Raw genomic sequence first — 56,357 nt, 5'->3', positions numbered from 1 at the left:
GGCTTTGCCGCTGCTGCCTTCAATTTTCAGGTTACTGAGGATCGTTTCCGTCGTGCTGCCTTTGGCCTCAAACCCGACGGCATCAATCACCGCATCCACCCCGCGCTGCCCGGCCGTTTGCTCAATAATTTTTTCCGCCGCGTCGTTATCGTCATCAAAGTTAATCGGGATCGCGCCGTAGCGCTCCTGGGCAAACCGCAGTCGATAGGGATGATGGTCAACCACAAAAATCTGCTCTGCGCCGAGAAGCCGCGCGCAGGCAATGGTCAGCAACCCCACCGGCCCGGCCCCGAATACGGCGACGCTGGAGCCTTTCTGGATCTGCGCATTTTTCGCCGCCTGCCAGGCGGTAGGCAGAATATCTGACAGGAAAAGCGCTTTGTCGTCTGACAGCAGTTGAGGCACTTTAAACGGCCCCACGTTGCCTTTCGGCACGCGCACATACTCCGCCTGTCCGCCCGGCACGCCGCCGTAAAGATGGCTGTAGCCAAACAGCGCGGCAGGGGCGGGAATTTGCTTTTTGTTCAGCGCCGCGCCCTGCCCGCGGTTCGTGTTTTCGCAGGCCGCGTACTGTTGCATCTGGCAAAAGAAACAGTCACCGCAGGCAATCACAAACGGGATCACCACCCGGTCACCTTTCTGCACGTTCTTCACTTCGCTCCCGCACTCCACCACCTCGCCCATAAATTCATGACCAAAGATATCGCCGTGCTGGACCTTGGGAATTTTTCCGCGATAAAGATGCAAATCGGAACCACAGATCGCCGTGGCTGTTACGCGCAGGATGATATCGTCAGGCTGTTCGATGCCCGGATCGGGGACATTATCGACCCGAACATGATGTGGACCGTGATAGGTGAGAGCTTTCATGCAACCTCCGAAAGGGTGTGGGTAAGCTTATAAAAGGGTAGCTACCTCTCGGGATCTGCCCCGGAATCCGGCTGTTTTGAGATTTATCCTGGCGAGATAAAAAAGTGCTGTCGGGATTACAGAAACCTTTTATATTTTGTGGTTGAATGATTTCAGCGTTTATAAACAAGGAGAAACGGTTATGTATCAAACAATCATTATGCCGGTTGATGTTTTCGAAATGGAACTGAGTGATAAGGCTGTACGTCACGCGGAATTTCTCGCGCAGCAGGACGGAGCTATTCATCTTCTGCATGTTTTACCGGGCTCTGCCAGCCTGAGCCTGCATCGTTTCGCTGCTGATGTGCGTCGTTTTGAAGAGCATTTACAGCATGAAGCCGAGACGCGCCTGCAAACCATGGTCGGGCACTTCAGCATCGATCCTTCCCGCATAAAAACCCACGTCCGGTTCGGTAGCGTGCGTGACGCCGTTAATGAACTGGCCGCGGAGCTGAACGCAGACGTGGTGGTGATTGGTTCGCGCAACCCGTCTATCACCACTCACCTGCTGGGGTCGAACGCCTCCAGCGTGATCCGCCACACCCACATTCCGGTGATGGTCGTCAGATAAAAAAAGAGGCCACCTTTTGGTGGCCTCTTGTATTGCAGGTGTCGTCTTGCTTTCTTTTATTATGCAGTTTTGGTGCGGATCAGGTAATCAAACGAGCTCAGCGACGCTTTCGCACCTTCACCGGTAGCGATGATGATCTGCTTGTACGGCACGGTGGTGCAGTCGCCCGCCGCAAATACGCCCTTCACGCTGGTTTCGCATTTCGCATCGATGATGATCTCGCCCATGCGGTTGCGCTCAATTGCGCCTTCCAGCCAGGTGGTGTTTGGCAGCAGGCCAATCTGAACAAAGATCCCTGCCAGCGCTACGCTGTGGATATCGCCACTCACGCGGTCACGGTATTCCAGACCGGTCACTTTGCTGCCGTCGCCTTTCACTTCTGTCGTCTGGGCATTGAGCACAATGTCGACGTTATTCAGGCTACGTACTTTATCCTGTAACACCTGGTCCGCTTTCATCTCAGGGGCGAACTCCAGCAGGGTAACGTGTTCAACAATCCCCGCCAGGTCGATAGCCGCTTCCACGCCGGAGTTACCGCCGCCGATCACCGCTACGCGTTTACCTTTGAACAGCGGGCCGTCACAGTGCGGGCAATAGGTCACGCCTTTGGTGCGATACTGATCTTCGCCCGGCACGTTCATGTTGCGCCATTTCGCGCCAGTGGCAATGATCACGCTGCGCGCCTTCAGCACCGCGCCGGACGCCGTTTCAATCTGGTGCAAACCACCCTCGACCGCGGCCGGAACCAGTTTGCTGGCGCTCTGGCTGTCAATGACATCCACGTCGTAGTCGCTGACGTGCGCTTTCAACGCCCCGGCCAGCTTCTGGCCTTCGGTTTTCGGCACGGAAATGTAGTTTTCAATGTCTACGGTATCCAGAACCTGACCACCGAAACGCTCGCCCATCAGACCGGTACGGATCCCTTTACGTGCGGAGTAAACCGCTGCCGCCGCGCCCGCCGGGCCGGAGCCAACAATCAGCACGTCGTACGCATCACGTTGGTTCAACTCTTCCGCCGCACGTTTTTCTGCGCCGGTATCCACTTTGGCGACGATTTCGGTCAGCGTCATACGCCCCTGGCCGAACTCCTGACCATTCAGGTAAACCGCCGGAACGCCCATCACGTTGCGCTCGGTGATTTCGTTCTGGAACGTACCGCCGTCAATCGCCGTGTGCTTAATGCGTGGGTTGAGCACTGACATCAGGTTCAGCGCCTGCACCACGTCCGGGCAGTTGTGGCAGGAGAGCGAGTAATAGGTTTCAAACTCAAAATCACCGTCGATATCGCGTATCTGCTCCAGCAGCGCCTGCGCTTCTTTTGACGGATGACCACCGGTCCACAGCAGCGCCAGCACCAGGGAAGTAAATTCGTGCCCCAGCGGAGAGCCCGCGAAACGCGGCCCCTGGTCAGACCCTGGGTTGGCGATCAGGAAAGAAGGCTTACGGGCTGCTAGCGTGTTGTCTTCTTTGAAGGTCACTTTCGGCGACAGCTCAGCAATCTCTGTCAGCAGCGCTTTGATTTCTGCCGATTTCGCGCTGTCATCCAGCGTGGCAATCAGCTCAACAGGTTTGGTCAGTTTCTCAAGGTAGGCCTTGAGCTGGGTTTTCATGTTAGTGTCGAGCATTATTCTTCCCTCTCTTAAAACGTCATCATGCAAGCCGCCTTATACGGGCTGCCTGAATGCAACTTGCATCATGGTGCTGGAATGAAATGGGCGCGGGGAGCGCCCATTGATTGCCGGGTGGCACTTCGTTTACCCGGCCTACGATACTGTAGGCCTGTGCAAGCGTAGCGCCGCCAGGCTTTACAGACTTAGATCTTGCCGACCAGGTCCAGAGATGGAGCCAGCGTCGCTTCGCCTTCTTTCCATTTCGCCGGGCACACTTCGCCTGGGTGAGAAGCAACGTACTGAGCCGCCTTCACTTTGCGCAGCAGGTCAGATGCATCACGGCCGATACCTTCAGCGGTAACTTCGATAGCCTGGATAATGCCCTGCGGGTCAACAACGAAGGTCGCACGGTCAGCCAGGCCTTCATCTTCACGCATGTTGTCGAAGTTACGGGTCAGGGCGCCAGTCGGGTCGCCGATCATCGCGTATTTGATTTTCGCGATAGTTTCAGAGCTGCTGTGCCACGCTTTGTGGGTGAAGTGGGTATCGGTAGAAACAGAGTAAACGTCTACGCCCAGCTTTTGCAGTTCTTCGTAGTGGTCTGCAACGTCGCCCAGTTCGGTCGGGCAAACGAAGGTGAAGTCAGCCGGATAGAAGAAGAACACGCTCCAGCGGCCTTCGGTATCTTTCTCAGTAACTTCGATGAACTCACCGTTTTTGAACGCCTGGTTTTTGAAAGGTTTAATTTTGGTGTTAATCAGGGACATCTGTACTTCCTCCGTGTTTTCGTTGAGGTGTAAGGTAACCAACTTTGTTCATCGGGGCTAATGCGTATGCTTTATCAAATCAATCAGCCAAACCTTACAACAGCAACAAGACAGCAAGGTGAACCTTTTACAGGAAAGCCTGAAAGTAAAAAGGCCGCCTCAACGGGCGGCCCTGATACCTGAATTCCCCGCAGGTACATTCAGTGCCAGCCGAAGCTGGCGTTGCGTTGCGCTCTACATACCTTGTATCAAGGCCGTAACAGCGGTTTGATTACAGCACCCCTGCGCGCAATGAGCAATGCATAAGAGGGATAGTCCTGCCTATGGCTGTGATAGGCAGATTCGAACAGGTCATTGAAACATTATAAATTTAATTTCATTATGGGTTTCACGCTATATATAAACGCCATTTGTCATTCAAATAATTCAATCACACTTTAAAGATAAAATTATCTTAATAACTCTTGAAGATATGTTTCAATAATCCAAAGCCGTGATATATTAAGATCACTTAAATTTTAAATTAAGCGAGTTATTCACACGGATTGTAAAGGGTAACTACACTCTGTCGTACTCCATGGTGTGATAACGACAGCAAACTCAACTCACTCAGGACGAAACATGGCAAACCTCTACGACCTAAAAAAATTCGATCTCAATCTGTTAGTTATCTTCGAATGCATTTACCAACATCTCAGTATCAGTAGGGCTGCCGAGACGCTTTATATCACACCATCCGCCGTCAGCCAGTCGCTGCAACGCCTGCGCGGTCAGCTTGATGACCCCCTGTTTATCCGTTCAGGGAAGGGAATCACGCCCACCACGGTAGGTACCAACTTGCATCATCATCTGGAAAAAAATCTCAATCAGCTTGAGCAGACGATCAACATGATGCATCACTCGGACATCAAGAAAAAGTTCGTTATCTATTGCACTCAAATGGTGTCTCCTGGTTCGATGCTGGAACCGTTGAAGCTTTTAATATCTGAGGAGAATTATGAGATAGAACAAAGAGATATGCTTATTTCCTCCGAATCAGCGGAAGATTTGTTGGCCTATCGTAAAGCCGATCTCATCTTCTCTATCGCACCTATCCACAATCGCTCTGTGGTCTGCACCCACTTCACTACGGTGCCGATAGCCTTAATCTGTAGAGCAGACCACCCAAGGCTCGCTGACACAGCTACGGTGGACGCGCTATACCAGGAGAAATTCACTTTTTACCAGAGTGCTCATCCGGGTGTAAAAGAGTTCCAGAGTCGGGCCAATGACGCTTTTCCGGAAAGAAATATTGCTTTTCGCACCGACTCCCTTAGCTCTCTCATCTCTATGGTCAGTTCATCTGATTTGTTAGGCTATATCCCCGTGTCGATCTATGAAACATTTAAAGAATCTTTGAAATTAAAAAGGCTTGAGCCACCGTTTGCGCTGCCTGAATTAAAGATCTATATGCTCTACGGCCGTTCATCACTGAATAGCTCTGTTTTTTCAACATTCATTGAAAAAATGCATAAGCTCTGCGTTTCTCCGCCGTCTGCGTAAAATACATTTGCATGGTGAATATAATTAAAGCGAACCGAAAAAAATGACTCCGTGAAATTAAGGATAAATAATTCCATAATATCGTTTTGATTTTCCCAAGACATTTAACACGCAGGACGCGATTAATCATGTCGAACTATAAAATCCCTTTACAGGAAAATGTTTTAGACGCTTCTGCGGAACGCATACACTGGACGCTTAACAATTTCCCCAGGGTATGCGTTTCCTTTTCCGGTGGAAAAGATTCTACCGTGATGCTGCATCTTGTTGCCCAGAAAGCACGGCAATTAAAGCGAAAAATAGACGTCATCTTTCTGGACTGGGAAGCGCAATTCTCGTCGACCATTCAGCATGTTGACGCTATGAAAACGCTCTATCGGGATGTTATCCACCAGTTCTGGTGGGTAGCGCTTCCGCTCACGACCCAGAACGCCCTGTCACAGTTTCAACCTGAATGGCAGTGCTGGGAACCCGGAACAAACTGGGTTCGCCAGCCACCAGAAGATGCCATTACCGATTATCACTATTTCGATTTTTATCAGCAGGGAATGACGTTTGAAGCCTTCGTGCGCGAGTTTGCCGAATGGTATGCGCAAAGACGTCCTGCCGCAGTCATGGTGGGGATCCGCGCCGATGAATCTTACAACCGCTTTCTGGCTATCGCGTCGGCGCGTAAGCAGCGCTTTTCTGACGATAAACCCTGGACGACCGTCGCCCCGGGTGGGCACGCCTGGTATATCTACCCACTGTACGACTGGAAAACCGCCGACATCTGGACGTGGTTCGCGAAATCAAAATGTTGCTATAACCCGTTATACGACCTGATGTACAAGGCGGGGGTGCCGCCGCGTTATATGCGCATCTGCGAACCGTTTGGTCCGGAACAGCGTCAGGGCTTATGGCTCTATCATGTCATTGAACCCGAACGCTGGGCGGCTATGTGTGAACGCGCCTGCGGCGTGCGAAGTGGAGGTATTTATGCCGGGCACGATAACCATTTTTATGGCCACCGGAAGATCCTGAAACCTGACCATCTCGGCTGGCGCGAATACGCCATGCTGCTACTCGACAGCATGCCGCAAAATACGGCGGAACATTACCGAAATAAAATCGCAATTTATCTCCACTGGTATCAAAAGCGAGGCCTGGAGGATATTCCCGATACGCAGGAGGGTGACATTGGCGCAAAAGATATCCCTTCCTGGCGACGCATTTGCAAGGTTTTACTCAACAATGACTACTGGTGCCGGGCTCTCTCATTTAGTCCAAACAAACCTAAACACTATCAACGCTACAGCGAAAGAGTGAAAGCCAAACGCAAGGAATGGGGGATTTTATGCAGCAGCAAATAATCAGAGAAATGCAGACGTACCTGCAGGCCCTTTCTGAAGAAGAGAAAATCGGCGCTATTAATGCCTTTCGCCAGGCATTACACGAAATCAGCCCTTTTAATAATCAACCCGTCGACTGCGTATTGTGGATAAAACAGACTGACATCACCGCCAATGACTACAACCCAAATAATGTCGCTCCGGCGGAGAAGCGGTTGCTCAGCAAATCACTGGAGCTGGATGGATTCACACAACCTATCGTTGTGACGGAAAATGCGCCTGAGAGCTATGAAATTGTCGATGGATTCCATCGCCATGAGCTTGGCAGTCATCGGGCTATTCTGAAGCGTCAACTTAAAGGTTACCTCCCTGTTACCTGCCTGCGTAAAGCACGCCAGGAAAAGTTCGATCGCATGGCTACAACCATTCGTCACAACCGCGCGCGTGGACGCCACCAGATCAATGCCATGTCAGAAATCGTGCGAGAACTGGTGCTTATGGGCTGGAGTGAGCAGAAAATTGGCCTGGAGTTGGGTATGGACAGCGATGAAGTGCTGCGACTGAAGCAAATCAACGGTCTGCTGGAACTCTTCGCGGACCGTCGTTTTTCAGAAGCCTGGACGGTTGAATAGTCAGAGCGAATTTAAGCGCGCAGCCGCTGCCAGCAGCGTCGCCTCCTGCTTCGCAAAGCAAAGACGAATCAGTTTATGCGGGAAGGGATCGGCGCAGAACACCGACAGCGGAATGGCCGCCACGCCCACCTCTTTCGTCAGCCACTGGCAAAAACTGACATCATCCAGATCGGAAATCGCGCTGTAGTCCGCCAGCAGGAAGTAGGTGCCTTCGCATGGCAGGATCTCCAGCCGACTCTCGCTCAAGGCAGTCACAAACCGATCCCGCCGCGCACGGTAAAAAGCTGGCAGGTCCCGGTAATGTTCAGGTTCAGCGCGCAGCATATCCGCCAGCGCCAGCTGGGCGGGTGTGTTTACGGCAAACGTCAAATACTGGTGCACTTTACGCAGCTCAGCACTGATGGCGGCGGGCGCCACGCAGTACCCTACCTTCCAGCCGGTCATATGGTAGGTTTTCCCAAATGATGATACCGCGATTGCGCGCTCGCGAAGCTGCGGATGCGCCAGCACGCTGGCATGACCCTCTTCGGCAAAGCAGATGTGCTCATACACCTCGTCGCTCAGAACATAGATTTCACGTTCGGCGATGGCCTGCCACAGGGCGGCAAAATCGCTTTTCTGCCACACCGTCGCCGATGGGTTGTGTGGCGTATTCAGGATCACCAGCCGGGTTTTATCGCTCAGCAGCGCGGCAAACGCCTGCCAGTCCGGACGAAAATGCGGCGGCTGGAGCGCCACGCGTTTCACCACGCCACCGGCCAGTTCAATCGCCGGGGCGTAGCTATCGTAGCTCGGGTCAAAACAAATCACCTCATCGCCCGTACGCACCAGGGCGGTTATCGCCGCATACAGCGCTTCGGTGGCCCCTGCGGTTACCGTGATATCGCTGTTCGCGTCAGGCTTATGGCCGTATAACTCCGCCGTTTTATCCGCAATGGCTTCACGCAACGCCTGCACGCCGGTCATCGGCGCATACTGGTTGGCTCCCTGCGCAACGTGGTACGCCAGACGCTCCTGCAAATATTTCGGCCCGTCAAAATCCGGGAAACCTTGTGAGAGGTTAATGGCGTTGTGCTGCTGCGCCAGGGCGCTCATCTGCGTAAAAATCGTCGTGCCGAGATTCGGAAGTTTACTCTGCGGGATCAACGGGTTATTGCTCATTGTAGTGTGCCTGCCTGTAATACTTATGTTGCTGACACTATAACACGATGTTAGTCTCTGGCAATCAAGACGCTTAGACGTCTAAATGATATAAATATTCCTGACCGAGAGGGTAAAAGGAAATGACAGACAACCTGCAACTCACACACCTGGTCGAGGCCTGCCGCTGGATTGGCGCTAAAGGCTGGGCGCCCGCTACCGGCGGCAATATGTCCGTGCGTCAGGATGAACATCTGTGCTGGCTGAGCGAATCCGGAAAAGACAAAGGCAGCCTGACCACCGCCGATTTTCTACAGGTTGAAATCGCCACCAACCGTGCGCCTTCTGGCCGTAAACCGTCGGCAGAGACCGGGCTGCATACCCTCATCTACCGCCTGTTCCCCGAGGCTAACGCCGTCCTGCACGTTCACACCGTCAATGCCACGGTGCTGTCGCGGCTGGTCAACGAGACCGAGCTGAAGATCTCCGGCTTCGAGATGCAAAAATCCCTTACCGGACAGACCACGCATCGGGATACGGTGGCCATCCCGGTGTTTGATAATGACCAGGACATCGACGCCCTCGCCTCTCGAATCGCCCATTACGCGCAGAAACGCCCGCTTAATTATGGTTTTCTTCTGCGCGGTCATGGCTTAACCTGCTGGGGACGCGACGTGGCCGAAGCCCGCCGTCATCTGGAAGGTTTAGAATTCTTATTTGAATGCGAAATGCGTTTACGACAATGGGAGAGAGTATGATTCGCGCGATTGTGACGGATATTGAAGGGACCACCAGCGATATCCGTTTTGTCCATGATGTTTTGTTCCCTTACGCGCGTGAGCGGCTGGCGGCCTTTGTGACCGCGCAGCAGTACGCCGAGCCGGTCAAATCGATTCTGGACAACCTGCGCGATGAAATCAGCACTCCGCATGCCAGCGTCAGCGATCTCATCAACGTGCTGTTTACCTTTATGGATGAAGACCGCAAATCGACGGCGCTCAAAGCCCTGCAAGGCATCATCTGGCAGGACGGTTACATCAACGGTGACTTTACCGGCCATCTCTACCCTGATGTACTGCCCGCGCTGGAAAAATGGAAGGCACAAGGGATTGATCTCTATGTTTATTCCTCTGGCTCCGTCGCCGCGCAGAAACTGTTATTTGGCTACAGCGACGAAGGTGATATTACTCATCTGTTCAGCGGCTATTTTGATACTCGCATCGGCGCCAAGCGTGAGGTGCAGTCTTATCAAAATATTGCGGCGCAAACGGGCATCGCCCCGTCGCAGATCCTGTTCCTGTCGGATATTCATCAGGAGCTGGACGCGGCTGAACAGGCGGGTTTTCGCACCCTGCAACTGATACGCGGTGAAGATGACGGCGCAAGCCATCACCATCAGATCCACCAGTTTGACGAGATTAACCCGGAGCAGATCCCTTCATGAGCGCATTGACCATTTATTCCGATAAAGACGCCAGTAAGCACCTGTGGCACAGCACCGACGCCGCCGAGATTGCCCAACAGCTCAACGCCAAAGGCGTGCGGTTTGAACGCTGGGCGGCAGACCGTGATTTAGGGCAGGATCCCGCGCCTGAAGCCGTGATTGAGGCGTATCAGCATGCAATCGACAAGCTGGTGGCAGAGAAAGGTTATCAGAGCTGGGACGTGATTAGCCTTCGCGCCGACAATCCGCAGAAAGAGGCGCTGCGCGCGAAGTTTCTCAACGAGCACACCCACGGCGAAGACGAAGTGCGCTTTTTCGTGGAAGGGGCGGGACTATTCTGCCTGCACATCGGCGATGAGGTGTATCAGGTGCTGTGCGAGAAAAACGACCTGATTTCCGTACCCGCAGGCACGCCGCACTGGTTTGACATGGGTTCAGAGCCGAACTTTACCGCCATTCGTATTTTCGACAATCCGGAAGGCTGGGTTGCCCAGTTTACGGGCGATGCAATCGCGGATGCGTATCCACGCCTGGCCTGATCTTTTCTCCCTACCCCGCAAAGTAATGCGAGCACCGTGCTATCCCCTCGCCCCTCTGGGGAGAGGGTTAGGGTGAGGGGAACATACGGCTCAGGTGGTCAGTTCCATACTCAGGCATTAATTAAATACTGGCGATAATCCTCTGCACATCTGCGCCAACCAGCCTCGCCAGATGCACAAACTCCACCACGTCCAACCTACGCTCACCGTTTTCCACTTTAGCAATAAACGATTGTGGCTTTCCCAGTGCCTCCGCAAGCTGCGCCTGAGTCATCCCCTTCTCTTTACGCGCTTTCTTCAACGCATTGATAACACGCTGGTATTCATCCGAGTAAACTGAGGCCATTGTTCCGATTCCATACAAATATCCTGAAATCGAATATCCTCCCGTTGCCTTCTTATCCCAAAATAGGATAATTGAGCACGTAACGAACACATGTAAGGAGGACACAATGCAACATCAGAACTGGCACCCGGCCGATATTATCGCTGCACTAAAGAAACATGGAACAAGCCTGGCTGCGTTGTCCAGAAAGGCTGGCCTTTCCTCATCCACACTGGCAAATGCGCTTACCCGACCATGGCCTAAAGGTGAATTGCTTATCGCTCAGGCGCCAGATATTCCACCCGATGTGATATGGCCGGAAAGATACTTTGATGAAAAGGGAGAGCGAGTATTTCGTCAGATGAGGAATACCAAAAAGAGAAACCTGTCTTCAACATAATCAATGAATTTTCCGCCCTCACCCCAGCCCTCTCCCTCAAGGGAGAGGGGGTCTAAGGGCACTACCGTTTCAGCCCTTTCACATACCCCACCAGCTGATCCAACACCACGCCCCACCCTTCGTGGAAGCCCATCTGTTCATGCTGCTCGCGGATCTCCTTCGTTGGGTGACGCGCTATCGCCGTGTAGCGAGTCTTGCCCTCCCCCACATCTTCCAGCAGCAGGATCGCCGTCATAAACGGCGTTTCAGCCGGCTTCCAGCCCTCAGTATAGCCATCGGTAAAGACCAGCTTGTTCCCCGGATCGATTTCAAGAAATACGCCCCGGTTATCCATCCGCTGCCCGTCCACCTCAAACACGGTATTGAACCGCCCACCCACGCGCAGATCGAGGTCGCATTCAGTCACCTTATGGGGAGCAGGAATGAAGAAGTTTTTGATGTGCTCCGGTGTGGTCCAGCAGAGCCACAGCAGGTCGCGCGGTGCGTCCACCACGCGTTCCAGTTTTAAGTCTGTTTCAGGATCGAGCGTCACGATAACGTCCTCTAAAGGGAACCCCTTACAAGGATAGTCCCACTCAGGCGAATTTCCCTTTCGCTACCTCTTCAGGGGTGACCACGCCCGTATCCAGCACCCAGCCGCTAATCAGCGAGGCGGGGGTAACGTCAAACGCCGGGTTATAGACCTGCGCCTCTTGCGGCGCCCACTGCACCGCGCCAAAGCTTCCCGCTACGCCCGTCACTTCGCTGGCCGCGCGCTGCTCAATCGGGATCGCGTCACCGTTCGGGCAGTCCCGGTCGAGGGTCGTTTGCGGGGCGGCGACGTAGAACGGAATACCGTGGAACTTCGCCAGCACCGCCAGGGAATAGGTGCCGATTTTGTTCGCCACGTCGCCGTTGGCGGCAATGCGGTCTGCCCCCACCCACACGGCATCCACCTGCCCTTTTGCCATCAGGCTGGCGGCCATGGAGTCAGTAATCAGCTGATACGGCACGCCCAGCTCGCCGAGTTCCCACGCGGTCAGCCTGCCGCCCTGCAACAGCGGACGGGTTTCATCCACCCAGACGTTGCTGACATTGCCTGCCTGATGCGCGCGGGCAATCACCCCCAGCGCCGTACCGACGCCCGCCGTTGCCAGCCCGCCGGTATTGCAGTGGGTCAGCAGGCGGCTGCCGGGCTTCACCAGCGCGCTACCCGCTTTCGCAATCGCGTCGCAAAGCCGTTTGTCTTCATTAATCAGGCGCAGCGCTTCAGCCACCAGCGCCGGAACGAACGCTTCCTGCCACAGCGCAATCTTCATGCGGTCGAGATTGTTCATCAGGTTCACCGCCGTCGGGCGGGAGGCACGCAGGGTCTCCAGCGCCGCCGCCAGCTCGTCGCGGCTTTTACCGCTTTCCGCTAACAGCGCCAGCAGCAGGCTTGCAGAGAGACCAATCAGCGGCGCGCCACGCACCCGCAGAGCGTGGATATGCCCAACCAGCGCCTCCACCGTCGAGGCATCCAGCCAGCGTTTCTCCTGCGGAAGCGCCTGCTGGTCGAGAATATAGAGCTGATTATTCGCCACCCGCAGGCTGGTCGTCTGTAATGTCTGCATGTCGTTAATTCCCTGTTGCGTTGTTGTAGCACATTGTGTCAGGATGAAATCCAGATGTATAGACGTCTACATGTCTTAATTAGCAAAACTGAGGAGCAGGCCATGTCGCAATACCGTACCTTTACCGCTCAGGACGCCGTGGAGTATGCCAGGCAGTTTGGCGGACTTGACGATCCGTCATCGCTGGTGGAGGCGCAGGAAATCGGCGACGGTAACCTCAACCTGGTCTTTAAAGTTTTCGACCGCGCGGGCGTGAGCCGCATCGTCGTTAAGCAGGCGCTGCCCTATGTGCGCTGCGTCGGCGAGTCCTGGCCGCTGACGCTGGATCGCGCTCGCCTGGAGGCGCAAACCCTGGTCGAGCATTACAAGCACAGCCCTGAGCACACGGTGAAAATCCACCACTTTGACCCGAAACTGGCGGTGATGGTGATGGAAGATCTCTCCAGCCATCGCATCTGGCGCGGCGAGCTGATTAACAACATTTACTACCCGCAGGCGGCGCGGCATCTGGGTGAATATCTGGCTCACACCCTGTTCCACACCAGCGATTTTTATCTGCATCCGCACGAGAAAAAAGCGCAGGTGGCAAAATTCATCAACCCGGAGATGTGCGAGATCACTGAAGATCTGTTCTTTAACGATCCGTACCAGATCCACGCACGCAACAGCTACCCGGCCGATCTGGAGAACGATGTTGCCGCCCTGCGCGACGACGCCCAGCTTAAAATCGCCGTGGCCTCCCTGAAGCACCGCTTCTTTTCGCATGCCGAAGCCCTGCTGCACGGGGACATTCACAGCGGCTCAATTTTTGTGGCCGACGGCAGCCTGAAGGCCATCGACGCCGAGTTCGGCTACTTTGGCCCGATTGGCTTTGACGTTGGCACCGCCATCGGCAACCTGCTGCTGAACTTCTGCGGCCTGCCGGGGCATCTGGGCATTCGCGATGCCGCCGCCGCGCGCGAGCAGCGCCTGACCGATATTCAGGAACTGTGGAACACCTTCGCGGAGCGCTTCCAGGCGCTGGCGAACGAGAAAACGCGCGACGCCGCGCTGAGCGCGCCGGGCTATGCCTCTGCGTTCCTGAAAAAGGTCTGGCACGATGCCATCGGATTCTGCGGCACCGAGCTGATTCGCCGCAGCGTCGGGCTTTCCCATGTGGCGGATATCGACACCATTCAGGATGAAGCGATGCGTCACGAATGCCTGCGCCACGCGATATCCCTCGGCAAGGCGCTGATTGTGATTGCTGACCGCATCGACAGCGCGGAAGAGCTGGTAGCGCGAGTGCGGCAGTACAGTTGAGAACGTTTGCCCGGTGGCGCTGCGCTTACCGGGCCTACGGGTGCAAAATGTAGGCCGGGTAAGGCGAAGCCGCCACCCGGCAAAAACTCATCCTAAATACTCAATCACCGACATCCCACCGTTATAATCCGTGCTGTAAATAATCCCCTGCGCATCCACAAACACGTCGCACGACTGGATCACCTGCGGGCGATTGGGCCGCGTATCCATCATCTTTTCCGGCGCCGCGGGCACCAGCGCCCCCGTTTCTACCGGGCGATACGGATTGGAAATGTCATACGCGCGCACGCCCGCGTTCTGGTACGTCGCGAAGATCAGCGTTGAGCTGACAAAGCTCCCCGGCCGGTTCTCGTGCAGGTTGTGCGGGCCGAAATGCGCCCCTTTCGCCACGTAGTCGGTTTCATCCGGCTGCGGGAAGGTAGAAATGCTCACCGGGTTCGACGGCTCGCGGATATCAAACAGCCAGATCAGCTTCTCGCCGTCCTGCTGGTTATCCAGCACCGCCTCGTCCAGCACTACCAGCAGATCGCGATCCGGCAGCGGAAGCGCGGTGTGCGTCCCGCCGCCAAACGGCGGGCTCCAGTTACGGTGGCTAATGAGCTTAGGTCGGGTGCGGTCCTTCACGTCCAGCAGCGTCAGGCCACCGTCGCGCCAGCTGCCGTACGCGGTATCGCCTGCAATAATCGCATGGTGCAGAGCGTAGCGTTTGCCTTCCGGCCAGTTCGGCTGTTCGCCTTCGGCCTGATTCATCCCCGGCAGCCACCAGCGTCCCGCCACTTCAGGCTTGCGCGGGTCCGCCAGATCGATGGTCAGAAAGATGTAGTCGGTAAAGCCGTCTATCAGCGCTGAGACATACGCCCAGCGGCCACCGACGTACCAGATGCGGTGAATGCCGATGCCGCTCAGCGATAAAAAGCCTATCTCGCGTGGCCTGTCCGGTGTGGAGATATCAAAGACGCGAAGCCCGGCGCTCCAGCCTTTATCCTGCACATCGCTGACGGTCTCCCCCACCTGGCGGGTGTAGTAGACCTTCTCGTCGGCAAAACGCGCATCGGCAAACAGATCCCGGGCGTTGATCACCAGCAGCAGGTCGTCATGCGCCTGGAGATGCACATTCCAGGTACCCGGCGGCGCAGGCACGTATCCTGCGGCTTTTGGTTTTTTCGGGTCGCGCACATCCACTATCGAAAAGCCCTGCGACACCATATGGCCGATATAGGCGAAACCGCGGTGTACCATCAGCTGCACGCCGTCCGGGCGACCGCCCTGATCGCTATGGCCAATCAGCCGCATATTGCGGCTGTATTCGGGTTGAGGTAATGCAGACATGTATAAGTCCTTTCGCCGGATGGCGGCTGCGCCTTATCCGGCCTACAACACCGTAGGTCCGGTAAGCGAAGCGCCACCGGCCATTATTTTGACCTGGCTTCCAGCGTCGCAAACCACGGCGCAACAAAATCTTCCGTCTGGCCCCAGCCCGGAATGATTTTCCCCAGAGACGCCACGTTCACCGCGCCCGGCTGGGCGGTCAGCAGCGCCTGCGGAATGGCCGCCGCCTTGAAATCGTAAGTGGCAGGCGTCGCTTCTCCGGCAATCTTATTGGCAATCAGGCGTACGTTGGTCGCGCCAATCAGCTTCGGATCCACCGCCACGCTCACTGCCCATGGGCTACCCGGCTCGCGCATCAGCTGTAAATCCTGGTTGGAGATGTCGATGCTGTAGAGTTTGATCTCGGTTCGGCCGTTCTCTTTCAGCGCCTTATAGGCGCCCTGGCTGAAGGCATCCCAGGTACCCCAGATGGCATCGATTTTACCTTTCGGGTATTTCGCGAGGATCGCGCCCACCTTGTTGGCAGTGTCGCCCTGCACGTCAGAGGAGACCGCGCCGATGGACTCCAGCTCTTTAATCTCCGGGTACTGCTTTTGCAGTTCTTTGTAGGCCGCCTGACGGCGCTCCATCGGCGGGAAGCCCGCGACCCATAGCTTGACGATATTGGCCTTGCCGTTGAAATCTTTCGCCAGCTGGCCGAAAGAGAGGTTGGTCAGGGAGGCATCGTCCTGCTGGGTAACGGTTACGCCCGGGATCTCGCCGTTCACAGCGGTATCAAACACCGAAACTTTGATCCCGGCATCCACCGCCTTCTTCACCAGCGCGGTGGAGTACGGATCGCGCCCCTGAGAGAGAATAATCCCGTCGTATTTCTGGCTGATGGCCTGGTTAACGAAATCCTGGAATTTGGCGTCGTCCCCGTTACTTAAAAAGGTGCTGACCTTAAAGCCGAGCTTTTTCCCTTCCTGAATCGCCCCGGCAACAAACTGCGTGGTGTTGTCGTCCGAGCCCAGGTTGCGGATCACCGCGATGCGGATCGGGCCGTCATGGCTGGCAATGGCGGTCGGAACCGGCGCGGGGGTAGCCGCCAGGCCCGGCAGAGAAGTGAGTAACCCAAGAGCTACCAAAGAGAGCGCAATCTTTTTCATTTATTATCCCGTTGTGTTGTCAGCGTTTTTGTATGTAGGTAATCGCCAGCGCTACCGCGAGCACCAGCCCTTTTATAATGTCCATGGCGTAATACGGCACGGAGAGCATCACCAGCCCGTTCGACAGCACGCCGAGGATCACCGCCCCCACCAGCGTACCCAGCGCATTCGGCTTGCCGGATCCGGCCAGCGAGAAGCCGATCCACGCCGCCGCCACCGCGTCCATCAGGTAGCCGCCGCCCGCATTCACCTGCGATGAACCAATACGCGAGGCCAGCAGAATGCCGCCCAGCCCCGCCAGCAGAGAGGCAATCACGTAGGCTGCCACTTTGTAGCGAGTGGTGCGAATGCCGGAGAGGCGCGCGGCTTCGGGGTTGCCGCCAATGGCGTACATCCGGCGTCCATGGGTGGTCAGCGACAGGCCCAGTTGCGCCAGCACGGTCACCACCAGCATGACGATCACAATGGTCGGCACCTGCCCGAGCAGGCCAAACGCCGCCGGAATGGTCCCTTCCGCCATGTCGCCGCTCGGCAGCACCATGTTCTCGGTAATCGACCCGCCGTAGCTGTAGGTCATCGCCACACCCTGGATGACAAACAGGCTGGCAAGGGTCGCGAGCATGTCCGGAATGCGCAGGATGACGATCAGAAAGGCGTTAAACAGGCCGACCAGCGTACAGAGCGCGAGGGTCAGCAGAATCGACTCGGTGGTGCCAAAGCCGTGCCAGACGAAAAGCGAAATCACCAGCGCGTTCGCCAGCGACGCGGTAGATCCCACGGAGAGATCGAACCCGCCGACGGTCAGCGAAATAGAGACGCCAACGGCAATCACCGTCACGATGGCAATCGAGCGCAGAATGTTGATGATGTTGTTCGGGTCGAGGAAGCTGTCCGACGCCAGGCCAAACACCGCCACCAGCGCGACGACGGTCAGCAGCATGCCCCACTTATAAAGAAAATCGAAAATCTGCTGACGGCCAGACGCCGCCGTGGTCACTGAAAGGGCCTTGCTCACGACGCCGTTCCTCCGGTTGAATAATAAAGTAGTGTTTCTTCCCGGGCCTCTGCCCCGGCGATTTCCGCCACGATGCGACCGTCCCACAGCACGCAGATGCGGTCGCACAGACCGACCAGCTCGGCAAATTCACCTGAGGCGTAAATCACCCCTTTGCCCTCGCGCGCCAGGCCGTCGATCAGCTGAAACAGATCGGTTTTGGCCTTCACGTCCACGCCTTTGGTCGGCTCGTCGAATATCAGCACGCTGGCGTCATTGCGCAGCCATTTCCCGATGGCGACCTTCTGCTGGTTACCGCCGGAAAGCCGACGCAGCACCTGCCCCGGCCCGCGCGTGCGCACGCCGACGCGGGCAATCACCTCTTCCGCCCAGCGCCACGCCTGACGATGACCAAACAGGCTCCAGCGCGAGAAACTGTTATCGGCGCACACGGCAAGGTTCATGCTCACCGGCTCGTCGATAAAAATGCCCTCTTTGCGCCGCTCCTCCGGCACCAGCGCCAGACCGCGTAGCACCGAGTCTGCCGGATCGCGCGGTTTCCAGGCCTGATGGTTCAGCTCGCCGCGCGCCACGCGGCTTTTGCTGGCGCCAAACAGCGCCTTGCAGAGTTCCGTTTTCCCCGCCCCCGCCAGCCCGGCAATGCCGAGGATTTCACCTTTGCGCAGATGCAGGGAGATATCTTTCAGCAGCGCGTCGTCGTGCAGGCCTTCCACCCGCAGCAGCATCTCTTCACCGTGCGGCGGTCGCGGGGGCGGATAGATATCGCTCAGCTCGTGGCCGAGCATCTTCTCGACGATCTCCTCTCCGCTCAGATCCGCCATCGGGCCGGACTCAATCAGCCTGCCGTCGCGCAGCACCGTCAGGGTGTCGCAGATGGCCTTCAGCTCGTGAATGCGGTGAGAAATAAACACCACGCCAATGCCCTGCTGTTGCAGACGTCTTACTACCGCAAACAGACGCTCGCTTTCGTGCGCGTCCAGCGGCGCGGTGGGCTCATCAAGAATGAGAAAACGGCAGTGGTGCGAGAGCGCCCGCGCCAGCAAAATCTGCTGCTTTTCAGCCAGCGTGCAGTTGTCGATGGAACGGCGAACGTCCAGCGAAACATCCAGCTGCGCCAGCGCCTGCCGCGCCTGCTGACGAATCGCGCGCCAGCTGTAGCGGTGTCCCGGCTGCGCCAGCTGGTCGAGCATAATGTTCTCCGCAATGCTCAGCCCGGGGATCAGCGCCACGTCCACCTCCTGCTGCACAAGGTGGATACCGAGCCGTTTGGCGTCCAGCGGCTCGCGGATGCTTACCGGCTGGTTGTTAATGCAGATTTCGCCTTCATAACGATCGTGCGTCCCACACAGCACCGCCATCAGCGTCGATTTTCCCGCGCCGTTGGCGCCGGTCAGCGCATGCACCGACCCGCCATTCAGGGTGAAATCCACGCGCGACAGGGCCTGAAAGCCGGAAAAGGCCAGGCTGATACCGCGCATCTCAAGGCGACTGGAAACCATCCGCGTAAATCCTTCATTACTCTTCTGATTTAGCGAATTTTTCACAGCTCCGGTTGACTGACAACGACGGAAAAGGCATAAGATAAAGCGAAATATTATTAGCCATCCGGATGTCCAGACATAACATCGGGTTAGCGCTTGCTAAAAAAGGACAACTTCATGAGCAACACCGATATCCGCGTCGTGCCCGGCCCGGCGAACTACTTCTCTCATCCGGGAAGCCTTGCGCACCTGGATGATTTCTTTACTCCGGAACAGCTTTCCCGCGCGGTGTGGATCTACGGCGAGCGGGCTATCGAGGGCGCACGCCCTTATCTGCCGGAGAGTTTTAACGCGACGGGGGCAAAACATCTGCTGTTTAAGGGCCATTGCAGCGAGCGTGACGTCACTCATCTGGTGAACGCGTCGGGTGGTGAAGCCAGCGTGGTGATTGGCGTGGGCGGCGGTGCGGTAATGGATACCGTCAAGGCCGTGGCACGTCGTCTGGGCGTGCCGTTCGTGGGCATTCCCACCATCGCCGCCACCTGCGCGGCGTGGACCCCGCTCTCCGTGTGGTACAACGATGCCGGGCAGGCGCTACAGTTTGAGATTTTTGACGACGCCAACTATCTGGTGCTGGTGGAGCCGCAAATCATCCTTAACGCCCCGGCGGAATACCTGTTGGCAGGCATCGGCGATACGCTGGCGAAGTGGTACGAAGCGGCGGTACTCGCCCCTGAACCGGAAAACCTGCCGCTGACCGTGCGTCTTGGCCTGAACGGTGCGCTGGCGATCCGCGACGTGTTGCTGGAGCGCAGCGAAGAGGCGCTGGCCGACCAGCAGCGCGGCGACCAGACGCAGGCGTTTCGGGACGTGGTGGACGCCGTTATCGCCGGTGGCGGTATGGTCGGCGGTCTGGGCGAACGCTATACCCGCGTGGCGGCGGCACATGCGGTGCACAACGGCTTAACCGTGCTGCCGCAGACGGAAAAATACCTCCACGGCACCAAGGTGGCCTACGGCATTCTGGTGCAGAGCGCCCTGCTCGGTCAGGAGGACGTGCTGACGCAGCTGGTGGCGGCATACCAGCGTTTTAACCTGCCGACCACGCTTCGCGCGCTGGAGGTCGATATCCATAACCGCGACGAGCTGGACAAGGTCATTGCTCACACCCTGCGCCCGGTGGAGTCTATTCACTTTTTACCGATTACGTTAAGCCCTGACGTTCTGCGCGCCGCGTTTGAGAAGGTGGAATCCTTCAGCCGTTAATCGCGCCGACGGGCTATACCTAATGATGATTCTCTCCACTCTTGCAACGAGGTCATCATGCAGATCGATTTAACAGGTAAAAAGGCGCTGGTCACCGGCGCCAGTCGTGGGCTGGGTCGGGCGATTGCGCTGTCGCTGGCACGCGCCGGTGCCGATGTGGTTATCACCTACGAAAAATCCGTCGATAAAGCCCAGCAGGTCGTCGATGAAATCAACGCGCTGGGGCGACACGGCGAGGCGATTCAGGCCGACAGCGCCAGCGCGCAGGCGATTCAGGATGCGGTCACGCAGGCGGCGCGCTCCCTCGGCGGGCTGGATATTCTGGTCAATAACGCCGGGATTGCACGCGGCGGCCCGCTGGAGTCCATGACACTGGCGGACATCGACGCTCTGATCAACGTCAATATCCGCGGCGTGGTGATCGCCATTCAGGAAGCGCTGGTGCATATGTCTGACGGCGGACGCATCATCAACATCGGCAGCTGTCTGGCGAACCGCGTGGCGCAGCCGGGGATCGCCGTCTACTCGATGACCAAATCGGCCCTAAACTCCCTTACCCGGGGTCTGGCCCGCGATTTAGGCCCGCGCGGCATTACCGTCAACCTGGTTCATCCCGGCCCGACCAACAGCGATATGAACCCGGAAGACGGCGAGCAGGCGGAAGCCCAGCGCCGGATGATCGCGCTTGGTCATTACGGCCAGCCGGAGGATATCGCAGCGGCGGTCACCTTCCTCGCCAGCCCGGCTGCGGGGCAAATTTCCGGCGCCGGTCTGGATGTCGACGGCGGTCTGAACGCCTGATCGCAAATTTACTGTATGCCTCTGTCGCCCGGCAGAGGCCTGTTCGAGTCGCCTCGACGATTCGCGTTTTGCCGCTTTCTCGCGGTTTTTCTCCGCTCTACAGTACCCCATAAGAAATTCGGAATTTATCTAATAGTCTTATTATTTCCTTATGTTTTGTGTGGGCGTACAGTGGAGGTACGGATGAAGATTGTCTGGTCTAAAACAGCAGAGAAGCAGTTTTCTAAAATCGATCCTCGATATCAGAACCGCATTAAATTCAGGCTGGAGAAGATGGACGATAAAACATCACCTGTCGCGGATATCAAGAAATTATCTTCTCCCGAAAACCACTACAGGTTGCGATTAGGTGATTACAGGGTCATTTACACCTTCGGGGATCCGCCGGGTGATATCTGCTACGTAGTGGCAGTAAAACGCCGGACAACCACTACCTACCTTCATGAGGAGCATACGGAATATGACTATTCAGTTCATCAAGGATGAAGAAGGAAAAAAACAGTATGTTGTCATACCCTACGGTGAATATTTTCGCATGCGTTTAGCCATGCTTGAGTACGATGACGATGATGAAAACGACTGGGAAGACATCCCTTACGAATCAGACATCTACGATAACGTAGGTTTACCGGGTGAAGTGTGCGACATCATGCATAACGAAAACGTCAGCCTGCAGGCCGCCTGGCGCATTTTACGCGGTATGTCCCAGCAGGAGGTGGCGGAGAAGCTTGGCATCAGTCAGTCCGCCGTGTCACAGCTGGAGGCGCTGGACTCCCGACCGCAAAAGCGCACCCGCGAAAAGCTGGCGGCAATTTACGGCTGTAAACAGGAGCAGATCAGCCTCTATTTACCAAAAGAGGGTTAACAGCACTTCGCCCCGCCCTTACCGCCGTAGCGGGCGTCCTGACGGTCGCGGAAAAATTCTTCGTAGGTCATTGGCGTCTGATCCGGGTGGTTGACGCGCATATGCTCGACGTAGTTGTCGTAATCCGGCACGCCAATCATCATTTTAGCGGCCTGGCCCAGGTATTTACCTGCTTTGGAAAGGGTGTCGAACATAGTCAGTTTCTCGTTTGTTTCCCTCACCCCGGCCCTCTCCCGGAGGGAGAGGGAGGATAAGAAATGTAGGCCGGGTAAGGCGAAGCCGCCACCCGGCACACGGGTTAATGCGCCCCTTTCGCCTGGGTGACAATCTCGTCCAGGTTCTCAGGCATTGGCTCATACGGCGTCTCTTTCGCCGTTGGCGTGTCGACTTTCAACGCCGCCAGCGCGGTTTTCAGAGAATACAACGCCAGCACCACAACCACCACCATAAAGAAGATGGTCAGCCCGGCGTCCAGACGGTTGTTAAACACCAGCTGGGACAGCTGAGATTCGGTGTACTGCGCCGGGATCTTGCCGCTGTCGATCATCGCCTGGAACTTGTTGGCAATGGCCAGGAAGCCCACCTTGTTGTCCGGGCTGAAGGCTTTCTGCCAGCCTGCTGTCAGGGTACAGATCAGCAGCCACGCCGTTGGCACCAGCGCCACCCATGCGTAACGCTGGCGCTTCATCTTGAACAGGACTACGGCACAAAGCATCAGCGCCATGCCCGCCAGCATCTGGTTGGCGATTCCGAACAGCGGCCACAGGGTGTTAATGCCGCCCAGCGGATCGACCACGCCCTGATGCAGGAAGTAGCCCCACGCCAGCACGCACAGTGCCGTCGCCAGCAGGTTAGCCGGGAGTGAATCGGTACGTTTCAGATTCGGGGAGATCACCCCCAGCAGATCCTGCAACATAAAGCGCGCCGCGCGCGTACCGGCATCCACCGCCGTCAGGATAAACAGCGCCTCGAACAGAATGGCGAAGTGATACCAGAACGAGACATCCATCAGCCCGCCCAGCGCACCGTGCAGGATGTAGGCCATACCCACCGCCAGCGTCGGCGCCCCGCCCGCACGGGAGATAATCGACTGCTCGCCGACCTCGTTAGCGATATGCGTCAACGTATCAGGGGTGATCGCAAAGCCCCAGCCGCTCACCACCTGCGCAGCAGAGGCGACCACGTCAACAGTGCCGGCCGGGGCCAGTACCGCCATCGGGCTGTTCATCGCGAAGTACACGCCCGGGTCGATAATACAGGCCGAGACCAGCGCCATAATCGCCACGAAGGATTCCATCAGCATGCCGCCATAGCCAATCAGGCAGGCCTGATTTTCATTCGCCAGCATCTTCGGCGTGGTCCCGGAGGCGATAAGCGCGTGGAAGCCAGACACTGCCCCACAGGCGATGGTGATAAACAGGAACGGGAACAGGTTACCGGTCCAGACCGGGCCGGTGCCGTCAATGAATTTGGTCAGGGCAGGCATGGTCAGGGTCGGGCGCATAATCAGAATGCCGATCGCCAGCCCGACGATGGTACCAATTTTCAGGAACGTAGAGAGGTAGTCACGCGGGGCCAGCAGGAGCCATACCGGCAGCACCGCCGCCACGAAGCCGTAGCCCACCAGCATCCAGGTCAGCTGCACGCCGGTGAAGTCGAAGAACGGTGCCCAGGTCGGGCTTTCCGCCACCCAGCCGCCGGAGATAATAGCAAACACCAGGAACACCAGGCCAATGACTGAAACTTCACCAATGCGTCCCGGACGCAGATAGCGAATGTAGATCCCCATGAACAGCGCCAGCGGAATGGTGAAGGCGACGGTATAGGTTCCCCACGGGCTGTGGGTCAAGGCTTTCACCACGATCATCGCCAGCACCGCGAGGATGATGACCATGATCATAAAGGTCGCCACCAGCGCAATCACCCCGGCAGTTGCCCCCATCTCCTCTTTCACCAGCTCACCCAGCGAACGACCGTCGCGACGGGTGGAGACGAACAGCACCATGAAGTCCTGCACCGCGCCCGCCAGCACCACCCCCGCGAGGATCCAGATCATCCCCGGCAGGTAGCCCATCTGCGCGGCCAGTACCGGCCCCACCAGCGGGCCTGCCCCGGCAATCGCCGCGAAATGGTGACCGAACAGCACTTTTTTATCGGTCGGCACGTAGTCCAGACCATCGTTATGACGCACGGCCGGCGTCATGCGCGTGCCGTCTACGCCCAGTACCGTCTTCGCGATATAACGGCCATAAAAACGGTATGCGATCAGATAAATGCAGACGGAGGCGACCACGATCCAGAGCGCATTGATCTGCTCCCCCCGGTTGAGGGCGATGTAGCCCAGGGCAAAGGCTCCCACAACGGAGAGCCCTGCCCATATAAGGTATTTCCCTGAGTTGTTCATAATGGTTATCCGTTGTTGTGAAACAGTGAGATGTTACATTTTGTTTCTAGAACAACGGATAAAATTTAACAACTTTGAAACGCAATAATGCGTGGTCAAACCAGACATTTACACCACATTGTTAAGCCGATCACTTTCGTAGCGTCACCGTTCACACTTTTACCTTTTTCGGCCAGACACCGCCTTACGGAATGATTTGTATCATTTTTTTTGGCCATAACCTCGCCAGAATGATCCTGCGCAATCGCGTGCATACAAGGAAAAGGATATGAACAGTTCAGTACCTCAGGATAGTCAGGTCGGGCCGGGCGCGTACTTCGCGCTGGCGTTTGCAGCCGTTTTCTTCTCGGGTCTGTTAGGCGGACAAGAGTGGTACGGCGTCTTTGATTTCACCACCCTCAACGGCGCATTTGGCAAAGTGGTCAGCAAAGCCAGTCTGGATGACGGTACGTTAACCACAGCCAGCAGCGCCTTTCGCGGCACCGGCGGCAGCGGCGCGATGGACGGGTTTCTCTTCGCGCTCGGTTTAATTCCCGCGGTGATGTTCGCCCTGGGGATGATCAACGTGCTGGAGCACTATGGCGCCCTGCGTGCCGCGCGCAAACTCTTAACTCCTCTGCTGCGCCCGCTATTGGGGATCCCTGGCACCACCGGGCTGGCGCTGATTGGCAGCCTGCAAAGTACCGACGTGGGCGCGTCGCTTACCCGTAATCTCTCTGATGAAGGGCAAATCAGCGAAAAAGAGAAAGACGTTTTCGCCATGTTCCAGTTCTCCGCCGGGGCGATGATCACCAACTTTTTCTCTTCCGGGGCGATCCTCTTCACGCTGCTCGCCGTTGACGGCACGGCGGCGGTGCCCACCTCCATCGGGGCCTGTATCGCGGTGATGTTTATCATGAAAATTGTCGGCGCCAATCTGCTGCGCCTGATCCTGACGTTTACCCATAAAGGAGACGCCGCATGAGTGCCCCACAGTCCAATCCCGTCATTACCGATGTGTTTATCGAAGGCGCGCGCAAAGGCTGGAGCATTGCCACCAGCAGCACGCTGCCCAACGTGGTGATGGCCTTTATCATCATCAAGGCGCTGGAAATTACCGGTGCGCTGAAAGGGCTGGGCACGATCTTCTCTCCGCTGATGGGCCTGTTTGGCCTGCCGGGCGAAGCGGCCGCCGTGCTGATTGGCGGCTGGATGTCGATGGGCGGCGGGATCGGCGTTGCCATCGGCCTGTTTGATAAAGGCATCCTCACCGGCGAGCACCTGGCGATCCTGGCGCCCGCCATCTACCTGATGGGCTCGCAGGTGCAGTACCTGGGCCGCATTCTGGGGGTGATTGGCACCCGCGCCAAACGTATTCCGCTGATGATCGCCCTCTCGGTGGTCAACGCTTTCTTAGCCATGCTGCTGATGCGCATTATTCTCTGAACAGGACGTGAACATGAATCTTGACCATTATATCGAAGAGCTGAAAACCCTGGTGAACGTAGACTGCGGCACCCAGACGATTGACGGCGTCGCCGCTGTTGCAGGCATCATGCAGCAACTGTGGCAGCGCGAAGGCTGGCATACGGAGCAGGTGAACCTGGGTGACAAGGTGGGCCCCGGCGTCTTCGTCAGTAACAAGCCGCAGGCGGAACGGTTCGACGTGCTGCTGGTCGGGCATCTGGATACCGTATTTCCCGCCGGCACCGTGGCCGCGCGTCCGCTGAGCGAGGATGAAACCCGCCTGTACGGCCCCGGCGTCTCGGATATGAAGAGCGGACTTCTGAATATTTTGTGGGCAATGCGCGCGCTTGACGCCGCAGACAACGATCGTCTCGCGATTGCCGTTGCGATGAACCCGGACGAAGAGACCGGATCTGTCCATTCCCATGAGTGGATTGGCGAGCTGGCTAAGCGTTCCCGCTGCGTGCTGGTGTGCGAAGCCGCCCGCGCCGACGGTTCGCTGGTGAAAGCGCGTAAAGGGATGGCGGGCTATCACCTCACCTTTAGCGGCGTGGCGGCACACGCGGGCAATGACCCGGAAAAAGGCCGCTCGGCGATCACCGCGCTGGCAAAGAGCGTTATCGCCATCAATGCGCTGACGGACTGGGATCGCGGCACTACACTTAACGTCGGCGTGATTCAGGGCGGCAGCGCGGCGAACGTGGTCGCGGACAGCGCTGTGGCAGAACTGGACGTTCGCTTCTGGGAAAACGACGAGTATGACCGGGTGAACCAGGCGCTGGAGTTGTTATGTGAACAAGGTTTTTTAGACGGCGTGACCACCACGCTGACGCGGGTTAATCACAAACCGGCGATGGCCGCGAGCGACGCGACGCAGGCGCTGATGCAGCAGGTTGAAGCGGCGGGTAAAGCGGAAGGCATCGACATTACCTGGCAGGCAGTCGGCGGCGGCAGCGACGCCAACCACACCGCCGCGCTCGGCATCCCCACGCTTGACGGCTTCGGGCCGGTTGGCGCCGGGTTCCACAGCCCGGCGGAATGGCTGGATAAAGCGTCCATTGCGCCGCGAATTCGGCTGTTGAAGCGGGTGGTATCGATGTTGTAACAACCGCCCGGTGGCGCTTCGCTTACCGGGCCTGCATGTTTCGTAGGCCGGGTAAGGCGAAGCCGCCACCCGGCACTCCCGCCGCACAATCTAACCCAGCACCATCGTACTCAACCGACACGTACAGCACCGCCGCCCCTGCTCGTCGAACACCACAATCTCCCAGCTCTGACTGGAGCGGCCCAGATGCAGCGGCTGACATACGCCGCGCACCTTACCGTGAGAGACCGCGCGGTGGTGCGTAGCGTTCAGTTCCGTGCCCACCACATTCTGCCCGTCGCGGGTCATCAGAAAACCGGCCATCGACCCCAGCGTTTCCGCCAGCGCCGCCGACGCACCGCCGTGCAGCAGGCCAAACGGCTGGTGGGTGCGCGCATCCACCGGCATCTCCGCTTCCAGCGTATCGTCCCCGAGGCGGGTATAGACGATGCCAAGGTGTTCCACCATCGTGTTCTGGCTAGTGGCATTCAGTTCGTCGAGGGATAAATGACGTTTCCAGATCATTACGCCCCCAGCGTGGAGCCGCCGTCCACCACGATATCCTGCAAGGTGATATGGCTGGCGGCATCGGATGCCAGGAACAGCACGGTCGCGGCAATCTCCTGCGGACGGGCAATTTTACCGAGCGGAATGCCGAGTTTGAACTGCTCGCCGAAGCCGCGAATGCGCCGCTGTTCCGCATCATCGCTGGTCCACAACGTGCGCTGCATGTCGGTATCCGTAGAACCCGGCGACACCAGGTTACAGCGTACGCCGCTGCCCGCCAGCTCCAGCCCGACGGTCAGCGCCAGGCTTTTCAGCGCCGCTTTCGACGCGCCGTAGGCGCTCATGCCGATGCGCGGCGTGTGCGCCGCGTCAGAGGCCACCGTCACAATCGCCCCACCCTGCTGACGACGGAACTGGCCCATCGTCTGCTGGAACAGGTTGAACGCGCCGCCGACGTTGACCGCAAAGGTCTGCTGCCAGTCTTCCTGCGAAAGCTGATCCGTCGCGCCCATACGCAGAATGCCTGCCGCGTTAACCAGCACGTCGAGCCGCTCAAGGCTGCTTAGCAAACGCCCGCAGACATCACTCGCCTGCGCCGCATCCGCCACGTCCAGTGTTTCGGTGGCAAACGGATATTCGCCGTGAGGGAAAGCCAGATCGAACCCGGTCACCTGCGCCCCGGCCTCCACAAATGCCAGCGCGGTCGCATAGCCAATGCCCTTACCCGCGCCCGTCACCCAGACGGTTTTACCGGTAAAATCAAAAGCCATCACTTCACCTCGCGGGAGAGCAGCGCCCACCAGGCATCGAGGGTCGGATTTTTTGCCAGCATCACGAAATCAATGTCGCCGTGCACTTTGCGCCAGCGGGCGGCCAGCGCCATCATCCGTACTGAATCCAGACCGTAGTCGATCAGGTTTTCGTCATCCATCGGCTCGTCGGACTCGTCCAGCAGCGGCAGGATCAGCTCACGCAGCGCGGCTTTCGTTGCCGGAACAGACGGCAGCAGCTCGTCGGTCATCACCACGCGGCCCGAACGTCCGGCCACGTATTTCAGCGACATCAGGTGCTCGTCGCGGGTGAAATCCGCCAGCGCGTCGGCGATAAAGAACGGTTTGATGTCGCGCATAAAGGCGTCGGTGGCGGTGGTCATGCAGCCGATGTGGGCGTACACACCGGTGATCAAAAGCTGGTTGCGGCCGGTCTCTTTCAGCATCTGCTCCAGCGGGGAGCGGTGAAACGCGCTGTAGCGCCACTTCACCAGCACGGTGTCCGCTTCGTCCGGGGTCAGCTCAGCGACGATGCGCTGCTGCTCCGGTGAGCGAGTCAGACCCGGCCCCCACATATCGTTCAGCAGGGCGCGGTCTTCATCGCTCTGATCTTTCGGCTGCGCGGTGTAGTACACCGGAATATTGTGCTCTTTGCAGTACGCGCGCAGTTTAGCGATGTTCGCCACCACCTGCTGCATCATGTCGCTATTTTCGCCCCAGAAATTCAGGAAGTACTCCTGCATATCGTGGATCAGCAGCGCGGCGCGCTCCGGTTCAAACGCCCAGCTTACTTTACTGGTCGGCAGTTCGGCGGCGGTTGGCAGCGCATATGCGGTTAATTTTGGAATAGCCATTCTCTGTTCCTCAGCCCCGGGCGCGTTCAGCAAGCCACAGGCGCAACTGTTTCTTATCAACTTTGCCGACCGGCGTGAGCGGAAGCGCATCCACGCTCTCCACGCGGTCCGGCAGCTTAAATTCGGCAACGCCCTGCTCGCGCAGGAAGCGGCGCACCTCCACCGCGCGAAGCGGCTGTTTCACCACCAGGTACGCGCAGCTTTTTTCGCCCAGCAGGCTGTCCTCCATGCTCACCAGCGCGGCGTGGATCACCGCGTCGTGGCGCAGCAGCAGGTTTTCGATCTCTTCGGCGGCGATCTTCTCGCCACCGCGGTTGATCTGATCTTTCTCGCGCCCCTGCACGGTGATGTAACCCTGCTCATCGATGGCGATCAGATCGCCCGAGCAGTAGAAGCCGTTGGCATCGAAGGCACTGGCGTTGTGGTCCGGGCTGTTGAAATAGCCGCGGAAGGTGTAAGGGCCGCGCGTCATCAGACGCCCGACCTCCCCGCGCGGCAGCGGGTTGCCGTCCTCGTCCGCCACCCACACTTCATCGTCCGGGCACATCGGGCGGCCCTGGGTATTGATGATGCGCTCCGGCGCATCGTCGAGGGCGGTATAGTTCACCAGCCCTTCCGCCATGCCAAACACCTGCTGAAGCTGGCAGCCAATTTCCGCCGGAATGCGCGCCGCAAGCGTGGCGGAGAGGCGCGCGCCGCCCACCTGGAGCAGCCTGAGGGATTTCAGCTGGGCGTTCCCCGCGCCGTCGGCAATCGCCTGCAACCACAGGCTGACCGCGGGCGGCACCAGCGAGGTGACGTTGATCTGATGCTGCTCAATCAGCGGGAAGCAGAGCGTGGAGCTCGGATCGTTCGCCAGCACCACGCAGCCACCCGCCGTGAAAACGCCTAACGATCCTGGCGAGCTCATGGCGTAGTTATGCGCCGCGGGAAGGGCGTTCAGATAGCGGGTGTGCGCAGTGATACCGCAGATTTCGTTGCTGCGGCGAATGCTGTAGTCGTAATCGTTATGCGTGCGCGGGATCAGCTTCGGCGTGCCGGTGCTGCCGCCGGAGAGCTGGAAGAACGCCACTTCGTCGGCGGGCGTCGGGTTCGGGATGAAATTGCCCGCCGGGCGCGCAATCGCCGCCTCCAGCGCATGTTCGCCCTTATCGCCACGCAGCAGCACAACGCGTACCGAGCGATGCGCATCCACAAAGGTGTTGAGAAAATCATCGACTGAGAACAGCGCGTGGTCGCGATCGGCAATCAACACGGCGGGTTTGATCTGCTCCGCGTAGGCGTTGAGTTCACTGCGCTGATGGCTAAAGAGCGCGTTGACCGGCGCGACGCCGATTTGCAGTAGCGCGAAGAAGGTGATGTAGAACTCGGCCACGTTGCCAAGCTGCACCAGCGCGGTCTCACCGCGATGCAGCCCCTGCGCCTGAAGGGAGGACGCCAGATTCGTCACCGCCTGATTAAACGCGCGGTAGGTGATGCGGCGATCGCCGTCAATTATCGCGACCGTATCGCTGTCCGCATGGTCCGTCAGAATGTGGGTCAGCGGCAGATCCTGCCAGTAGCCTTTTTCACGGTAGCGGCGGGCAAACTCCTCAGGCCAGCGGGTAAAAGGGATGGTCATGAGTATTCCTTAGTGCAAACCAAACACGTTGAGCATGGTGGAGAGCTTCACGCCCGTCTCGCGCCACTCGCCGACCGGGGAGGAGGCAGGCACAATGCCCGCGCCGGCAAACAGGCGAACGGTATTTTGATGCAGCCGCGCGCAGCGGATAGTTACCACCCACTCGCCGTTACCTTCGCTGTCGCACCAGCCGACGATGCCGCCGAACAGCTCGCGGTCGAACGGCTCCAGCTCGGCAATCAGCTCTTTTGCCGCCTGATGCGGGAAGCCGCTCAGCGCGGGCGTCGGGTGCAGCAGGCAGGCCAGCGTCAGGGCGTTCTCGTTTTCACGTGCCTCACCTTCTACCGGCGTGGCCAGATGCCACAGCGTCGGGGTGGTGATGAGCTGCGGGGAAGCTGGCATGCTCAGATGATGGCTACGCGGTTCCAGAATGGTTTTCATCGCCTGCGTGACCAGATCGTGCTCGTGGCGGTCTTTTTCGGAGGCCAGCAGCTTAGTGCCCGCTTCGCGATCCAGCACATCGTCCGGCTGACGGCGCGCAGAGCCTGCCAGCGGCAGCGAGCTAAAGTGCGCGCCCTCTTTGCGCAGCAGCAGTTCCGGGCTGGCGCCCAGCAGCACGCCGCCGTCTTCCAGCGGTACGTGGAAGTTAAAGCTTGCCGGGTTCTGGGCGATAAGACGCTCCATCAGCGCGCTGCTATCGATCTGTTTGTCGGTCGCGATATCAATCAGGCGCGACAGCACCACCTTATTCACCTGCGGCGTAGCGGTGAGCGACGCGGCGCGAGCAACCATCTCCTCGAAAACCGGCTGCGACGGGATCTCGGTGCGCTGTTGCACGTTCAGCGTCTGCGCGCCGGAGGCATAACGTGCGGACTGCTGACGCGCCGGGCGGGAGAAGGTTTGCCAGCGTTGCGGAATAAACAGCGATGACGGTTTGCGGGTATCGAAGGGGATCGCCCCTACCATCACCGGATGGGCAATGCCGCTGTTTTTCGCATTCCGGAAAGCCTGAGCTAATTTCTGCTGAAAGGGACCCGCCGGATCGTCACCGCCGACGGCGGGTTCAGAAAAACGGGCAAAACAGCCGGACGTAGTAAAACTGCGGTAAGGCGACATAAAGAAAAAGCTGTCTGATTGCAGCGTAGTCGCGGTGTGCTGAACTTCCTCAGCCAGGGACGTGTCCATATCATCCTCCTTAAAATGATAAAAGAAGCAATAATGATTATCATTTATATTTTCGTCGGCTAACCTAATCCCACATCGCCCCGCTGTCAACCGTCGGGCAAATAACTTGTGCGACAAACGCTTGCATCCCTTCCCTACAGCCCTGAAAATGAGAAGCATTATCTTCAATAAAATCAGGATGCCGCTCTGTGAAAATCGCTGCCGTTTGCCGCAATGCCCTTCTTTTAACAGGACTTTTTGTTTTAGGACTAACCTCAGCCGCCGCCGCCGACTGGCCGCGTCAGGTCACCGACAGCCGCGGCGTTCACACGCTTGAGAGCAAACCGACGCGCATTGTCTCCACCAGCGTGACCTTAACCGGCTCCCTGCTGGCCATTGACGCGCCGGTCATTGCCAGCGGCGCGACCACGCCAAACAACCGCGTGGCGGATGCGCAGGGCTTCCTGCGTCAGTGGGGCGATATCGCCAAACAGCGTAAGGTTGCCCGGCTGTACATCGGCGAGCCGAGCGCCGAAGCCGTCGCGGCCCAGATGCCGGACCTGATTTTGATCAGCGCCACCGGCGGGGATTCCGCGCTGGCGCTCTACGATCAGCTTTCCGCCATCGCGCCGACGCTTATCATTAACTACGACGACAAAAGCTGGCAGGAACTGCTGACCCAACTGGGGACGATCACCGGGCAGGAGACACAGGCCGCAGAGCGCATCGCTGCCTTCGACAAACAGCTCGCCAAGGTGAAACAGCAGATGAAGCTGCCGCCACAGCCGGTGAACGCCATCGTCTACACCGCCGCGGCGCACACGGCGAACCTGTGGACGACAGACTCCGCGCAGGGCAAGCTTTTGCACCAGTTGGGCTTTACGCTGGCCGACGTGCCTGCCGGGTTGCACACCTCAAAAAGTCAGGGCAAACGCCACGACATTATCCAGTTAGGGGGTGAAAACCTGGCGACGGGGCTGAACGGCGAAGGGCTGTTCGTGTTTGCCGGCGATCAGAAAGACGTGGACGCGATTTACGCCAACCCGCTGCTGGCGCATCTGCCGTCGGTGAAGAACAAGCGCGTCTGGGCATTAGGAACCGAGACGTTCCGCCTGGATTATTACAGCGCGATGTTGGTGTTGCAGCGTTTGAATTCAATTTTTAAATAAGTGGCACGTTCCCCGTAGGCCCGGTAAGCGCAGCGCCACCGGGCGTTTTGTCGGGTGGCGGCTACGCCTTACCCGACCTACAGGGTTTGCCTGAACCGACGCAACTCCACCAGAACCGCCAGTAAAATCACGCCAACAACGGCTAACACAAACCCGCTGCTGCTCGCCGACGCCACCGGGGTCATTATCGCCCCCAGCCCGCCGAGGATCGCCGCGCCAATCGCATCGCCCGTGACGTTCTGCGCCGTCCACAGGCCGTTAATGCGCCCGAGCATCCCTTCCGGCGTCTGGGTCTGGATCAGGGTGTACTGTAAAAGAGAGCTGACCGCGCTCAGCCAGCCGAAAATCACCAGACACATCACCCCCAGCGCCCACACCGGCATCAGGCTAAAGCAACCAATGGCGATAAACGAGGCCAGCGTCGCCACCAGCATGATCAACCCCGGTCTCGCGCTCTGCGCCAGGTTGCCGCTGGTCAGCGCCCCGAAGGCCGCACCGAGCGGAATGGCGGCGTACAGCACGCCAATCTCTGAGGCGCTCATCTGCCACTCACCCGCCAGCGCCGGATACAGCACGCGCACGGCGCTCGCCATCGTCAGCAGGCCGCCGAGCAGCGCAATGCCGCCAATCAATGGGTTGCTGAACAGGAAACGAATCGCGGCCATCAGGGACTTCAGCGGATGCTCGCGCGGCTGCGGCGGGGGTGGCAGGAGCGGCAGACGCAGTAGCGTCAGGGTGGTAATAAACGTTCCCGCCGCGGCAAGGCCGTAGTTCCACGCCACGTTGCCGGTCGCCAGCAACAGACCGCCCACCATCGGCGAAATCACCGAGCCGAGACGTACGGTGAGCATGGTGATCGCCCCCGCCTGCATCAGGTTCTCGCGCCCGACCAGCGCGGGCGTGGCCGCCAGCAGCGCCGTCACGCCTAACGAAGCAAAAAAGCCGTCCCACAATCCCAGCACGTAAATGGCCACCAGCGACGGCTCCGGCAGCATGGCGTTCAGACACAGCCCGATAAAGCCCACCCCGCAGGTGCCGCGCGCCAGCAGGATCAGCTTTTTACGCTCGTAACGGTCCGCTAGCACGCCGCCCACCATCAGGCCGATAAACATCGCTCCGCCGGTTAAGGTGACGGATAACCCCACCAGCCAGCTGGAGTGAGTCATGGTCTGGATTTGCACCGGTACGGCCACACCAAGCAGACCGAGGGACAAAATGGAGATAAAGCGAGCGATAAAAACGGCGCGATACGCCGGGTGTGTTTTGAGCAGGCTGAGGTTAAGCAGCCAGGATTTTTGATTCATGACAAAGCCTTGAGTCTATTTCTACCCATTCCATGGGCGCACATGCTAACATAGCCAAATAAGATAGATAACGATAATCACTATCATTATCAAATCATGGATGTTGCTATGTCGTTTTCCTCTTCTGCGGTGCGCGCCCTTGCCGTGCCCGTTTTATTGCTACTGCTAATCCTTGCGATTGCACTCAGCCTGCTGGTCGGCGCAAAACCGCTGCCCGCGTCCGTTATTGTCGATGCGCTATCCGGTACCTGTCAGAGTGCCGACTGCACCATCGTGCTCGACGCTCGCCTGCCCCGCACCCTTGCCGGATTGCTGGCTGGCGGTGCGCTCGGCCTTGCCGGTGCCCTGATGCAAACCCTCACCCGCAACCCGCTGGCGGACCCCGGCATTCTCGGCGTTAACTCCGGCGCCAGCTTTGCCATCGTGCTCGGCGCAGCGCTGTTTGGATTTACGTCCCCCTCTGAACAGCTGATGATGGCTTTTTGCGGCGCGCTGGCGGCCTCGCTAGTGGTGGCGTTTACCGGCAGCCAGGGCGGCGGCCAGCTCAGCCCGGTACGCTTAACGCTGGCGGGCGTAGCGCTCGCGGCGGTACTGGAAGGCTTGTCCAACGGCATCGCCCTGCTCAACCCGGACGTGTATGACCAGCTGCGCTTCTGGCAGGCGGGTTCGCTGGATATTCGTACCCTTGAAACCTTAAAGGTGGTGGTGATCCCGACGATCGTCGCTGCCGCCGTGGCGCTCTGTTTAAGCCGGGCGCTGAACAGCCTGAGCCTCGGCAGCGATACCGCGACCGCCCTCGGCAACCGCGTGGCGCGCACGCAGCTGACGGGGCTACTCGCCATTACCGTGCTCTGCGGCAGCGCGACCGCCGTGGTCGGGCCGATTGCCTTTATCGGCCTGATGATGCCGCACATGGCGCGCTGGCTGGTGGGGGCGGATCACCGCTGGTCGCTGCCGGTCACGCTGCTGGCGACCCCTGCCCTGCTGCTCTTTGCTGACGTACTGGGCCGCCTGCTGGTGCCGGGTGAACTGCGCGTCTCGGTGGTCAGCGCCTTTATCGGCGCGCCGGTGCTGATCTTCCTGGTTCGACGCAGACGCGGGGGTGGCGCATGATGGCCCCGTCCCGTCGTTTACTTACCAGCGTCGCCCTGCTGGTCGTCGCCAGTCTGCTGCTGGCGGTCTGGAGCCTGCAAAGCGGTGCCGTAACGCTTGATTTCGCGCAGGTCTTTCACGCTCTCACCGGCAGCGCGCCGCGTAACATCACCATGGTGGTCACCGAATGGCGACTGCCGCGCGTGGCGATGGCGATCCTGGTGGGCGCGGCGCTTGGCGTCAGCGGCGCGATATTCCAGTCGCTGATGCGTAACCCCCTCGGGAGCCCGGACGTGATGGGCCTGAATACCGGCGCGTGGAGCGGCGTGCTGGTGGCGATGGTGCTGTTCGGGCAGCATCTTACGGCCATTACCTTTACGGCGATGGCGGGCGGCATTCTCACCTCCCTGCTTATCTGGGCCCTGGCCTGGCGCAACGGCATCGACACCTTCCGTCTGATCATCATCGGGATCGGCATCCGTGCGATGCTGATGGCGTTCAACACCTGGCTTCTGCTACAGGCATCGCTGGAAACCGCGCTCTCCGCCGGGCTGTGGTACGCCGGCTCCCTCAACGGTCTGACGTGGGGAAAAACCTGGCCCGCCGCGCCGCTGATTTTGCTGATGTTTATTGGCGCGTTGCTGCTGGTCAGGCGCATGCGGCTGCTGGAGATGGGCGACGACAGCGCCTGCGCGCTGGGCGTGAGCGTAGAGCGCTCGCGCCTGATGCTGATGCTGGTGGCGGTCTTGCTGACCGCAGCGTCTACCGCCATCGCCGGGCCGATCTCCTTTATTGCCCTCGTAGCCCCGCATATCGCGCGGCGTCTTAGCGGTACCGCGCGCTGGGGATTAACCCAGGCGGCGCTGTGCGGCGCATTGTTACTGCTGGCCGCCGATCTCTGCGCTCAGCAGCTGTTTATGCCTTATCAACTGCCGGTGGGCGTGGTGACCGTCAGCCTCGGCGGGATTTACCTCATCGTCTTGCTCGTTCAGGAGTCACGCAAGAAATGACAGATTCAACATTCCGCTTGCGCGGCGAAAACTTGACCCTCGGCTACGGCAAAAAAATCATTGCCCGGGATTTATCCGTGTCCATTCCGGACGGCCACTTCACCGCCATTATCGGTCCGAACGGTTGCGGCAAATCGACCCTGCTGCGCACGCTGAGCCGCCTGATGTCGCCGGTTGAGGGTAGCGTGTTCCTCGACGGGGAGCAGATCCAGCGCTTCGCCAGCAAAGAGGTGGCGCGCCGAATTGGCCTGCTGGCGCAAAACGCCACCACGCCGGGGGATATTACCGTGCAGGAGCTGGTCTCCCGCGGGCGCTACCCGCACCAGCCGCTGTTTACCCGCTGGCGCAAGGAGGACGACGAGGCGGTGAAGCGCGCGATGCAGGCTACGGGCATCACCGATCTGGCCCAACAAAGCGTCGATACTCTCTCCGGCGGACAGCGCCAGCGCGCCTGGATTGCAATGGTACTGGCGCAGGAAACCTCGATTATGCTGCTGGACGAGCCGACAACCTGGCTCGATATCAGCCATCAGATTGATCTGCTGGAGCTGCTGAGCGAACTGAACCGCACGCAGGGGTACACCCTGGCGGCAGTGCTGCACGACTTAAATCAGGCGTGCCGCTACGCGACGCATCTGATTGCGCTGCGCGACGGCGAGATTGTGGCGCAGGGCGCGCCGAAGGAGATTGTGACGCCGGATCTGATCGCGCGGATCTACGGCATGCGCTGCATGATTATTGACGATCCGGTGGCGGGTACGCCGCTGGTGGTGCCGTTGGGCAAGCGTGCGGTCTGATGCCCTCACCCCGGCCCTCTCCCCGTGGGAGAGGGTTAGGGTGAGGGGCATTTGCACTATCCTAAAATTTCCTTCAGTACCGGCCCAATCTTTTCAAACGCCTGCGGTGAAATAATATCCACGTGGGCGCAGTCCTGGCTGTACACCTCCAGCGCACTCACCCACGGCGCCCATGCGGCCTGCGGATCCATGGTTCGCGTGCGTTCGGCGACAAACAGCGTCGCTTTACCGTCGAACCGTGAACTATGCGCGGTGGTGAGCAGCCGCACCGCATCGGCGTAGTTGCCTTCAATAGCGTTAAACAGCTCGCTGGAACCTTGCCCCTGCTGGGCGGCGATAAACGCCTGACGCTCGCGCTCAATTTCCGCCAGCACCTCCGGATCGAGGCCATTGGCCTCTTTCTCCGCCCAGTTCTGGGTTTCCGGCGGCCAGGTATCCAGCAGGCCGAGGAACGCTACGTTTTCACCCTGCTCGCGCAGACGCGCCGCAATGCCCTGCGCCAGCGTGCCGCCGAGGGAATAGCCGAACAGATAATACGGCCCCTGAGGCTGTTGCTTACGCAACGTGTTCAGATGATGTTCGATCACCGCATCGAGATCCGCACACTGCTCCATCGGCCCCTCAGGCCGGGGAGACTGAATGCCGACGATTGACCAGCGCGGGCTGAGGTAGCGCGCCAGGACGCTAAACTGCCAGGCAAAGCCGGATGCCGGATGGAAGCAAAACAGCGTCGGGCCGTTGCTTTCACGCAGCGGGAGAACAGTTTCATACCCCAGACGCTGCGCCTGCTCGTCGCTCATCTGCGAGTCCAGCAGGCCGCTAAGCTTACTCACCGTCGAGGCGACCATAATCTGGCCCGGCGTGACCTTACGGCTGAACGCACGGCTGAGCTGAGCCGCGAGGCGCATCGCCAGCAGCGAGTGGCCGCCGAGGGCAAAGAAATCGGATTCGATATCGTTCACTGCGCAGCCCAGCAGGGCAGAAAACGCCTGCGCCACGGCGACTTCGGTTTGTGTCTCAGGCGCGCGACCAGAGGTTTTGCTGGTCAGCTCCGGCAGCGGCAACGCCTTGCGATCCAGCTTGCCGTTGGCGCTTAACGGCAGCGCGCTGATTTGCAGCAGCACCACCGGCACCATATGTGGCGGCAGCTGGGCTTTGAGTGATGCTAGCAGCGCGTCGCGATCCAGCGGTAAGCCGGATTCGGAGACAACGTACCCCACCAGCTGGCGGGCATCGCCACCCGTCGCCGCTGCCTGGTTGAACACGCAGGCGTGCGCCACGGCCTGGGCCACATCCGGCAGCGCGAGCATCGCCCGATCGATTTCGCCCAGTTCGATACGCTGTCCGCGGATTTTTAACTGGTCATCGCTGCGGCCCAGATATTCTACCGCGCCGTTGTCCAGCCAGCGGGCAACGTCCCCGGTGCGGTACATCCGCTCGCCGGGGGCAAACGGATCGGCGATAAAGCGGCTGGCGGTAAGGTCGGGGCGTCCCAGATACCCCTGCGCCAGCTGGATGCCGGTGAGATACAGATCCCCCGCCACGCCGAACGGCACCGGGCGCATCATCGCGTCCAGAATGCGCAGCCCCGTATTCCACACCGGGAAGCCGATCGGCACGCTGTTCCCTTCCACCGCCGCCAGCTCGGGGCCGTACGCCGGATACCAGCTGACGTCCACCGCCGCTTCGGTCGGGCCATAGAGGTTGTGCAGCGGCGCATGGGTGAGCTGTTCCCACTCGCGGCACAGCGCAGTCGGCAACGCCTCGCCGCTACAGAACACCTGCTTCAGCGTCCTGCAACAGTCGACGTTTTCCGGCGTCAGCGAGGCGACGAACGCCGCCAGCATCGACGGCACGAAGTGGGTGGTGGTTACGCCATATTGTGCGAAGAAGCTCTGCATCGCCTGCGGATCGCGGTGCGCGTCCGGCTCGGCCATCACCAGCTTCGCCCCGGCGATAAACGGCCACCAGAACTCCCACACCGACACGTCAAAGCTGCACGGCGTTTTCTGCGCCACCACGTCATGCGCCGCCAGTGGATAATGATCCTGCATCCACTTCAGGCGGTTAATGATGGCGGTATGGCCGACCATCACGCCTTTTGGTCGTCCCGTCGAACCGGAGGTAAAGATGATGTACGCGGTCTGCTCCGGCTTCGCCAGGCGCAGAGGTTCAGCATCGGTGGCCGGTAATAGTGTGTTGTAACTAAAGGTGGCGATCGGCAGATCGTTAAAGCGCGGAAGCTGCTCGTCGGTGGTAATGAGCAGCGACGGCTTCGCGTCCTCCAGCATCATCCGCAGACGGTCGTCCGGGTAACCGGTATCCAGCGGCAGCCAGGCGGCGCCAGCTTCAACAATCCCGTGCAGCGCCAGGGTCAGGAACACCGAGCGCGGGAGCGCCACCGCCACGCTGTCGCCCGGCTTCACGCCGCGCGCGCGCAGCAGATTTGCCAGCGCGACCACCTGCTCGCGCATCTGGCGGTAGTTCAGCTCAGTATGGGCATCCGCCAGCGCCGGGGCGTCCGGCGTTTTGCTCGCCTGCTCCGCGACAAGGTCCGCCAGCGTGGTGGACGGCAGCGCCAGCCCGGTATCGTTGATTCGCGCCAGCCGCGCGTATTCCTGCTCTGATACGGTTTCCACGTCGCCACAACGCAGGTCCGGGTTGGCGGCAAACTGCGTCAGCATTGCGTTCAGCCGCGCCGCGTGCCCCTTCAGCGTCGCCTCGTCGTAACGCTGCCTGTTGGCGAGGATCTCAATGCTTAGTCCGCCCTGCTCGTCCGGGAACAGCGCCAGCTCCAGATCGTTCACCGGGCCGGTCGCCAGCGTGTGGGTAATGGCCTCCACGCCGTCGATATCCAGCTGATAATCGAACACCTTGACGTTCAGCACCGGACCAAACAAGGGTTCGTCCCCTGCGGCCTGCCCGCTGTCGCGCACGATCTGCTCGGCATCGTAGCGCTGATGGCGGCGCATCTTTTTCAGCTGGTTCGCCAGGCGCAGCGCCAGCGCCGACAGGCTCTCGTGCGGGCGAATATTCACCGCCAGCGGCAGGACGTTGAGCACCGGTCCGGTCGCGGTCAGCGCGGCGGAGCCCATACGGCGCATAAAGATAAACCCGGCGGCGTAGTCCAGCCGTCCGGTCAGGCGGCCCAGCCACAGCGCCACCAGCGCAAGCGCCAGATCGGTTCGCTGCGTTTGTCCGGCCGCCTGTGCAAGCTGGCTGAACGCACGGCCGTCCATCGCCATTTTCAGGCGCAGGATGTCGGTGGTGGCGGCGCGTCCCGGCAGGGGTGCGGAAGAGAGCGAGACCGGAGAAGGAAGCTGTTGGCGCTGTTCGGCCCAGAAAGCACCGTCGCGCTGATACGCCTCGCTGTCGCGATAGCGCTGATACTCCTCCACCACCTCGGCGAACGGAGTAAACGGGGAGGCGGGCGCAGGTTCACCTTTCTGCCACGCAGCGTAAATGGCGGCGATTTGACGGGTAATGGCCGGGAAACTGAAGCCATCTACCACCAGATGATGATACCGCTGATACCAGTACCAGTGGTTTTCTCCCACCTGAATCAGCTGGTGAAACGCCAGCGGCTGACCGCTGTCGACGCGCAGGTTCTGGTTGAGATCGGCCTCCATCAGCGCCACGGCGTCGTCGTGGGAGTTAACGCGCACAATGGACGGCTCCGGCAGGATCATGGCCTCATCGACCCACTGCCACACCTCGCCGTTATCCTCGGTGAAACGCATCCGCAGGGTGTCGGCCTGCATCATGCCTTCAGCGATGGCTTTTGCCAGCAACGGCGCGTCGATAGCGCCTTTCAGTTCGGTGTAGTGCGCCACGCTCCAGGCGTTTGGCAGGGAGGAAAGCTGCTCTGCCATCCAGATCCCCGGCTGGGCGGCGACAAGAGGGAGACGGTTCATGCGCGCTCCCCCGCAAAGTAAGACGGCTCAAGCGTCTGCCACTGTTCCGCCAGCCACTGCTGGCACGCCTCCTGAGATTGCGGTTCGCACACCACGCGCCAGCCCGCGGGCAACTCGCACTCCTGCGGCCACAGGCTGTACTGCCCCTGGTCATTTTGCAAAATGGCGAACTGTCCCTGCGGATTATCGAAAGGATTGCTGAATTCCATACAGACTCCGTTATTGAATAAGCGGCTGCCAGAGGGTCATCAGCCCCTGTGTCAGCCCACCGCGCCAGCAAAGCGCATCGTGTCCGCCGTCAACCTGACGCCAGAAAACCGGTTGCTGAGTGTGTAGTTCGGCGAGGATCGCCTGGTTTGCGTGTAAGATAAGCGGCTCGTTGCGCCCGGCCTCAAGGACGATGCGCAGCCCGCGAGCGGTTTTTTCACCCGCTTTGAGTTGTTCAATGAGCAGCCCGTCCTGCTGCGCGCCGCGGTGCGGCCACCAGTAGGATCCGGACTGGCTGAGGATGCAGCCAAAACGCTGCGGCCAGTTGAGGCCCGCATAGAGGGAAGAGAGCCCGCCGAAGCTCTGACCCGCCACCACGGTATGGTCGGCGCGGTCGCTGAACGGGGCCATGCTTTTCACCTGCGGGAGAAGTTCGTCCTGCACCGCCAGCCAGAAATCAGGGTTACACGGCAGCTCGCGGCTGCGGTGTGCGGTGTCAATCACGTCGATTAAGACATAGACCGCAGGCGGCAGTTTGCCTTCATGGGTGAGCGACGCCAGCGCAGGCCAGACGGGCATGCTTTCGGCCCAGAACTGCCCGTCGAGCAGCACCGCCAGCGGGCGCTCGGGGCTTTCATCCCCGGTGGTAAAAATCCACACGCGGCGACGGTTCTTCAGACGCGCGCTGTGCCACTCAATGCAGACAGGCTTTTTGTAAGGGGTATCGGGATGGTTCCAGCCGGGCTGTACGGGCGCCTCCGGCATCTCCAGCGCCGAGACGGCGTGCCCGCGCCCGCCGCGCCAGCTCTGGGCATTCAGCGGATCGGAAACCGCGTGCGGCAGCAGTTTGCGCCAGCCTTCGCGCAGCGCCATGCGGTCCGGCTGATCGCCTTCAAACACTGCGCTGGCAAAATCGTTTTCATTGTCGGAGGGGATAAAACAGTAGCTGCCGCGCCATTCCGGGCTGAACTCGCCCTGCCACTGCCAGACGTCGGTATCCGGGATACGTTCAAGGGACTGCGGACGGGCATTTTGATGGTGATCGGTCACACCGGTGACGTAGAGCCAGACGCGTTTAACCGTCGACGTTTTCTGCGTTCCCGCCGGGTCCCGCCACCAGAATGTCACGCGATAGTTTTCCTGATGACGTTCCCGTTCCGGCCCGTTTTTCGCCTGCCACCACGCTTCACTTCCGGTTGTTAACGCCGTCACCCTTATAACCCCATGTTTAACAGTCTTTTTTGTTTCAGAGCAAATTTTATTGATAATATTATTGATAACTATTTGCATTTGCAATAGCGTAATGCCCGCGCTGTGGGAAGCGCGCTCATTAAATAACCATAAAAGCGGGACGTACAATGAATAAGAAGATTCACTCTCTGGCCTTGCTGGTCAATTTAGGGATTTATGGTGTCGCGCTGCCCGCCATGGCAGACGACAACACCGCCTCCGCGCAGCACGAAGACACCATGGTGATCACCGCCGCCGAGCAGAATTTGCAGGCGCCGGGCGTGTCGACCATCACCGCCGACGAGATCCGCAAAAACCCGCCCGCGCGCGACGTGGCGGAAATCATCCGCACCATGCCGGGCGTTAACCTGACCGGCAACTCCACCAGCGGCCAACGCGGGAACAACCGCCAGATTGACATTCGTGGCATGGGCCCGGAAAACACCCTGATCCTGATTGACGGCAAGCCGGTCACCAGCCGCAACTCCATCCGTCTGGGCTGGCGCGGCGAGCGTGACACCCGCGGCGATACCGGCTGGGTACCGCCAGAGATGATCGAGCGCATCGAAGTGATCCGTGGCCCGGCCGCTGCACGCTACGGTAACGGCGCGGCGGGCGGCGTGGTGAACATCATCACCAAAAAATTCGACGACCAGTGGCACGGCTCCTGGAACACCTACCTGAACGCGCCAGAACATAAGGACGAAGGTTCGACTAAACGCACCAACTTCAGCCTGAGCGGCCCGCTGGGCGGCGACTTCAGCTTCCGCATGTTCGGTAACCTGGACAAAACCCAGGCCGATGCGTGGGACATCAACCAGGGTCACCAGTCTGAACGTACCGGTGCCTACGCCAACACCTTGCCCGCAGGCCGTGAAGGTGTGGAAAACAAAGACATCAACGGCGTGGTGCGCTGGGACTTCGCACCGATGCAGTCGCTGGAGTTTGAAGCGGGCTACAGCCGCCAGAACAACCTGTATGCGGGCGACACGCAGAACACCAACAACGACAACGCGCTGGTGAAGAAGAACTACGGTAAAGAGACGAACCGTATTTATCGCCAGAACTTCGCCGTGACCTGGAACGGCGGCTGGGATAACGGCATTACCACCAGCAACTGGGCGCAGTACGAGCACACCCGCAACTCCCGTCTGGGTGAAGGACTGGCGGGCGGTACTGAAGGTCTGTTCAACAGCAATAAATTCACCGACACCGATCTGTCCGACGTGATGCTGCACAGCGAAATCAACCTGCCGATTGATTTCATTGTGAACCAGAACCTGACGCTCGGCACCGAGTGGAACCAGCAGCGCATGAAGGACTCGACCTCCTTCACGCAAACCCAGCAGGGCGGCACCATCCCGGGCATGAGCGAAGACCGTAGCCCCTACACGTCAGCGGAGATCTTCTCCCTGTTCGCCGAAAACAACATGGAGCTGACCGACAGCACCATGCTGACCCCTGCCCTGCGCTTCGATCACCACACTATTGTCGGCAATAACTGGAGCCCGTCCCTGAACCTGTCGCAAGGTCTGGGGGATGACTTCACCCTGAAGATGGGCATCGCGCGCGCCTATAAAGCGCCAAGCCTGTATCAGACCAACCCGAACTACCTGCTGTACAGTAAAGGCCAGGGCTGCTACGCCAGCTCCGACGGCGTGGGCTGCTACATGATGGGTAACGACGATCTGAAAGCGGAAACCAGCATCAACAAAGAGATTGGCCTGGAGTGGAAACGCGACGGCTGGCTGGCGGGCGTGACCTGGTTCCGCAACGACTATCGCAACAAGATTGAAGCGGGCTACGCGCCGATTGGCCAGACGTCCACCGGCAAAGTCACCACCGATATCTACCAGTGGGAAAACGTACCGAAGGCGGTAGTGGAAGGTCTGGAAGGCTCCCTGAACGTGCCGGTCAGCGATACCATCAACTGGACCAACAACATCACCTACATGCTGCAAAGCAAGAACAAGGAGACCGGCGATCGTCTGTCGATCATCCCGGAGTATACGCTGAACTCTACCCTGAGCTGGCAGGTACGTCAGGATGTCTCATTGCAGTCGACCTTCACCTGGTACGGCAAGCAGCAGCCGAAGAAGTACAACTACAAAGGTCAGCCGGTGACCGGGTCTGAGAAAGACGAAGTCAGCCCGTACAGCATCGTTGGCCTGAGCGCGACCTGGGACGTGACCAAAAACGTCAGCCTGACCGGCGGCGTGGACAACGTCTTCGACAAGCGCCAGTGGCGCGCCGGTAACGCCCAGACCACGGGTAATACCACGACGGGTGCGTATATGTACGGTGCGGGTGCGTATACGTATAATGAGCCGGGTCGCACCTGGTACATGAGCGTGAATACGAGGTTCTGATACAGGCAGTGACTTCCCCCTCTCCCTGTGGGCTGAGGGATCCCCAGTAATTTTTTTATGCAGAAGTAATAAAGTTGCTTTCTAAATGACTGAGGCGTTTCCTGCAGGCCGGGGCGAGGCGCAGGGATGCGCCGAGAGGGCGGCTTTACAGGGACGTTGCCTCCGCCCGTACCCGATAAGCCGGAAGGAATGAGCCGAGGGCACCGCGAAGAGGCGATTTACCGCCGGGAGCCCGGGTCGCCAGGGTGGTGGCGACTGAGCCACCCTGGCACGTTCACCGGTCATGTCGTTACAGAGTAGCAAGGAACATAAAGTGAACGGAATGACCACCACCGCCGTATATTCCCCTCACCCTAACCCTCTCCCCGGAGGGGCGAGGGGATTGCTCAGTGCTCGCATTAATTTGTGGGGAACCCTCAGCCCTTTGGGAGAGGGCCGGGGTGAGGGCATCAGGCCGCACAATACTGAAGGGAAAACCATGCACACAACCCACAGCACATTTTCTCTCGCCGGCCACACCCTTCACCGCATCACTTTCGACCCCACCACCTTCACCGACGCCGATCTCCTCTGGCTGCCCCATCACGCACAGCTGGCTGACGCCGGACGCAAGCGCAAATCCGACCACCTGGCAGGCCGCATCGCCGCGGCGCATGCGCTAAACGAGCGCGTAATCCCCGGCATCGGACCCAGCGGCGAACCGCTCTGGCCGCAAGGTATTTCCGGCAGCATCACCCACAGCGGCACGCAGGCGATGGCCGTCGTCACGCATCACCCGGCGCTTATCGGCATCGATTGTGAAACGATCCTTTCCGAAAACGAAGCCTGGGAAATCAAAGACGGCATTATTGATACGCAGGAAGAACCTGTGCTTTCCCGCTCGGGATACCCGTTCACCCTTGCTCTCACGCTGGCGTTCAGCGCCAAAGAGAGCCTGTTCAAGGCCCTCTTTCCGCAGGTGCAGGCCTGGATGGGTTTTGACAGCGCCCGCATTACCCTGCTCGACGACAGGACGCTTACGCTGGCATTGACCCGTCAACTTGCAGGCTTTGAGGAAGGCACTGCCTTCACCCTTCACTGGCAGCAGCACGGCGAACAGGTCATCACCCTGCTGTCACACGCTCCTGCCGACGTGCCTTCACGCTGGTCAACACAAACGTCACGATAAACACCAACGCGAACAGGACCACAATGGTCGGCGCGGGCGCGCTGTCGAGATAAAACGAGGCATACACGCCGCTTACCGACACCAGCGCTGAAACGGCGACCGCCACCAGCAGCGCCATGTGAAAGCGTCGGGTGATCAGCACCGCCACCGCGCCGGGGGCAATCAGCAGCGAAATCGACAGAATTATACCCACCGCTTTCAGCGTCGCCACGATGGTCAGCGAAACCATGCACAGTAAGCCGTAGTGCAGCCAGCGGGTGCGCAGGCCGCTCGCCTGCGCCTGCTGATAGTCAAAGCAGAACAGCAGAAAATCGCGCCACTTCAGGCCAATCACCAGCGCAATCAACCCCGCGACGAGACCGCTTTGCAAAATGTCCATCCCGTTAATGCCCAGCATATCGCCGAACAGAATGTGGTCGAGATGCACCTCAGGTTTGACGGCGATATAGAGGATCAGCCCGGCGCCGAACATGCCGGAAAAGACGATCCCCATAACCGTATCTTGCTTGATTCGGCTGTTATCCTTCAGGTATCCGGTGGCGACCGCGCAGAACAGACCAGCCACGAATGCGCCCAGCGCCAGCGGCAGGCCCATCATCCAGGCCAGCACGACGCCGGGAAACACCGCGTGGCTCATGGCGTCGCCCATCAGCGCCCAGCCTTTCAGCACCAGAAAAACCGACAGCAGCGCGCAGGGCACGGCCACCAGGAGTGAAATCAGCAGCGCGTTGTTCATAAACGCAAACTGGAACGGTTCGAGGATCAGCGTCATCATGGATGTGCCTCCCGCGCCCGACGGCGGCTGGCAAGCAGCCCGTGCTTCGGCGCAAAGACGAACGCCAGCAGGAACAGCAGCGTCTGGGCGACCACGATAATGCCGCCGGTGGCGCCGTCCAGGTAATAGCTGGCCCACGCACCGAGGAAGCTGGTGATGCTGCCAATGGCGACGGCAATCATCAACAGGCGCGGGAAGCGATCGGTCAGCAGCCAGGCGGTCGCACCGGGCGTAACCACCAGACAGATCACCAGAAATGCGCCGACGGTTTGCAGCGCCGCCACGGTAGAGACCGCCAGTAGCGTAAAGAAGAGAATTTTCAGACGTTCCGGGCGCAGACCGATGGCGCGGGCGTGGTTCTCATCAAAAAAGGTCACCATCAGATCTTTCCATTTGAACAGCAGGATAACTATCGACACCACGCCGATAATCGCCAGCTGGACGATATCTTCCGGGGCGATAGCCAGAATATTGCCGAGGACGATGGTCTGAATGTTCACCGAGGTCGGGTTGAGTGAGACCATAAACAGCCCCAGCCCGAAAAACGAGGAGAAGATCAGCCCGATAATGGCGTCCTCCTTCAGGCGGCTGCGCTGGTTGAGAAACAGCATGCTGCCCGCCGCCAGCCCGCCCGATAAAAACGCCCCCAGCGAGAACGGCAGCCCGAGCATGTAAGCGCCCGCTACGCCCGGCACGATGGAGTGCGACAGCGCATCGCCGATCAGCGACCAGCCTTTGAGCATCAGATAGCAGGAGAGAAACGCGCACAGCCCGCCCACCATCGCCGAGACCCACATGGCGTTGAGCATGTACTCGTAGCCGAAGGGTTCGAGAAGCGCGTTCATTTGGCCTCCTGTCGGTGCGTGACGAAGGGGCGTTCGTCGTCGGTAATAATGCGATCTTCCGAGCCGCTGAGCACCACGTGGCGCAGCACGCCGCTGAAGGCGCGCTCAAGATTCTCGGCGGTAAAGGTGATATCCGTCGGGCCGCTCGCCAGCACGGTGCCTTTGACCATCACCGTGTAATCGCAGAATTCCGTGACCGAGCCCAGATTGTGGGTCGAGACCAGCATCGTTTTACCCTCGTCGCGCAGCTCCTGCAGCAGGCTGATGATCCTGGCTTCGGTTTTGACGTCCACGCCGGTAAACGGCTCGTCGAGCAGGATCACCTCGCCCTGCTGGGCAATCGCCCGCGCCAGAAACACGCGCTTCTTTTGGCCGCCGGAGAGCTCGCCAATCTGCCGATGACGCAGCTCAAGCATATCCACGCGCTTCAGGGCGTCGGTTACAATCTGCCTGTCGCGCTCTTTAGGCCGACGCAGAAACCCCATATGCCCGTAGCGGCCCATCATCACCACGTCCTCGACCAGCACCGGAAATGACCAGTCGACCTCTTCCGACTGCGGCACGTAGGCGACCAGGTTCAGGCGCAGCGCCCGGTGAGGCGGAAGCCCGAGAATGGAGATAGTGCCGCTCGCCGCCCGCACAAAGCCCATCACCGCCTTAAACAGCGTGGACTTGCCGGAACCGTTCACCCCCACCAGGGCGGCAATCGATCCGCCCGGCACGCTGAACGACGCGTCGCGCAGCGCCGTGTGGCCGTTGCGGTAGGTCACGGTCACGTCGGTTACAACAATCCCCTTCTGCATGGTTACTCCTTCATCCCGTCGCGGATGCCCTGCACCAGCGTGCGGGTGGTGACGTTCAGCAGATCGATATAGGTCGGCACCGGGCCGTTTTCTGCACTCAGGGAGTCAACGTACAGCACGCCGCCGTAATGGGCGCCGGTTTCCCGCGCCACCTGACGGGCGGGCTTATCCGAGACGGTGCTTTCGCTGAACACCGCCGGAATGTGATGTTTTTTCACCAGATCGATAACCTTGCGCACTTGCTGCGGCGTGCCCTGCTGATCGGCGTTGATCGGCCACAGGTACAGCTCTTTCAGGCCCAAATCCCGCGCCAGATAGGAAAACGCCCCTTCGCTGGTCACCATCCAGCGTTTGTCTACCGGGATCGCCGTGACCTGCTTGCGCAGCGGTTCGAGAGTGGCGGTGATCTTCTGCTTGTAGGCGTCGGCGTTACGCTGATAGGTCTGCGCGTTGGCCGGATCGTACTTCACCAGCGCGTCGCGGATGTTATCGACGTAAATCAGGGCGTTGTCCGGCGACATCCACGCGTGCGGGTTGGGCTTGCCGTTATAGGGCCCTTCGCTGATGCCCATCGGGGTGATGCCTTTGGTAACAATCACCTCCGGCACGCCGTTCAGATGCTGATAAAAGCGCTGGAACCACAGCTCCAGATTCATGCCGTTCGCCAGGATCAGCTGCGCCTTCTGCGCGCGTTTGATATCGCCCGGGGTGGGCTGGTATTCGTGAATTTCCGCGCCCGGTTTGGTGATGGAGGTGACCTCTGCGGCATCCCCCGCTACGTTTTTCGCCATATCAGCGATAACGGTAAAAGTGGTGATGACCTGGAACTTTTCAGCCGCCAGCGCGCCGGTTGTGGTCGCGGTCATAAGCAGCGCGCCGAGCAACAGACGCTTCAATCCTTGCCGTGGATGCATCGCAGAAGTCTCCTGAGGTGATTAAATTAAAAGCAAAATTAGCCCGTGCTATAAGGTATAGCACAGGCTATATTTAAATGAAAATAATTATCATTAAAGTTGTATCAACGGAGGGAGAGCCTGATGGCGCTTCGCTTATCAGGCCTACGGTAAAGCAGTTTTGGAGTTTTGTAGGCCGGGTAAGCGCAGCGCCACCCGGCATAAGGGCGACTCACTGCCCGGCAAGTGCCTTATAAAATGCAGGATTCTCCCGAATCACATTAAGTACCTTCGCCGCCAGCCCGGTTGGGTTGCGACGTTTAGACTCCCAGCTCTTTATCGTATCGACGCTCGTGCCAAGCGCCTTCGCCATTTCGCTTTGCGTGATATTGAGCTGCTCTCTGATGGCGCGCACATCAGCAACTTCATAGCGGGTTACCCGGGAAGCGGCTTTTCTTCCGTTATGGATCTCAACGGCCTCTTCAAGCGAAGATTTTAATTCATTAAAAATACTCATTATCAGCCTCCACCTGCCTGATTAGGGTACATAGTACACCTCAAATTTACGTCACTGGAAGCAGTATCTTTCAGAATGGAAGTCAGCTTTTTAAGTTCTGCTTTCTCTGTCTCTGTCAGGCTGTCCTTTATGCATTTTGGATAGGCCATAATGAAATAGATCACCTCTTGCAGATCCTTTAATTCATCATCCGTAGCAATGCTTTTAATCTGTCGGGTAAAGAGTGATGTTTCGATAAACTCTATCGCATGACTCATCCATAGTTCCTTCCCTAAACGCAGCAAAAGCCCGAATGCTTCAGCATCAGGCTCTTGCTGCATGGTTACTCTTCCTTGAGTAATGCTGCGCCAAATAACTGTATTTATATACAGTCTGAAGGTATTTTAAGAATCCGTTTAGACATCCGGGAACATCACGCTATTCCCCGGCGCTTCCCTGTGGAGATGGATAAAGTTCAGGTGCCGTTCATACTGGTCCAGAATATCCGTAATTACCTGCTCCTTGCTGTAATCCATCAAATCATTCCCTTGGCTCCCTTCCAGCAGGAAGGTCTCCAGCCGGTAGTAGGTCGATTTCCCGCTGCGCGCCCGGTAGGTAAAGCCGGGAACCGAATACTGCTGCGGCCAGATCTGATAAACAAAGTTCTGCTCGTCGCCCATGTGCACCAGCAGATCCAGGTGCCCCAGGGTTTCGCCCTCTTCCGGCGGCAGGTTTTTCAGTTCCACGTAGGCGCCACGCAGCTTCAGCTCCTGCGCCACCTCTTCCATCGCCGGGAAGCAGACCGTCTCCATCATCTGGCTGGTGTAGCGCGTGCCCGGGTAGTTCATCAGGCGCGACAGGCGTTTCTTCCAGCTCAACCTGTCCTGCGCGCCCATCGGCCGCGGCGCGGTGTCGCGGCTGGCGCTGACGCGGCGGTAGTCTTCCACCTTAAGCGATTTATACAGCCCGGCCATCACGAAGAAGATCACGAAGCTGAACGGCAGGCCCATGATCACCGTGGTGTTCTGCAACGCAGAGATACCGTTGGTCATCAGCATCCCGAGCGTCAGCAGGCCGATGGCGACGGACCAGAAGATGCGCAGCCAGTTCGGCGCATCGCTGTTGATGTCTTTAAGCTTCGAAGTGAAGTTCCCCAGCACCAGCGCGCCGGAGTCCGCCGAGGTGACGTAGAACAACAGGCCGGTAATGGTTGCTACGGACGCGCTAAAAGTAAACGCCGGGTACTGCGCCAGCAGGCTGTAGAAGCCGCGCTCCGGGTGCACCATCGCTTCCTGCGCGAAGGTCGCATTGCCGTGGATAATTTCGTGCAGCGCGCTGTTGCCGAAAATCGACAGCCACAGCAGGGTGAAGGTGAACGGGATGATCAGCGTGCCCATCACGAACTGACGGATGGTGCGCCCACGCGAAATGCGCGCCAGGAACAGGCCGACAAACGGCGACCAGGCCACCCACCACGCCCAGAAGAAGAGCGTCCAGTTGTTCATCCACTCCACCGGGCGGTCAAAGGCGAAGCTGTTCAGCGTCATGCCCATAAAGCGGTTCACGTAATCACCTACGTTGAGCACTAAGGCGTTGAGCAGGAACGAGGTGTCGCCCATAAACAGCACGAACAGGATCAGCCCCAGCGCCAGCGCGACGTTCAGCTCGGAGAGCACGCGAATACCTTTATCCACGCCGGAGGTCACCGAGATGGTAGCGATGATCACCGACAGCGCAATCAGCGCCGCCTTCGCCGCCATCGAATCCGGGATGTCAAACAGCACGCTCAGCCCGTAGTTAAGCTGCACCACGCCAATCCCGAGCGTGGTGGCGATACCAAAGATGGTGCCGATCACCGCCGCGATATCGACGCTGTGGCCAATCGGGCCGTTGATCTTTTTCCCGAAAATCGGGTACAGCGCGGAGCGGATGGTAAGGGGCAAATTATAACGATAGCTAAAGTATCCGAGCGCCATGCCCATCAGGGCATACATTGACCAGCCCGTCAGGCCGTAGTGGAACAGCGTCCAGACCATCGCCTGACGCGCGGCCTCCATCGTCTGCCCTGCCCCTTCCGGCGGCTGCATATATTGCGTGACCGGTTCCGCCACGGAGAAGAACATCAGGTCGATGCCAATGCCCGCGGCAAACAGCATCGCGGCCCAACTCAGCAGGCTGAACTCGGGCTTGGACTGCTCCGGCCCAAGCTTCACCGAACCGAAGCGCGAGCAGGCAATGCAGACGACGAAGACGATATAGAGCGTCGCCGCCAGAAGGTAGTACCAGCCGAAGGTCTTCGACACCCAGTTCAGGGTGCGCCCAATCCACTCGGCAGAAAAATCACGAAAGAAGATGGTCGTCAGGGAAAACAACAAAATCAGCCCGGCGGACGTATAAAAAACGACCGGGTTGATTTTGTCTTTTTCTCTGTCTTGTGAAAGGTCTGTCATCCAGTATCCCCACTGTTTTTGTAACTATTAAAATCCAAAATCGCAACAATTAAGACACATTTTATATTGAACGTCCAATCAAAAACCGCTTTAATAGATTACCAACGCTGATGAATGGAGTGGCAAAAATGCCCAAAGTGGGGATGCAGCCGATCCGGCGCAGGCAGCTCATCGATGCCACGCTGGAAGCAATTAATGAAGTGGGAATGCATGACGCAACCATCGCGCAAATCGCCCGTCGGGCGGGCGTGTCCACGGGGATCATCAGCCACTATTTCAAAGATAAAAACGGTCTGCTGGAAGCAACCATGCGCGACATCACCGGTCAGTTACGCGATGCGGTATTAAGCCGTTTACGCGCCCTGCCGGACGGCAGTGCAGAGCAGCGTTTGCAGGCGATTGTCGGCGGCAATTTTGATGAAACCCAGGTCAGCGGCGCGGCGATGAAGGCCTGGCTGGCCTTCTGGGCCAGCAGCATGCATCAGCCGATGCTCTATCGTTTGCAGCAGGTCAGCAGCCGCCGGTTGCTCTCAAATCTGGTGTACGAATTCCGCCGCGAACTGCCGCGTGAACAGGCTGAAGAGGCGGGCTACGGGCTCGCCGCACTGATTGACGGGCTGTGGCTGCGCGCCGCGCTCAGCGGCAAACCGCTGGATAAAACCCTGGCCCAGTCGCTTACCAGCCACTTTATCAGCCAGCATTTACCGACCGAATAACCGAGGAGGAAGCATGTCCCGAATGGCAGAACAGCAGCTTTATATCAATGGTGGTTATACATCCGCCACCAGCGGTCGCACCTTCGAGACCATCAACCCGGCCAACGGTGAAGTTCTGGCGAGCGTGCAGGCCGCCGGGCGTGAAGACGTGGACCGCGCCGTGGATAGCGCAAAGCGCGGGCAAAAAATCTGGGCGGCGATGACCGCCATGGAGCGCTCGCGCATCCTGCGTCGCGCCGTCGATATCCTGCGCGAGCGCAACGACGAGCTGGCAAAGCTGGAAACCCTCGACACCGGTAAAGCGTTTTCTGAAACCTCGACCGTCGACATCGTCACCGGCGCGGACGTGCTGGAGTACTACGCGGGGCTGATCCCGGCACTGGAAGGCAGCCAGATCCCGCTGCGCGAGACCTCCTTCGTCTATACCCGCCGCGAGCCGCTGGGCGTGGTGGCGGGCATCGGCGCGTGGAACTATCCGATCCAGATCGCCCTGTGGAAATCCGCCCCGGCGCTGGCGGCGGGCAACGCGATGATCTTCAAGCCGAGCGAAGTAACGCCGCTTACCGCCCTGAAACTGGCGGAAATCTACACCGAAGCGGGCGTGCCGGACGGCGTGTTTAACGTTCTGCCGGGTGTGGGCGCGGAAACCGGCCAGTACCTGACCGAGCATCCGGGCATCGCCAAAGTCTCCTTTACCGGCGGCGTCGCCAGCGGCAAAAAGGTGATGGCGAACTCGGCGGCCTCGTCCCTGAAAGAGGTAACGATGGAGCTGGGCGGTAAATCCCCGCTGATAGTGTTTGACGATGCGGATCTGGATCTCGCGGCAGATATCGCCATGATGGCCAACTTCTTCAGCTCCGGTCAGGTGTGCACCAACGGCACCCGAGTGTTCGTGCCCGCGAAGTTTAAAGCCGCGTTTGAGCAAAAAATCGTTGAGCGCGTGGGCCGCATCCGCGCGGGCGACCTGTTCGATGAAAACACTAACTTCGGCCCGATGGTCAGCTTCCCGCACCGCGACAGCGTGATGCGCTACATCGCCAAAGGCAAAGAGGAAGGCGCGCGCGTGCTGTGCGGCGGTGACGTGCTGAAGGGTGACGGCTTTGATAACGGCGCGTGGGTTGCCCCGACCGTGTTCACCGACTGCACCGACGAAATGACCATCGTGCGCGAAGAGATCTTCGGCCCGGTGATGTCCATTCTTTCCTATGACACTGACGAAGAGGCCATTCGTCGCGCCAATGACACCGACTACGGTCTGGCGGCGGGCATTGTCACCGCCGATCTGAACCGCGCCCACGGCGCTATTCATCAGCTCGAAGCGGGCATCTGCTGGATCAACACCTGGGGCGAATCCGCCGCGGAGATGCCGGTGGGCGGATACAAACACTCCGGCATTGGCCGCGAGAACGGCGTCATGACGCTTCAGAGTTACACCCAGGTGAAGTCCATCCAGGTTGAGATGGGTAAATTCCAGTCCATATTTTAACCGGGAGGTTTATTTGCAATTTGACTACATCATTATCGGGGCCGGCTCTGCCGGCAACGTTCTGGCAACACGACTGACTGAAGATCCGAACACCACCGTCCTGCTGCTTGAGGCGGGCGGGCCGGACTACCGCTTTGACTTCCGCACCCAGATGCCTGCCGCGCTGGCCTTCCCGTTGCAGGGCAAGCGCTACAACTGGGCGTATGAAACCGAGCCAGAGCCTTTCATGAACAACCGCCGCATGGAGTGCGGACGTGGAAAAGGGCTGGGCGGCTCGTCGCTGATCAACGGCATGTGCTACGTGCGCGGCAACGCAATGGATCTGGACAACTGGGCGAAAGAACCGGGTCTGGAGCACTGGAGCTATCTCAACTGCCTGCCCTACTACCGCAAGGCAGAGACCCGCGACGTGGGGCCGAACGACTACCACGGCGGCGACGGTCCGGTGAGCGTCACCACCTCTAAGCCGGGCGTGAACCCGCTGTTTGAAGCGATGGTGGAGGCAGGCGTGCAGGCGGGCTACCCGCGCACCGACGATCTCAACGGCTATCAGCAGGAAGGCTTTGGCCCGATGGATCGCACGGTCACGCCGCAGGGCCGACGCGCCAGCACCGCGCGCGGCTATCTGGATCAGGCCAAACCGCGCCCGAATCTGACCATCCGCACCCACGCCATGACCGATCACATTATCTTTGACGGCAAGCGCGCGGTGGGCGTCGAGTGGCTGGAAGGCGAAAGCACCATTCCTTCAAAAGCGACAGCGAAGAAAGAGGTACTGCTGTGCGCGGGCGCTATTGCGTCACCGCAGATCCTCCAGCGCTCCGGCGTGGGCAACGCTGAACTGCTGAAGCAGTTTGATATCCCGCTGGTACATGATTTACCCGGCGTGGGGGAAAACTTGCAGGATCACCTGGAGATGTACCTTCAGTATGAATGCAAAGAGCCCGTTTCCCTCTACCCTGCCCTGCAGTGGTGGAACCAGCCGAAGATTGGCGCGGAGTGGCTGTTTGGCGGCACAGGCGTGGGCGCGAGCAACCACTTCGAAGCGGGCGGGTTTATCCGCAGCCGCGAGGAGTTCGAGTGGCCGAATATTCAGTATCACTTCCTGCCGGTAGCGATTAACTACAACGGCTCGAACGCGGTGAAAGAACACGGTTTCCAGTGCCACGTCGGCTCCATGCGCTCGCCGAGCCGCGGGCACGTACGGATTAAGTCCCGCGACCCGCATCAGCATCCGGCGATCCTGTTCAACTATATGTCCCACGAGCAGGACTGGCAGGAGTTCCGCGACGCGATCCGCATCACCCGCGAGATCATGCACCAGCCCGCGCTGGACAAGTATCGCGGTCGCGAAATCAGCCCGGGCGTCGAATGCCAGACCGACGAACAGCTGGACGAGTTCGTGCGTAACCACGCCGAAACCGCCTTCCATCCGTGCGGCACCTGCAAGATGGGCTACGACGAAATGGCGGTGGTCGATGGCGAAGGCCGCGTTCACGGGCTGGAAGGGTTACGCGTGGTAGATGCGTCGATTATGCCGCAAATTATCACTGGCAACCTGAACGCCACCACCATCATGATTGGTGAGAAGATTGCCGACGGCATTCGCGGGCGCGAGCCGCTGGCGAAGAGCACGGCGGCGTATTATGTGGCGGATGGGGCGCCGGTTCGCCGCTGAGTGCGAACTTCTCCCCTCACCCCGGCCCTCTCCCTTTGGGCTGAGGGTTCCCCACAAATTAATGCGAGCACTGAGCAATCCCCTCGCCCCTCCGGG

Annotated in this window: 53 protein-coding genes and 1 pseudogene (1 of these 54 running past the window's edge); 25 read left to right on the top strand and 29 right to left on the bottom strand. The window is 59.0% G+C overall.

The features are described 5' to 3' along the window. Positions 1–870, bottom strand: partial view of a zinc-dependent alcohol dehydrogenase gene (locus ACOT1A_RS14195; RefSeq protein WP_015571156.1) — the 5' portion only. It extends 369 nt beyond the left edge of the window; only the first 870 of its 1,239 coding nucleotides appear in the window; it begins with the start codon at positions 868–870; its stop codon lies off the left edge, out of view. A 181-nt stretch (positions 871–1,051) separates the two neighbouring features. Here ACOT1A_RS14195 and uspG point away from each other — a divergent pair, with 181 nt between their 5' ends. Beyond that, positions 1,052–1,480 carry a universal stress protein UspG gene (gene uspG, locus ACOT1A_RS14190; protein ID WP_161177738.1) on the top strand — a complete coding sequence of 143 codons (429 nt, stop codon included), beginning with the start codon at positions 1,052–1,054 and terminating at the stop codon, positions 1,478–1,480. A 59-nt stretch (positions 1,481–1,539) separates the two neighbouring features. Here uspG and ahpF read toward each other — a convergent pair whose 3' ends face one another. After that, complete coding sequence (ahpF, locus tag ACOT1A_RS14185) at positions 1,540–3,105, bottom strand: alkyl hydroperoxide reductase subunit F (RefSeq protein ID WP_276170228.1); 1,566 nt, start codon at positions 3,103–3,105, stop codon at positions 1,540–1,542. Between the two features lie 188 nt (positions 3,106–3,293). Then, a complete protein-coding gene (gene ahpC / locus ACOT1A_RS14180) occupies positions 3,294–3,857 on the bottom strand; it encodes an alkyl hydroperoxide reductase subunit C (protein ID WP_014882974.1) in 564 nt (187 codons plus the stop codon). A gap of 621 nt (positions 3,858–4,478) precedes the next feature. Between ahpC and citR the strand changes: the two genes are divergently transcribed. The 3 genes from citR (at position 4,479) to ACOT1A_RS14165 (ending at position 7,362) form a co-directional block, all read left to right on the top strand. After that, a complete protein-coding gene (gene citR, locus ACOT1A_RS14175; RefSeq protein WP_022647411.1) occupies positions 4,479–5,399 on the top strand; it encodes a DNA-binding transcriptional repressor CitR in 921 nt (306 codons plus the stop codon). Positions 5,400–5,527: 128 nt separating this feature from the next. Then, positions 5,528–6,751, top strand: a complete 1,224-nt coding sequence (locus ACOT1A_RS14170) for a phosphoadenosine phosphosulfate reductase (protein WP_063146997.1) — start codon at positions 5,528–5,530, stop codon at positions 6,749–6,751. Continuing rightward, complete coding sequence (locus tag ACOT1A_RS14165) at positions 6,736–7,362, top strand: IbrB-like domain-containing protein (protein WP_032624678.1); 627 nt, start codon at positions 6,736–6,738, stop codon at positions 7,360–7,362. Before ACOT1A_RS14170 ends, ACOT1A_RS14165 begins: the two co-directional genes overlap by 16 nt. Here the strand turns inward: ACOT1A_RS14165 and ACOT1A_RS14160 are convergent, their stop codons facing one another. After that, on the bottom strand, positions 7,363–8,523 hold the full coding sequence (locus ACOT1A_RS14160; protein ID WP_022647408.1) for a pyridoxal phosphate-dependent aminotransferase: 1,161 nt from the start codon (positions 8,521–8,523) through the stop codon (positions 7,363–7,365). It lies immediately after the preceding gene. Between the two features lie 122 nt (positions 8,524–8,645). On the opposite strand from ACOT1A_RS14160, the gene ACOT1A_RS14155 reads away from it, so the two are divergent. The 3 genes from ACOT1A_RS14155 to ACOT1A_RS14145 are packed head-to-tail and all read left to right on the top strand — an operon-like array spanning position 8,646 to position 10,485. Next, entirely contained in the window at positions 8,646–9,260 is a 615-nt protein-coding gene (locus ACOT1A_RS14155) for a methylthioribulose 1-phosphate dehydratase (protein ID WP_063948633.1), read from the top strand. Continuing rightward, complete coding sequence (mtnC, locus tag ACOT1A_RS14150; protein ID WP_023305674.1) at positions 9,257–9,946, top strand: acireductone synthase; 690 nt, start codon at positions 9,257–9,259, stop codon at positions 9,944–9,946. The genes ACOT1A_RS14155 and mtnC overlap by 4 nt, the downstream gene beginning before the upstream one ends. Next, positions 9,943–10,485: a 1,2-dihydroxy-3-keto-5-methylthiopentene dioxygenase gene (locus ACOT1A_RS14145; protein ID WP_022647405.1), complete on the top strand. Its 543-nt coding sequence runs from the start codon at positions 9,943–9,945 to the stop codon at positions 10,483–10,485. Before mtnC ends, ACOT1A_RS14145 begins: the two co-directional genes overlap by 4 nt. Before the next feature lie 121 nt (positions 10,486–10,606). Here ACOT1A_RS14145 and ACOT1A_RS14140 read toward each other — a convergent pair whose 3' ends face one another. Next, positions 10,607–10,831: a helix-turn-helix transcriptional regulator gene (locus ACOT1A_RS14140; RefSeq protein ID WP_023299573.1), complete on the bottom strand. Its 225-nt coding sequence runs from the start codon at positions 10,829–10,831 to the stop codon at positions 10,607–10,609. Between the two features lie 106 nt (positions 10,832–10,937). On the opposite strand from ACOT1A_RS14140, the gene ACOT1A_RS14135 reads away from it, so the two are divergent. Further along, on the top strand, positions 10,938–11,210 hold the full coding sequence (locus ACOT1A_RS14135) for a helix-turn-helix domain-containing protein (RefSeq protein ID WP_032624682.1): 273 nt from the start codon (positions 10,938–10,940) through the stop codon (positions 11,208–11,210). A gap of 61 nt (positions 11,211–11,271) precedes the next feature. On the opposite strand, the gene ACOT1A_RS14130 is transcribed toward ACOT1A_RS14135, so the two are convergent. Both ACOT1A_RS14130 and mtnA read right to left on the bottom strand, forming a co-directional pair. After that, positions 11,272–11,742, bottom strand: a complete 471-nt coding sequence (locus ACOT1A_RS14130) for an SRPBCC family protein (RefSeq protein ID WP_022647402.1) — start codon at positions 11,740–11,742, stop codon at positions 11,272–11,274. Positions 11,743–11,785: 43 nt separating this feature from the next. Beyond that, positions 11,786–12,802, bottom strand: coding sequence for an S-methyl-5-thioribose-1-phosphate isomerase (mtnA, locus tag ACOT1A_RS14125; RefSeq protein ID WP_022647401.1), 1,017 nt, complete (start codon positions 12,800–12,802; stop codon positions 11,786–11,788). Positions 12,803–12,904: 102 nt separating this feature from the next. Here mtnA and mtnK point away from each other — a divergent pair, with 102 nt between their 5' ends. Next, entirely contained in the window at positions 12,905–14,104 is a 1,200-nt protein-coding gene (gene mtnK / locus ACOT1A_RS14120) for an S-methyl-5-thioribose kinase (RefSeq protein ID WP_276170230.1), read from the top strand. Between the two features lie 87 nt (positions 14,105–14,191). Here mtnK and ACOT1A_RS14115 read toward each other — a convergent pair whose 3' ends face one another. The 4 genes from ACOT1A_RS14115 to ACOT1A_RS14100 form a co-directional block, all read right to left on the bottom strand. Further along, entirely contained in the window at positions 14,192–15,433 is a 1,242-nt protein-coding gene (locus tag ACOT1A_RS14115; RefSeq protein WP_023299569.1) for an LVIVD repeat-containing protein, read from the bottom strand. Between the two features lie 83 nt (positions 15,434–15,516). Beyond that, positions 15,517–16,581: a sugar ABC transporter substrate-binding protein gene (locus ACOT1A_RS14110; RefSeq protein WP_023299568.1), complete on the bottom strand. Its 1,065-nt coding sequence runs from the start codon at positions 16,579–16,581 to the stop codon at positions 15,517–15,519. A gap of 19 nt (positions 16,582–16,600) precedes the next feature. After that, positions 16,601–17,596 carry an ABC transporter permease gene (locus ACOT1A_RS14105; RefSeq protein ID WP_038415648.1) on the bottom strand — a complete coding sequence of 332 codons (996 nt, stop codon included), beginning with the start codon at positions 17,594–17,596 and terminating at the stop codon, positions 16,601–16,603. Continuing rightward, positions 17,593–19,095, bottom strand: a complete 1,503-nt coding sequence (locus ACOT1A_RS14100) for a sugar ABC transporter ATP-binding protein (protein WP_126503682.1) — start codon at positions 19,093–19,095, stop codon at positions 17,593–17,595. The genes ACOT1A_RS14105 and ACOT1A_RS14100 overlap by 4 nt, the downstream gene beginning before the upstream one ends. 159 nt (positions 19,096–19,254) lie before the next feature. Between ACOT1A_RS14100 and ACOT1A_RS14095 the strand changes: the two genes are divergently transcribed. The 4 genes from ACOT1A_RS14095 (at position 19,255) to ACOT1A_RS14080 (ending at position 22,009) form a co-directional block, all read left to right on the top strand. Beyond that, positions 19,255–20,343, top strand: coding sequence for an oxidoreductase (locus ACOT1A_RS14095; RefSeq protein ID WP_032624688.1), 1,089 nt, complete (start codon positions 19,255–19,257; stop codon positions 20,341–20,343). 57 nt (positions 20,344–20,400) lie between these two features. Further along, positions 20,401–21,144 carry an SDR family NAD(P)-dependent oxidoreductase gene (locus tag ACOT1A_RS14090; protein ID WP_038415642.1) on the top strand — a complete coding sequence of 248 codons (744 nt, stop codon included), beginning with the start codon at positions 20,401–20,403 and terminating at the stop codon, positions 21,142–21,144. Positions 21,145–21,327: 183 nt separating this feature from the next. Next, positions 21,328–21,630: a type II toxin-antitoxin system RelE family toxin gene (locus ACOT1A_RS14085; RefSeq protein WP_022647393.1), complete on the top strand. Its 303-nt coding sequence runs from the start codon at positions 21,328–21,330 to the stop codon at positions 21,628–21,630. Next, entirely contained in the window at positions 21,605–22,009 is a 405-nt protein-coding gene (locus ACOT1A_RS14080; RefSeq protein WP_022647392.1) for a helix-turn-helix domain-containing protein, read from the top strand. Before ACOT1A_RS14085 ends, ACOT1A_RS14080 begins: the two co-directional genes overlap by 26 nt. Here ACOT1A_RS14080 and ACOT1A_RS14075 read toward each other — a convergent pair. Both ACOT1A_RS14075 and cstA read right to left on the bottom strand, forming a co-directional pair. Continuing rightward, positions 22,006–22,203, bottom strand: coding sequence for a YbdD/YjiX family protein (locus ACOT1A_RS14075; RefSeq protein WP_006809671.1), 198 nt, complete (start codon positions 22,201–22,203; stop codon positions 22,006–22,008). The two genes, ACOT1A_RS14080 and ACOT1A_RS14075, sit on opposite strands and share 4 nt — an antisense overlap. 104 nt (positions 22,204–22,307) lie before the next feature. Beyond that, on the bottom strand, positions 22,308–24,413 hold the full coding sequence (gene cstA / locus ACOT1A_RS14070) for a pyruvate/proton symporter CstA (RefSeq protein WP_022647390.1): 2,106 nt from the start codon (positions 24,411–24,413) through the stop codon (positions 22,308–22,310). Between the two features lie 268 nt (positions 24,414–24,681). On the opposite strand from cstA, the gene ACOT1A_RS14065 reads away from it, so the two are divergent. Genes ACOT1A_RS14065 through ACOT1A_RS14055 form a run of 3 tightly spaced genes read left to right on the top strand, consistent with a single transcriptional unit; the run spans position 24,682 to position 26,964 of the window. Next, positions 24,682–25,377 carry a nucleoside recognition domain-containing protein gene (locus ACOT1A_RS14065; RefSeq protein ID WP_022647389.1) on the top strand — a complete coding sequence of 232 codons (696 nt, stop codon included), beginning with the start codon at positions 24,682–24,684 and terminating at the stop codon, positions 25,375–25,377. Further along, entirely contained in the window at positions 25,374–25,838 is a 465-nt protein-coding gene (locus ACOT1A_RS14060) for a YjiG family protein (protein ID WP_023305665.1), read from the top strand. Before ACOT1A_RS14065 ends, ACOT1A_RS14060 begins: the two co-directional genes overlap by 4 nt. 13 nt (positions 25,839–25,851) lie before the next feature. Further along, positions 25,852–26,964 carry a M20 family metallopeptidase gene (locus ACOT1A_RS14055; RefSeq protein WP_058677444.1) on the top strand — a complete coding sequence of 371 codons (1,113 nt, stop codon included), beginning with the start codon at positions 25,852–25,854 and terminating at the stop codon, positions 26,962–26,964. A 90-nt stretch (positions 26,965–27,054) separates the two neighbouring features. On the opposite strand, the gene entH is transcribed toward ACOT1A_RS14055, so the two are convergent. From entH to entC, 5 genes are read right to left on the bottom strand one after another with little or no spacing between them, the layout of a single operon-like run. After that, positions 27,055–27,468 (bottom strand): proofreading thioesterase EntH, encoded by a 414-nt coding sequence (gene entH / locus ACOT1A_RS14050; protein ID WP_022647384.1) that lies wholly within the window; start codon positions 27,466–27,468, stop codon positions 27,055–27,057. Next, complete coding sequence (gene entA, locus ACOT1A_RS14045) at positions 27,468–28,220, bottom strand: 2,3-dihydro-2,3-dihydroxybenzoate dehydrogenase EntA (RefSeq protein WP_023305663.1); 753 nt, start codon at positions 28,218–28,220, stop codon at positions 27,468–27,470. The genes entH and entA overlap by 1 nt, the downstream gene beginning before the upstream one ends. After that, positions 28,220–29,074 (bottom strand): isochorismatase, encoded by an 855-nt coding sequence (locus tag ACOT1A_RS14040; protein ID WP_022647383.1) that lies wholly within the window; start codon positions 29,072–29,074, stop codon positions 28,220–28,222. Before ACOT1A_RS14040 ends, entA begins: the two co-directional genes overlap by 1 nt. 10 nt (positions 29,075–29,084) lie before the next feature. Beyond that, complete coding sequence (gene entE, locus ACOT1A_RS14035; RefSeq protein ID WP_368958443.1) at positions 29,085–30,695, bottom strand: (2,3-dihydroxybenzoyl)adenylate synthase EntE; 1,611 nt, start codon at positions 30,693–30,695, stop codon at positions 29,085–29,087. Positions 30,696–30,704: 9 nt separating this feature from the next. Then, a complete protein-coding gene (entC, locus tag ACOT1A_RS14030) occupies positions 30,705–31,880 on the bottom strand; it encodes an isochorismate synthase EntC (protein ID WP_023299559.1) in 1,176 nt (391 codons plus the stop codon). 188 nt (positions 31,881–32,068) lie between these two features. On the opposite strand from entC, the gene fepB reads away from it, so the two are divergent. Further along, the gene (gene fepB, locus ACOT1A_RS14025; protein WP_063138053.1) at positions 32,069–33,028 is read left to right on the top strand and encodes a Fe2+-enterobactin ABC transporter substrate-binding protein; all 960 of its coding nucleotides are present in this window, start codon (positions 32,069–32,071) and stop codon (positions 33,026–33,028) included. Positions 33,029–33,105: 77 nt separating this feature from the next. On the opposite strand, the gene entS is transcribed toward fepB, so the two are convergent. After that, positions 33,106–34,332, bottom strand: a complete 1,227-nt coding sequence (entS, locus tag ACOT1A_RS14020) for an enterobactin transporter EntS (protein ID WP_105322536.1) — start codon at positions 34,330–34,332, stop codon at positions 33,106–33,108. A 108-nt stretch (positions 34,333–34,440) separates the two neighbouring features. Here entS and fepD point away from each other — a divergent pair, with 108 nt between their 5' ends. Genes fepD through fepC form a run of 3 tightly spaced genes read left to right on the top strand, consistent with a single transcriptional unit; the run spans position 34,441 to position 37,231 of the window. Then, positions 34,441–35,445: a Fe(3+)-siderophore ABC transporter permease gene (gene fepD / locus ACOT1A_RS14015; protein ID WP_022647378.1), complete on the top strand. Its 1,005-nt coding sequence runs from the start codon at positions 34,441–34,443 to the stop codon at positions 35,443–35,445. Then, positions 35,445–36,434 (top strand): iron-enterobactin ABC transporter permease, encoded by a 990-nt coding sequence (gene fepG, locus ACOT1A_RS14010; protein WP_072200994.1) that lies wholly within the window; start codon positions 35,445–35,447, stop codon positions 36,432–36,434. Before fepD ends, fepG begins: the two co-directional genes overlap by 1 nt. Continuing rightward, entirely contained in the window at positions 36,431–37,231 is an 801-nt protein-coding gene (gene fepC, locus ACOT1A_RS14005; protein WP_038415628.1) for an iron-enterobactin ABC transporter ATP-binding protein, read from the top strand. Before fepG ends, fepC begins: the two co-directional genes overlap by 4 nt. A gap of 56 nt (positions 37,232–37,287) precedes the next feature. Here fepC and entF read toward each other — a convergent pair whose 3' ends face one another. Genes entF through fes form a run of 3 tightly spaced genes read right to left on the bottom strand, consistent with a single transcriptional unit; the run spans position 37,288 to position 42,564 of the window. Then, the gene (gene entF, locus ACOT1A_RS14000) at positions 37,288–41,145 is read right to left on the bottom strand and encodes an enterobactin non-ribosomal peptide synthetase EntF (protein ID WP_276170232.1); all 3,858 of its coding nucleotides are present in this window, start codon (positions 41,143–41,145) and stop codon (positions 37,288–37,290) included. After that, the gene (locus ACOT1A_RS13995) at positions 41,142–41,354 is read right to left on the bottom strand and encodes an MbtH family protein (RefSeq protein ID WP_032624700.1); all 213 of its coding nucleotides are present in this window, start codon (positions 41,352–41,354) and stop codon (positions 41,142–41,144) included. The genes entF and ACOT1A_RS13995 overlap by 4 nt, the downstream gene beginning before the upstream one ends. A 10-nt stretch (positions 41,355–41,364) precedes the next feature. Further along, entirely contained in the window at positions 41,365–42,564 is a 1,200-nt protein-coding gene (gene fes, locus ACOT1A_RS13990; protein ID WP_105322534.1) for an enterochelin esterase, read from the bottom strand. 146 nt (positions 42,565–42,710) lie between these two features. On the opposite strand from fes, the gene ACOT1A_RS13985 reads away from it, so the two are divergent. After that, positions 42,711–44,951, top strand: a complete 2,241-nt coding sequence (locus ACOT1A_RS13985) for a TonB-dependent siderophore receptor (RefSeq protein ID WP_023299551.1) — start codon at positions 42,711–42,713, stop codon at positions 44,949–44,951. A 478-nt stretch (positions 44,952–45,429) separates the two neighbouring features. Then, the gene (gene entD / locus ACOT1A_RS13980) at positions 45,430–46,119 is read left to right on the top strand and encodes an enterobactin synthase subunit EntD (protein WP_276170233.1); all 690 of its coding nucleotides are present in this window, start codon (positions 45,430–45,432) and stop codon (positions 46,117–46,119) included. On the opposite strand, the gene ACOT1A_RS13975 is transcribed toward entD, so the two are convergent. The 7 genes and pseudogenes from ACOT1A_RS13975 to betT form a co-directional block, all read right to left on the bottom strand. Beyond that, the gene (locus ACOT1A_RS13975; RefSeq protein ID WP_126490132.1) at positions 46,055–46,894 is read right to left on the bottom strand and encodes a metal ABC transporter permease; all 840 of its coding nucleotides are present in this window, start codon (positions 46,892–46,894) and stop codon (positions 46,055–46,057) included. The genes entD and ACOT1A_RS13975 overlap by 65 nt on opposite strands. Beyond that, positions 46,891–47,739: an iron/manganese ABC transporter permease subunit SitC gene (sitC, locus tag ACOT1A_RS13970; RefSeq protein WP_022647369.1), complete on the bottom strand. Its 849-nt coding sequence runs from the start codon at positions 47,737–47,739 to the stop codon at positions 46,891–46,893. Before sitC ends, ACOT1A_RS13975 begins: the two co-directional genes overlap by 4 nt. After that, the gene (gene sitB / locus ACOT1A_RS13965) at positions 47,736–48,542 is read right to left on the bottom strand and encodes an iron/manganese ABC transporter ATP-binding protein SitB (protein ID WP_063150380.1); all 807 of its coding nucleotides are present in this window, start codon (positions 48,540–48,542) and stop codon (positions 47,736–47,738) included. The genes sitC and sitB overlap by 4 nt, the downstream gene beginning before the upstream one ends. Positions 48,543–48,544: 2 nt before the next feature. Then, the gene (locus ACOT1A_RS13960) at positions 48,545–49,456 is read right to left on the bottom strand and encodes a metal ABC transporter substrate-binding protein (RefSeq protein ID WP_022647367.1); all 912 of its coding nucleotides are present in this window, start codon (positions 49,454–49,456) and stop codon (positions 48,545–48,547) included. A gap of 211 nt (positions 49,457–49,667) precedes the next feature. Beyond that, complete coding sequence (gene nadS / locus ACOT1A_RS13955; protein WP_003858821.1) at positions 49,668–49,952, bottom strand: NadS family protein; 285 nt, start codon at positions 49,950–49,952, stop codon at positions 49,668–49,670. Between the two features lie 65 nt (positions 49,953–50,017). After that, a pseudogene (locus tag ACOT1A_RS13950) lies at positions 50,018–50,209 on the bottom strand (addiction module toxin RelE); the annotation flags it as partial. 138 nt (positions 50,210–50,347) lie between these two features. After that, positions 50,348–52,381: a choline BCCT transporter BetT gene (gene betT / locus ACOT1A_RS13945; RefSeq protein WP_023305649.1), complete on the bottom strand. Its 2,034-nt coding sequence runs from the start codon at positions 52,379–52,381 to the stop codon at positions 50,348–50,350. Positions 52,382–52,509: 128 nt separating this feature from the next. Here betT and betI point away from each other — a divergent pair, with 128 nt between their 5' ends. From betI to betA, 3 genes are read left to right on the top strand one after another with little or no spacing between them, the layout of a single operon-like run. Further along, complete coding sequence (betI, locus tag ACOT1A_RS13940) at positions 52,510–53,097, top strand: transcriptional regulator BetI (RefSeq protein ID WP_023299544.1); 588 nt, start codon at positions 52,510–52,512, stop codon at positions 53,095–53,097. A 13-nt stretch (positions 53,098–53,110) separates the two neighbouring features. After that, positions 53,111–54,583: a betaine-aldehyde dehydrogenase gene (gene betB, locus ACOT1A_RS13935; protein ID WP_023299543.1), complete on the top strand. Its 1,473-nt coding sequence runs from the start codon at positions 53,111–53,113 to the stop codon at positions 54,581–54,583. 13 nt (positions 54,584–54,596) lie between these two features. Continuing rightward, positions 54,597–56,261, top strand: coding sequence for a choline dehydrogenase (gene betA, locus ACOT1A_RS13930; RefSeq protein ID WP_032676376.1), 1,665 nt, complete (start codon positions 54,597–54,599; stop codon positions 56,259–56,261). Positions 56,262–56,357 lie beyond the last annotated feature (96 nt).

Source organism: Enterobacter cloacae complex sp. SYL003 (assembly GCF_049236925.1).
GTDB classification, from domain to species: domain Bacteria; phylum Pseudomonadota; class Gammaproteobacteria; order Enterobacterales; family Enterobacteriaceae; genus Enterobacter; species Enterobacter intestinihominis.
The sequence above is the reverse complement of the archived record's forward strand: the minus strand, read 5'-3'. Positions and strand labels throughout refer to the sequence as shown.

Excerpts from the sequence above, each read along its gene's own strand:
- uspG (WP_161177738.1), top strand. The coding sequence starts at position 1,052 with ATGTATCAAACAATCATTATGCCGGTTGATGTTTTCGAAATGGAACTG.
- ahpF (WP_276170228.1), bottom strand. The coding sequence starts at position 3,105 with ATGCTCGACACTAACATGAAAACCCAGCTCAAGGCCTACCTTGAGAAA.
- ahpC (WP_014882974.1), bottom strand. The coding sequence starts at position 3,857 with ATGTCCCTGATTAACACCAAAATTAAACCTTTCAAAAACCAGGCGTTC.
- citR (WP_022647411.1), top strand. The coding sequence starts at position 4,479 with ATGGCAAACCTCTACGACCTAAAAAAATTCGATCTCAATCTGTTAGTT.
- ACOT1A_RS14170 (WP_063146997.1), top strand. The coding sequence starts at position 5,528 with ATGTCGAACTATAAAATCCCTTTACAGGAAAATGTTTTAGACGCTTCT.
- ACOT1A_RS14165 (WP_032624678.1), top strand. The coding sequence starts at position 6,736 with ATGCAGCAGCAAATAATCAGAGAAATGCAGACGTACCTGCAGGCCCTT.
- ACOT1A_RS14160 (WP_022647408.1), bottom strand. The coding sequence starts at position 8,523 with ATGAGCAATAACCCGTTGATCCCGCAGAGTAAACTTCCGAATCTCGGC.
- ACOT1A_RS14155 (WP_063948633.1), top strand. The coding sequence starts at position 8,646 with ATGACAGACAACCTGCAACTCACACACCTGGTCGAGGCCTGCCGCTGG.
- mtnC (WP_023305674.1), top strand. The coding sequence starts at position 9,257 with ATGATTCGCGCGATTGTGACGGATATTGAAGGGACCACCAGCGATATC.
- ACOT1A_RS14145 (WP_022647405.1), top strand. The coding sequence starts at position 9,943 with ATGAGCGCATTGACCATTTATTCCGATAAAGACGCCAGTAAGCACCTG.
- ACOT1A_RS14140 (WP_023299573.1), bottom strand. The coding sequence starts at position 10,831 with ATGGCCTCAGTTTACTCGGATGAATACCAGCGTGTTATCAATGCGTTG.
- ACOT1A_RS14135 (WP_032624682.1), top strand. The coding sequence starts at position 10,938 with ATGCAACATCAGAACTGGCACCCGGCCGATATTATCGCTGCACTAAAG.
- mtnA (WP_022647401.1), bottom strand. The coding sequence starts at position 12,802 with ATGCAGACATTACAGACGACCAGCCTGCGGGTGGCGAATAATCAGCTC.
- mtnK (WP_276170230.1), top strand. The coding sequence starts at position 12,905 with ATGTCGCAATACCGTACCTTTACCGCTCAGGACGCCGTGGAGTATGCC.
- ACOT1A_RS14115 (WP_023299569.1), bottom strand. The coding sequence starts at position 15,433 with ATGTCTGCATTACCTCAACCCGAATACAGCCGCAATATGCGGCTGATT.
- ACOT1A_RS14110 (WP_023299568.1), bottom strand. The coding sequence starts at position 16,581 with ATGAAAAAGATTGCGCTCTCTTTGGTAGCTCTTGGGTTACTCACTTCT.
- ACOT1A_RS14100 (WP_126503682.1), bottom strand. The coding sequence starts at position 19,095 with ATGGTTTCCAGTCGCCTTGAGATGCGCGGTATCAGCCTGGCCTTTTCC.
- ACOT1A_RS14095 (WP_032624688.1), top strand. The coding sequence starts at position 19,255 with ATGAGCAACACCGATATCCGCGTCGTGCCCGGCCCGGCGAACTACTTC.
- ACOT1A_RS14090 (WP_038415642.1), top strand. The coding sequence starts at position 20,401 with ATGCAGATCGATTTAACAGGTAAAAAGGCGCTGGTCACCGGCGCCAGT.
- ACOT1A_RS14085 (WP_022647393.1), top strand. The coding sequence starts at position 21,328 with ATGAAGATTGTCTGGTCTAAAACAGCAGAGAAGCAGTTTTCTAAAATC.
- ACOT1A_RS14080 (WP_022647392.1), top strand. The coding sequence starts at position 21,605 with ATGACTATTCAGTTCATCAAGGATGAAGAAGGAAAAAAACAGTATGTT.
- ACOT1A_RS14075 (WP_006809671.1), bottom strand. The coding sequence starts at position 22,203 with ATGTTCGACACCCTTTCCAAAGCAGGTAAATACCTGGGCCAGGCCGCT.
- cstA (WP_022647390.1), bottom strand. The coding sequence starts at position 24,413 with ATGAACAACTCAGGGAAATACCTTATATGGGCAGGGCTCTCCGTTGTG.
- ACOT1A_RS14065 (WP_022647389.1), top strand. The coding sequence starts at position 24,682 with ATGAACAGTTCAGTACCTCAGGATAGTCAGGTCGGGCCGGGCGCGTAC.
- ACOT1A_RS14060 (WP_023305665.1), top strand. The coding sequence starts at position 25,374 with ATGAGTGCCCCACAGTCCAATCCCGTCATTACCGATGTGTTTATCGAA.
- ACOT1A_RS14055 (WP_058677444.1), top strand. The coding sequence starts at position 25,852 with ATGAATCTTGACCATTATATCGAAGAGCTGAAAACCCTGGTGAACGTA.
- entH (WP_022647384.1), bottom strand. The coding sequence starts at position 27,468 with ATGATCTGGAAACGTCATTTATCCCTCGACGAACTGAATGCCACTAGC.
- entA (WP_023305663.1), bottom strand. The coding sequence starts at position 28,220 with ATGGCTTTTGATTTTACCGGTAAAACCGTCTGGGTGACGGGCGCGGGT.
- ACOT1A_RS14040 (WP_022647383.1), bottom strand. The coding sequence starts at position 29,074 with ATGGCTATTCCAAAATTAACCGCATATGCGCTGCCAACCGCCGCCGAA.
- entE (WP_368958443.1), bottom strand. The coding sequence starts at position 30,695 with ATGACCATCCCTTTTACCCGCTGGCCTGAGGAGTTTGCCCGCCGCTAC.
- entC (WP_023299559.1), bottom strand. The coding sequence starts at position 31,880 with ATGGACACGTCCCTGGCTGAGGAAGTTCAGCACACCGCGACTACGCTG.
- entS (WP_105322536.1), bottom strand. The coding sequence starts at position 34,332 with ATGAATCAAAAATCCTGGCTGCTTAACCTCAGCCTGCTCAAAACACAC.
- fepD (WP_022647378.1), top strand. The coding sequence starts at position 34,441 with ATGTCGTTTTCCTCTTCTGCGGTGCGCGCCCTTGCCGTGCCCGTTTTA.
- fepG (WP_072200994.1), top strand. The coding sequence starts at position 35,445 with ATGGCCCCGTCCCGTCGTTTACTTACCAGCGTCGCCCTGCTGGTCGTC.
- fepC (WP_038415628.1), top strand. The coding sequence starts at position 36,431 with ATGACAGATTCAACATTCCGCTTGCGCGGCGAAAACTTGACCCTCGGC.
- entF (WP_276170232.1), bottom strand. The coding sequence starts at position 41,145 with ATGAACCGTCTCCCTCTTGTCGCCGCCCAGCCGGGGATCTGGATGGCA.
- ACOT1A_RS13995 (WP_032624700.1), bottom strand. The coding sequence starts at position 41,354 with ATGGAATTCAGCAATCCTTTCGATAATCCGCAGGGACAGTTCGCCATT.
- ACOT1A_RS13985 (WP_023299551.1), top strand. The coding sequence starts at position 42,711 with ATGAATAAGAAGATTCACTCTCTGGCCTTGCTGGTCAATTTAGGGATT.
- entD (WP_276170233.1), top strand. The coding sequence starts at position 45,430 with ATGCACACAACCCACAGCACATTTTCTCTCGCCGGCCACACCCTTCAC.
- ACOT1A_RS13975 (WP_126490132.1), bottom strand. The coding sequence starts at position 46,894 with ATGATGACGCTGATCCTCGAACCGTTCCAGTTTGCGTTTATGAACAAC.
- sitC (WP_022647369.1), bottom strand. The coding sequence starts at position 47,739 with ATGAACGCGCTTCTCGAACCCTTCGGCTACGAGTACATGCTCAACGCC.
- sitB (WP_063150380.1), bottom strand. The coding sequence starts at position 48,542 with ATGCAGAAGGGGATTGTTGTAACCGACGTGACCGTGACCTACCGCAAC.
- ACOT1A_RS13960 (WP_022647367.1), bottom strand. The coding sequence starts at position 49,456 with ATGCATCCACGGCAAGGATTGAAGCGTCTGTTGCTCGGCGCGCTGCTT.
- nadS (WP_003858821.1), bottom strand. The coding sequence starts at position 49,952 with ATGAGTATTTTTAATGAATTAAAATCTTCGCTTGAAGAGGCCGTTGAG.
- betT (WP_023305649.1), bottom strand. The coding sequence starts at position 52,381 with ATGACAGACCTTTCACAAGACAGAGAAAAAGACAAAATCAACCCGGTC.
- betI (WP_023299544.1), top strand. The coding sequence starts at position 52,510 with ATGCCCAAAGTGGGGATGCAGCCGATCCGGCGCAGGCAGCTCATCGAT.
- betB (WP_023299543.1), top strand. The coding sequence starts at position 53,111 with ATGTCCCGAATGGCAGAACAGCAGCTTTATATCAATGGTGGTTATACA.